Origin of the sequence: Streptomyces sp. NPDC058872 (assembly GCF_042743065.1) — a bacterium.
Taxonomy (GTDB): Bacteria; Actinomycetota; Actinomycetes; order Streptomycetales; family Streptomycetaceae; genus Streptomyces.
Window position 1 is genome coordinate 34,004 of the sequence record NZ_JBHYMK010000015.1, and the last position, 57,671, is coordinate 91,674.

General features: G+C 72.3%; 46 protein-coding genes, 2 pseudogenes and 1 riboswitch (1 of these 49 cut by a window edge). Of the genes and pseudogenes, 21 read left to right on the top strand and 27 right to left on the bottom strand.

Going from position 1 to position 57,671, the window contains the following annotated elements; all coding sequences use genetic code 11:
- Positions 1–143: 143 nt before the first annotated feature.
- From shc to ACFW22_RS12160, 6 genes are all read left to right on the top strand, one after another.
- Entirely contained in the window at positions 144–2,126 is a 1,983-nt protein-coding gene (shc, locus tag ACFW22_RS12135; protein ID WP_386401978.1) for a squalene--hopene cyclase, read from the top strand.
- Entirely contained in the window at positions 2,126–2,797 is a 672-nt protein-coding gene (locus ACFW22_RS12140) for a 1-hydroxy-2-methyl-2-butenyl 4-diphosphate reductase (RefSeq protein WP_386401980.1), read from the top strand. Before shc ends, ACFW22_RS12140 begins: the two co-directional genes overlap by 1 nt.
- A 7-nt stretch (positions 2,798–2,804) precedes the next feature.
- The gene (gene hpnH, locus ACFW22_RS12145; protein WP_384883312.1) at positions 2,805–3,827 is read left to right on the top strand and encodes an adenosyl-hopene transferase HpnH; all 1,023 of its coding nucleotides are present in this window, start codon (positions 2,805–2,807) and stop codon (positions 3,825–3,827) included.
- 10 nt (positions 3,828–3,837) lie between these two features.
- On the top strand, positions 3,838–5,223 hold the full coding sequence (locus ACFW22_RS12150; RefSeq protein ID WP_386401983.1) for an aspartate aminotransferase family protein: 1,386 nt from the start codon (positions 3,838–3,840) through the stop codon (positions 5,221–5,223).
- Between the two features lie 78 nt (positions 5,224–5,301).
- On the top strand, positions 5,302–5,931 hold the full coding sequence (locus ACFW22_RS12155) for a helix-turn-helix domain-containing protein (RefSeq protein WP_386401985.1): 630 nt from the start codon (positions 5,302–5,304) through the stop codon (positions 5,929–5,931).
- 40 nt (positions 5,932–5,971) lie between these two features.
- On the top strand, positions 5,972–6,127 hold the full coding sequence (locus ACFW22_RS12160) for a DUF6126 family protein (protein WP_386401987.1): 156 nt from the start codon (positions 5,972–5,974) through the stop codon (positions 6,125–6,127).
- Positions 6,128–6,142: 15 nt separating this feature from the next.
- Here ACFW22_RS12160 and ACFW22_RS12165 read toward each other — a convergent pair whose 3' ends face one another.
- Complete coding sequence (locus ACFW22_RS12165; RefSeq protein WP_386401989.1) at positions 6,143–6,964, bottom strand: tyrosine-protein phosphatase; 822 nt, start codon at positions 6,962–6,964, stop codon at positions 6,143–6,145.
- A 360-nt stretch (positions 6,965–7,324) separates the two neighbouring features.
- Positions 7,325–7,495: riboswitch (cyclic di-AMP (ydaO/yuaA leader) on the top strand.
- A 4-nt stretch (positions 7,496–7,499) separates the two neighbouring features.
- Here ACFW22_RS12165 and ACFW22_RS12170 point away from each other — a divergent pair.
- Complete coding sequence (locus ACFW22_RS12170) at positions 7,500–8,477, top strand: peptidoglycan DD-metalloendopeptidase family protein (RefSeq protein WP_386401991.1); 978 nt, start codon at positions 7,500–7,502, stop codon at positions 8,475–8,477.
- Between the two features lie 151 nt (positions 8,478–8,628).
- Positions 8,629–9,423 (top strand): SGNH/GDSL hydrolase family protein, encoded by a 795-nt coding sequence (locus tag ACFW22_RS12175; RefSeq protein WP_386401993.1) that lies wholly within the window; start codon positions 8,629–8,631, stop codon positions 9,421–9,423.
- Here ACFW22_RS12175 and ACFW22_RS12180 read toward each other — a convergent pair.
- The 5 genes from ACFW22_RS12180 to ACFW22_RS12200 are packed head-to-tail and all read right to left on the bottom strand — an operon-like array spanning position 9,410 to position 14,687.
- Complete coding sequence (locus ACFW22_RS12180) at positions 9,410–10,348, bottom strand: STM4011 family radical SAM protein (protein WP_386401995.1); 939 nt, start codon at positions 10,346–10,348, stop codon at positions 9,410–9,412. The genes ACFW22_RS12175 and ACFW22_RS12180 overlap by 14 nt on opposite strands.
- 10 nt (positions 10,349–10,358) lie before the next feature.
- Positions 10,359–11,708: an STM4012 family radical SAM protein gene (locus ACFW22_RS12185; RefSeq protein WP_386401997.1), complete on the bottom strand. Its 1,350-nt coding sequence runs from the start codon at positions 11,706–11,708 to the stop codon at positions 10,359–10,361.
- The gene (locus tag ACFW22_RS12190; protein WP_386402203.1) at positions 11,705–12,526 is read right to left on the bottom strand and encodes an STM4013/SEN3800 family hydrolase; all 822 of its coding nucleotides are present in this window, start codon (positions 12,524–12,526) and stop codon (positions 11,705–11,707) included. The genes ACFW22_RS12185 and ACFW22_RS12190 overlap by 4 nt, the downstream gene beginning before the upstream one ends.
- Positions 12,527–12,537: 11 nt before the next feature.
- Positions 12,538–13,731 (bottom strand): STM4014 family protein, encoded by a 1,194-nt coding sequence (locus tag ACFW22_RS12195; RefSeq protein ID WP_386401999.1) that lies wholly within the window; start codon positions 13,729–13,731, stop codon positions 12,538–12,540.
- The gene (locus ACFW22_RS12200) at positions 13,728–14,687 is read right to left on the bottom strand and encodes an STM4015 family protein (RefSeq protein ID WP_386402001.1); all 960 of its coding nucleotides are present in this window, start codon (positions 14,685–14,687) and stop codon (positions 13,728–13,730) included. Before ACFW22_RS12200 ends, ACFW22_RS12195 begins: the two co-directional genes overlap by 4 nt.
- Positions 14,688–15,155: 468 nt before the next feature.
- Between ACFW22_RS12200 and ACFW22_RS12205 the strand changes: the two genes are divergently transcribed.
- A complete protein-coding gene (locus ACFW22_RS12205) occupies positions 15,156–15,926 on the top strand; it encodes an SIMPL domain-containing protein (RefSeq protein WP_386402003.1) in 771 nt (256 codons plus the stop codon).
- A gap of 352 nt (positions 15,927–16,278) precedes the next feature.
- Here the strand turns inward: ACFW22_RS12205 and ACFW22_RS12210 are convergent.
- Both ACFW22_RS12210 and ACFW22_RS12215 read right to left on the bottom strand, forming a co-directional pair.
- Positions 16,279–16,866: pseudogene (locus ACFW22_RS12210) on the bottom strand (TetR/AcrR family transcriptional regulator); the annotation flags it as partial.
- Positions 16,867–16,912: 46 nt separating this feature from the next.
- A complete protein-coding gene (locus ACFW22_RS12215) occupies positions 16,913–18,109 on the bottom strand; it encodes a Glu/Leu/Phe/Val dehydrogenase dimerization domain-containing protein (protein ID WP_386402005.1) in 1,197 nt (398 codons plus the stop codon).
- A gap of 127 nt (positions 18,110–18,236) precedes the next feature.
- Here ACFW22_RS12215 and ACFW22_RS12220 point away from each other — a divergent pair, with 127 nt between their 5' ends.
- The 7 genes and pseudogenes from ACFW22_RS12220 (at position 18,237) to ACFW22_RS12250 (ending at position 25,086) form a co-directional block, all read left to right on the top strand.
- Positions 18,237–19,436, top strand: coding sequence for an MBL fold metallo-hydrolase (locus ACFW22_RS12220; RefSeq protein ID WP_386402007.1), 1,200 nt, complete (start codon positions 18,237–18,239; stop codon positions 19,434–19,436).
- A 602-nt stretch (positions 19,437–20,038) separates the two neighbouring features.
- The gene (locus ACFW22_RS12225) at positions 20,039–20,227 is read left to right on the top strand and encodes a DUF6191 domain-containing protein (protein ID WP_386402009.1); all 189 of its coding nucleotides are present in this window, start codon (positions 20,039–20,041) and stop codon (positions 20,225–20,227) included.
- A complete protein-coding gene (locus tag ACFW22_RS12230) occupies positions 20,224–20,736 on the top strand; it encodes a DUF3995 domain-containing protein (protein WP_386402011.1) in 513 nt (170 codons plus the stop codon). Before ACFW22_RS12225 ends, ACFW22_RS12230 begins: the two co-directional genes overlap by 4 nt.
- A 237-nt stretch (positions 20,737–20,973) precedes the next feature.
- Positions 20,974–22,530 (top strand): alpha/beta hydrolase, encoded by a 1,557-nt coding sequence (locus tag ACFW22_RS12235; protein ID WP_386402013.1) that lies wholly within the window; start codon positions 20,974–20,976, stop codon positions 22,528–22,530.
- Positions 22,531–22,698: 168 nt separating this feature from the next.
- Complete coding sequence (locus ACFW22_RS12240; RefSeq protein ID WP_386402015.1) at positions 22,699–23,271, top strand: SMI1/KNR4 family protein; 573 nt, start codon at positions 22,699–22,701, stop codon at positions 23,269–23,271.
- 153 nt (positions 23,272–23,424) lie between these two features.
- Positions 23,425–24,203: pseudogene (locus tag ACFW22_RS12245) on the top strand (agmatine deiminase family protein).
- Positions 24,204–24,639: 436 nt separating this feature from the next.
- Positions 24,640–25,086 carry a hypothetical protein gene (locus tag ACFW22_RS12250; RefSeq protein WP_386402017.1) on the top strand — a complete coding sequence of 149 codons (447 nt, stop codon included), beginning with the start codon at positions 24,640–24,642 and terminating at the stop codon, positions 25,084–25,086.
- A gap of 54 nt (positions 25,087–25,140) precedes the next feature.
- Here the strand turns inward: ACFW22_RS12250 and ACFW22_RS12255 are convergent, their stop codons facing one another.
- Positions 25,141–25,830, bottom strand: a complete 690-nt coding sequence (locus ACFW22_RS12255; protein ID WP_386402019.1) for a DUF4389 domain-containing protein — start codon at positions 25,828–25,830, stop codon at positions 25,141–25,143.
- Between the two features lie 299 nt (positions 25,831–26,129).
- Here ACFW22_RS12255 and ACFW22_RS12260 point away from each other — a divergent pair, with 299 nt between their 5' ends.
- The 3 genes from ACFW22_RS12260 (at position 26,130) to ACFW22_RS12270 (ending at position 31,899) form a co-directional block, all read left to right on the top strand.
- Positions 26,130–26,633, top strand: coding sequence for a hypothetical protein (locus ACFW22_RS12260; protein WP_386402021.1), 504 nt, complete (start codon positions 26,130–26,132; stop codon positions 26,631–26,633).
- An 886-nt stretch (positions 26,634–27,519) separates the two neighbouring features.
- Positions 27,520–29,568, top strand: a complete 2,049-nt coding sequence (locus ACFW22_RS12265) for a SpoIIE family protein phosphatase (protein WP_386402023.1) — start codon at positions 27,520–27,522, stop codon at positions 29,566–29,568.
- Positions 29,569–29,820: 252 nt separating this feature from the next.
- Positions 29,821–31,899, top strand: a complete 2,079-nt coding sequence (locus ACFW22_RS12270) for a SpoIIE family protein phosphatase (protein WP_386402025.1) — start codon at positions 29,821–29,823, stop codon at positions 31,897–31,899.
- Between the two features lie 170 nt (positions 31,900–32,069).
- Here the strand turns inward: ACFW22_RS12270 and ACFW22_RS12275 are convergent, their stop codons facing one another.
- The 3 genes from ACFW22_RS12275 to ACFW22_RS12285 form a co-directional block, all read right to left on the bottom strand.
- Entirely contained in the window at positions 32,070–35,120 is a 3,051-nt protein-coding gene (locus ACFW22_RS12275; RefSeq protein ID WP_386402027.1) for a hypothetical protein, read from the bottom strand.
- Positions 35,121–36,983: an HSP90 family protein gene (locus ACFW22_RS12280; protein WP_386402029.1), complete on the bottom strand. Its 1,863-nt coding sequence runs from the start codon at positions 36,981–36,983 to the stop codon at positions 35,121–35,123.
- A 77-nt stretch (positions 36,984–37,060) separates the two neighbouring features.
- A complete protein-coding gene (locus ACFW22_RS12285) occupies positions 37,061–38,035 on the bottom strand; it encodes a hypothetical protein (RefSeq protein ID WP_386402031.1) in 975 nt (324 codons plus the stop codon).
- Positions 38,036–38,549: 514 nt separating this feature from the next.
- Between ACFW22_RS12285 and ACFW22_RS12290 the strand changes: the two genes are divergently transcribed.
- Positions 38,550–39,632, top strand: coding sequence for a DUF3103 family protein (locus tag ACFW22_RS12290; protein WP_386402033.1), 1,083 nt, complete (start codon positions 38,550–38,552; stop codon positions 39,630–39,632).
- A gap of 382 nt (positions 39,633–40,014) precedes the next feature.
- Complete coding sequence (locus tag ACFW22_RS12295) at positions 40,015–40,743, top strand: phosphatase PAP2 family protein (protein WP_386402206.1); 729 nt, start codon at positions 40,015–40,017, stop codon at positions 40,741–40,743.
- 14 nt (positions 40,744–40,757) lie between these two features.
- Here ACFW22_RS12295 and ACFW22_RS12300 read toward each other — a convergent pair whose 3' ends face one another.
- The 15 genes in view from ACFW22_RS12300 to ACFW22_RS12370 are tightly spaced (at most 8 nt apart) and all read right to left on the bottom strand, a layout consistent with a single transcriptional unit that may run on beyond the window.
- The gene (locus ACFW22_RS12300; RefSeq protein WP_386402034.1) at positions 40,758–42,092 is read right to left on the bottom strand and encodes a glutamate-1-semialdehyde 2,1-aminomutase; all 1,335 of its coding nucleotides are present in this window, start codon (positions 42,090–42,092) and stop codon (positions 40,758–40,760) included.
- Between the two features lie 7 nt (positions 42,093–42,099).
- Positions 42,100–42,651, bottom strand: a complete 552-nt coding sequence (locus tag ACFW22_RS12305; RefSeq protein ID WP_386402035.1) for a dTDP-4-dehydrorhamnose 3,5-epimerase family protein — start codon at positions 42,649–42,651, stop codon at positions 42,100–42,102.
- A complete protein-coding gene (locus ACFW22_RS12310; RefSeq protein ID WP_386402036.1) occupies positions 42,648–43,886 on the bottom strand; it encodes a polysaccharide pyruvyl transferase family protein in 1,239 nt (412 codons plus the stop codon). The genes ACFW22_RS12305 and ACFW22_RS12310 overlap by 4 nt, the downstream gene beginning before the upstream one ends.
- Positions 43,883–44,830 (bottom strand): glycosyltransferase family 2 protein, encoded by a 948-nt coding sequence (locus ACFW22_RS12315; protein ID WP_386402037.1) that lies wholly within the window; start codon positions 44,828–44,830, stop codon positions 43,883–43,885. The genes ACFW22_RS12310 and ACFW22_RS12315 overlap by 4 nt, the downstream gene beginning before the upstream one ends.
- Complete coding sequence (locus ACFW22_RS12320; protein WP_386402210.1) at positions 44,827–46,137, bottom strand: hypothetical protein; 1,311 nt, start codon at positions 46,135–46,137, stop codon at positions 44,827–44,829. Before ACFW22_RS12320 ends, ACFW22_RS12315 begins: the two co-directional genes overlap by 4 nt.
- Positions 46,138–46,142: 5 nt before the next feature.
- The gene (locus tag ACFW22_RS12325) at positions 46,143–47,501 is read right to left on the bottom strand and encodes a DUF4910 domain-containing protein (RefSeq protein ID WP_386402039.1); all 1,359 of its coding nucleotides are present in this window, start codon (positions 47,499–47,501) and stop codon (positions 46,143–46,145) included.
- Complete coding sequence (locus ACFW22_RS12330; protein ID WP_386402041.1) at positions 47,489–48,553, bottom strand: NAD-dependent epimerase/dehydratase family protein; 1,065 nt, start codon at positions 48,551–48,553, stop codon at positions 47,489–47,491. Before ACFW22_RS12330 ends, ACFW22_RS12325 begins: the two co-directional genes overlap by 13 nt.
- A gap of 3 nt (positions 48,554–48,556) precedes the next feature.
- The gene (locus tag ACFW22_RS12335) at positions 48,557–49,204 is read right to left on the bottom strand and encodes a PIG-L deacetylase family protein (RefSeq protein WP_386402043.1); all 648 of its coding nucleotides are present in this window, start codon (positions 49,202–49,204) and stop codon (positions 48,557–48,559) included.
- Complete coding sequence (locus tag ACFW22_RS12340; RefSeq protein WP_386402045.1) at positions 49,201–50,028, bottom strand: glucose-1-phosphate cytidylyltransferase; 828 nt, start codon at positions 50,026–50,028, stop codon at positions 49,201–49,203. The genes ACFW22_RS12335 and ACFW22_RS12340 overlap by 4 nt, the downstream gene beginning before the upstream one ends.
- Entirely contained in the window at positions 50,025–51,260 is a 1,236-nt protein-coding gene (locus tag ACFW22_RS12345; RefSeq protein ID WP_386402047.1) for a methyltransferase domain-containing protein, read from the bottom strand. The genes ACFW22_RS12340 and ACFW22_RS12345 overlap by 4 nt, the downstream gene beginning before the upstream one ends.
- A complete protein-coding gene (locus ACFW22_RS12350; protein ID WP_386402213.1) occupies positions 51,257–52,531 on the bottom strand; it encodes a glycosyltransferase in 1,275 nt (424 codons plus the stop codon). Before ACFW22_RS12350 ends, ACFW22_RS12345 begins: the two co-directional genes overlap by 4 nt.
- A 2-nt stretch (positions 52,532–52,533) precedes the next feature.
- On the bottom strand, positions 52,534–53,775 hold the full coding sequence (locus ACFW22_RS12355) for an O-antigen ligase domain-containing protein (RefSeq protein WP_386402049.1): 1,242 nt from the start codon (positions 53,773–53,775) through the stop codon (positions 52,534–52,536).
- A complete protein-coding gene (locus ACFW22_RS12360) occupies positions 53,768–55,288 on the bottom strand; it encodes a right-handed parallel beta-helix repeat-containing protein (protein ID WP_386402052.1) in 1,521 nt (506 codons plus the stop codon). The genes ACFW22_RS12355 and ACFW22_RS12360 overlap by 8 nt, the downstream gene beginning before the upstream one ends.
- Before the next feature lie 8 nt (positions 55,289–55,296).
- Positions 55,297–57,240, bottom strand: a complete 1,944-nt coding sequence (locus tag ACFW22_RS12365) for an alginate lyase family protein (RefSeq protein WP_386402055.1) — start codon at positions 57,238–57,240, stop codon at positions 55,297–55,299.
- Positions 57,237–57,671 carry the end of a bi-domain-containing oxidoreductase gene (locus tag ACFW22_RS12370; RefSeq protein ID WP_386402058.1) on the bottom strand. The gene runs 1,752 nt beyond the window's last position, so 435 of the gene's 2,187 nt are visible here — the last part of the coding sequence; the start codon falls outside the window, past its right edge; it ends in the stop codon at positions 57,237–57,239. Before ACFW22_RS12370 ends, ACFW22_RS12365 begins: the two co-directional genes overlap by 4 nt.

Below are 57,671 nucleotides of genomic sequence, written 5' to 3' on the forward strand. Positions count from 1 at the left end.
GCCGCGGCTTTTTCGGGGGGCGGGCTTAATATATCAACACAAACACCCTTTTTTCTTTTGCCCGGCGCGGGCGGGGCCCCCCCGCCCCCGCCCGACGGCAGACCCGCAGGAGCAGAAGGAACCGACTGCACGAAGGGGAAGCCATGACAGCGACGACCGACGGAAGCGCCGGGGCCGTGGGCCCCCGGGCAGCCGCGGCCAGCAAGACGCACGGCACCGCCGCGCCGGACGGACTCGACGAGAGCGCCGTGAAGGCCGCCGAACGCGCCGTCGAGCACCTGCTCGCCCGACAGGACGCGGCGGGCTGGTGGAAGGGCGACCTGGAGACCAACGTCACCATGGACGCCGAGGACCTCCTCCTCCGCCAGTTCCTGGGCATCCTCGACGCCCGCACCACCCGGGCCGCCGCCCTCCACATCCGCCGCGAACAGCGCGAGGACGGCGCATGGGCCACCTTCTACGACGGGCCCGGCGAGCTCTCCGCCACCGTCGAGGCCTACGTGGCCCTGCGACTCGCCGGAGATCCGCCCGAGGCTCCGCACATGGCCCGTGCCTCCGCCTGGGTCCGCGCCCACGGCGGCATCGCCTCCGCCCGGGTCTTCACCCGGATCTGGCTGGCCCTCTTCGGATGGTGGTCCTGGGAAGACCTGCCGGAGCTGCCGCCGGAGCTGCTCTTCCTGCCGAAGTGGTTCCCGCTCAACATCTACGACTTCGGCTGCTGGGCCCGACAGACGATCGTGCCGCTCACCGTGGTCTCCGCGAAGCGCCCGGTGCGCCCGGCACCGTTTCCGCTGGACGAACTGCACACCGACCCGGCCCGGCCCCGTCCGCCCCGACCGCTCGCCCCCGCCACCGGTTGGGACGGCATCTTCCAACGGCTCGACAAGGCGCTGCACGTCTACCACCGCTTCGCCCCGCGCGGAGTGCGCAGCACCGCGATGAACGTCGCCGCCCGGTGGATCGTCGAACGCCAGGAGAACGACGGGTGCTGGGGCGGCATCCAGCCGCCCGCGGTCTACTCGGTCATCGCCCTGCACCTCCTCGGCTATGACCTCCAGCACCCGGTCATGCGGGCCGGGCTCGCCTCGCTCGACCGGTTCGCCGTCTGGCGCGAGGACGGCTCGCGCATGATCGAGGCCTGCCAGTCGCCCGTCTGGGACACCTGCCTCGCCACCATCGCGCTCGCCGACGGAGGGCTCCGCCCGGATCACCCGGCGCTGGTGAAGGCCGTGGACTGGATGCTCGACGAGGAGATCACCCGGACCGGGGACTGGGCGGTGCGTCGCCCCGGACTCCCGCCGGGTGGCTGGGCCTTCGAGTTCCACAACGACAACTACCCCGACATCGACGACACCGCCGAGGTGTTGCTCGCCCTGCGCCGGGTGCGGCACCCCGACCCCGCCCGGGTGGAGGCGGCCATCGCCCGGGGCACCCGCTGGACGCTCGGCATGCAGTCGAAGAACGGGGCCTGGGGCGCCTTCGACGCCGACAACACCAGCGTCTTCCCCAACAAACTGCCCTTCTGCGATTTCGGCGAGGTGATCGACCCGCCCTCCGCCGACGTCACCGCCCACGTGGTGGAGATGCTCGCGTACGAAGGGCTCGCCCAACACCCCCGCACCCGCCGCGGCATCGAGTGGCTGCTCGCCGAACAGGAGCCCAACGGCGCCTGGTTCGGCCGCTGGGGAGTCAACCACGTCTACGGCACGGGCTCGGTGCTGCCGGCGCTCGCCGCAGCCGGACTGCCCGGTTCGCACCCCGCGATCCGCCGGGCCGTCGACTGGCTCGGCTCCGTGCAGAACGACGACGGCGGTTGGGGCGAGGACCTCCGCTCGTACCGCGAGGAGCGGTGCGTCGGACAGGGCACCTCCACCGCCTCGCAGACGGCATGGGCCCTGATCGCCCTGCTCGCCGCCGGTGAACGCGACTCCGAGCCCGTCCGGCGCGGTATCGCCTGGCTGGCGGGGACCCAGCAGGAGGACGGGTCCTGGGACGAGCCCCACTTCACCGGCACCGGCTTCCCCTGGGACTTCTCCATCAACTACCACCTCTACCGGCAGGTGTTCCCGCTCACGGCGCTCGGACGCTATGCGTACGGGGATCCCTCGCCGCACAAGGAGGGCTGATGGGGCACGAGCCCGGCCCGGGCGCCTCCCCACCGCTGCTGATCGCCTGCGCGCTCGGCATCGAGCAGTTCGCCCTGCGCCGCGGGGACCGGGGCGACGCGCCGGGCCCGGTCACCGTGCTGCGCACCGGCATGGGACCGGACCGCGCCCGTCGTGCCGTCTCCCGGGCACTCGGCGAGGAGTCCCGTCGGGACGCCGCAGTGATCGCCTCCGGATTCTGTGCGGGCCTCGCCCCGGGCATGCACCCGGGGGACCTGATCGTCGCCGACGAGACCCGTGGCCCCGAGGGCACCACGCTCTGCACCGGAACCGATGTACTGGTGAAGGCACTGGTCAGGGCAGTGCCCGGGCGGTCCGTGCACACCGGGCCGCTGATCGGCTCCGACCACGTGGTGCGCGGCCCGGAGCGGGCCGCGCTGCGGGCCGACGGGGCGATCGCCGTCGACATGGAGTCCGCCGCCACCCTCCGCACCGCACGAACCGCAGGGGCGTTCGGCGAGGGGCCGGATGCCCGCCCGGTTGCGGCCGTCCGAGTGGTCGTGGACGCTCCGGAACATGAACTGGTCCGGATCGGCACGGTACGCGGGGGAATATCAGCCTTCCGCGTCCTCCGTGCCGTCCTTCCCGCATTCTTCGAATGGCACCGTTCTTTGCTGCTCCCCAGGAGGTGAGCGAGTTATGGCCATGCCGCTCCGTCAGTCCATCCGGGTCGGGACCTACCTCTTCGAACAGAAGCTCCGCAAGCGGGACAAGTTCCCGCTGATCGTCGAGCTGGAGCCGCTCTACGCCTGCAACCTCAAGTGCGAGGGCTGTGGCAAGATCCAACATCCGGCCGGCGTCCTCAAGCAGCGCATGCCGGTCGCCCAGGCGGTCGGCGCGGTCCTGGAGTCCGGCGCCCCCATGGTGTCCATCGCGGGCGGGGAGCCCCTGATGCACCCGCAGATCGACGAGATCGTGCGCCAACTCGTGGCCCGCAGGAAGTACGTCTTCCTCTGCACCAACGCGATGCTGCTGCGCAAGAAGCTGGAGAAGTTCACCCCCTCCCCGTACTTCGCCTTCGCCGTGCACATCGACGGACTGCGCGAGCGGCACGACGAGTCCGTCGCCAAGGAGGGGGTGTTCGACGAGGCGGTGGCCGCCATCAAGGAAGCCAAGCGACGGGGCTTCCGGGTCACCACCAACTCGACCTTCTTCAACACCGACACCCCGCAGACCGTCATCGAGGTGCTCAACTTCCTCAATGACGACCTCCAGGTCGACGAGATGATGATCTCGCCGGCCTACGCCTACGAGAAGGCCCCCGACCAGGAGCACTTCCTCGGCGTCGAGCAGACCCGCGAACTCTTCAAGAAGGCCTTCGCCGGTGGGAACCGGCGGCGCTGGCGGCTGAACCACTCACCGCTCTTCCTGGACTTCCTGGAAGGGAAGGCGGACTTCCCCTGCACGGCCTGGGCCATTCCCAACTACTCCCTCTTCGGTTGGCAGCGCCCCTGCTACCTGATGAGCGACGGATACGTCCCCACGTACCGCGAGCTGGTCGAGGAGACCGACTGGGACAAGTACGGCCGCGGCAGGGACCCGCGCTGCGCCAATTGCATGGCGCACTGCGGCTACGAGCCCACCGCCGTCCTCGCGACCATGGGCTCCCTCAAGGAGTCCCTGCGCGCGGTCCGCGAGACCGTTTCCGGGAACGAGGCGTGAGGCGGCCGGCATGAGCGGTGAGTTCGACCTGCGGGCGCTGCTCGCCGAGCGCGGCGGTGAGCGGTACGAACTGCACGCCAAGCACCTGAACCACCAGCTGCCGCGCATGCTGCACACCATCGGCTTCGACAAGGTCTACGAGCGGGCCGAGGGGGCCCACTTCTGGGACGCCGACGGCGTCGACCACCTCGACATGCTCGCCGGCTTCGGCGTGATGGGCCTGGGGCGACACCACCCCGTCGTCCGCAGGGCCCTGCACGACGTCCTGGACGCCCAGCTGGCCGACCTCACCCGCTTCGACTGCCCACCGCTGCCCGGACTGCTCGCCGAGCGCCTGCTCGCCCACAGCCCGCACCTCGACCGGGTCTTCTTCGGGAACAGCGGCACGGAGGCCGTGGAGACCGCCCTCAAGTTCGCCCGGTGCGCCACCGGGCGTCCCAGGGTCCTCTACTGCTCGCACGCCTTCCACGGACTCACCACCGGCTCCCTCTCCGTCAACGGGGAGCGGAGCTTCCGGGACGGCTTCGGTCCGCTCCTGCCGGACACCCCGATCGCCCTCGGCGACCTCGACGCCCTGGAGCGGGAACTGCGCGCGGGCGACGTGGCCGCCTTCGTCGTCGAACCCATCCAGGGAAAGGGGGTCCACGAGGCGCCGCCCGGCTTCTTGCGGGCGGCCCAGGAGCTGCTCCACCGGCACGGTGCGCTGCTCATCGCGGACGAGGTGCAGACGGGCCTGGGCCGCACCGGCGACTTCTACGCCTACCAGCACGAAGAGGGCGTCGAACCGGATCTGGTCTGCGTGGCCAAGGCGCTCTCCGGCGGCTACGTGCCGGTCGGGGTCACCCTCGGCAAGGACTGGATCTTCAAGAAGGTCTACTCCTCGATGGACCGGGTCCTGGTCCACTCGGCGAGCTTCGGCGCCAATGCCCAGGCCATGGCGGCCGGGCTCGCCGTGCTCTCGGTCATGGAGGACCAGGACGTCGTCGCCCGCGTCCGCCGGACCGGTGGGCTGCTCGCCGGGCGCCTGCAGGAGCTCGTGCCCCGGTACGAGCTCCTGCACGAGGTCCGCGGACGCGGTCTGATGATCGGGATCGAGTTCGGTCGGCCGTCCTCGCTGGGGCTGCGCAGCCGCTGGACGATGCTCCAGGCGGCCCGCAAGGGCCTCTTCGCCCAGATGGTCGTCGTCCCGCTCCTCCAACGGCACCACATCCTCACCCAGGTCTCCGGGGACCATCTGGAGGTGATCAAACTGATTCCGCCGTTGATCATCGACGAGGCGGACGTCGACCGGTTCGTCACCGCCTTCACCGCGGTCATGGATGATGCCCACGGAGGTGGCGGGCTGCTCTGGGACTTCGGGAAGACACTGGTCAAGCAGGCGGTCGCACAGCGCTGAGCCGTGCGTACGACGAGTGTCTTTTGCCTCTGAGGCAAGAAATTTGCCTCAGAGGCACGGTCCTGGCGGAATGGACGCATGGACCACGTCCCCGGGGCGCCGCCCCCGGTCCCCGTCACCCCGGACGCCCTGCCGGACGTCGCTCCGCAGCTGCGGGCCCTGCGCCGTCGTCGGGGGCTCACCCTGGAGGCCGCCGCCCAACGGGCCGGTCTCTCGCCGGCCCACCTCTCACGGTTGGAGACCGGAAACCGGCAGCCCTCGCTCCCGATGCTGCTCGCCCTCGCCCGCATCTACGGTACGACGGTCTCCGAGCTCCTCGGCGAGGCTCCCCCCGAGCGCGATCCGGTGGTCCGGGCGGGCCGTTCCGAGCCGGTCGAGGCCGATGGCTGGGTCTACCGCCAGGCGGGTGGGGCCGGCCGGGCCCTGCAGTGCCTGCGGGTCCACGTGCCGTACGCCACCCGGGCCGACATCGTGCGGGTCCATCCGGGCGAGGAATGGATCCACGTCCTGGAAGGCCGGGTGCGGCTCGCGCTCGGCGAGGTCGTCCACGTCCTCGATCCCGGGGACAGCGCGCACTTCGACTCGCTGACCCCGCACCGGATCGGTGCCGCCACCCCCGGCGGGGCCGAGCTGCTCTTCGTCCACACCCTGATGCAGAGCCCCGCCGCCGAGCTGTGCCTCGGAGGCGGGACCCCGCACCGGAGCTGATCACGGGCGACTCGTTGAGATTCTCGAAGGAAGGGTTGACATGTCCGAGAAATCCGCACCGGTCACCGGTGAAGAGCGTGGTGAGGGCCGGTTCCCCAAGGGGCTCGTGCTCCGCCTCTTCGCCTATCTGATCGCCGGCCACCTCTTCGCCGGCTTCCTCTACCTGCTCTTCCTGATGGGCGGGCAGAACCAGTAGTTCCGCCCGCCGGGCTCAGGCGCCGGTGAGCAGCCGCGCCCGCAGGCGTTCGCGGGTCTCCGGGGCCAGCTTGAGTCCTTCCGCGAGGTAGGCGTCCACCGAGCCCCAGGTCGTCCCGATCGTTTCCAGGGCGGCCCGCAGATACTCCACCCGCGCGTCGAAGAGCGGGCTCAGCAGCTCCATCACCTCGGGGGACATCCCGTCCGGGGCGGTGGAGCTGCGGCGTATCTTGTAGCGGCGGTGCGGGTCGTTCGACTTCACGTAGTCGGCCTCGATCGCGTCCCGCTCCACGCCGACGGCCAGCAGGGTGATCGCCACGGCGAGTCCCGCCCGGTCCTTGCCGGCCGCGCAGTGCATGAGGGCCGGGACGCTCTCCTCCGCCATGGAGTGCAGGATCCGGCTGTGCTCCGCAGTGCGCTCGACCACCATCTTCCGGTAGGAATCGGACATGCGGGCGGCTGCCTTGCCGTCGCCGAGGACCTCTCGCAGCTGGGCGACCTCTCCGTCCCGGACCAGCTTCCAGAACTCCTTGCCGTCGGCCGGGTCATTGAGGGGGATGTTCACGTTCCGCACGCCGGGCAGCTCGACGTCCGCGCCCTCGACCTTCCGGTCGGCCTCGTTGCGGAAGTCGAAGACGGTGTGGAGGCCCAGGGAGGCGAGGAAGGCGGCGTCGCGCTCCGTCGCATGGGCGAGGTGGCCGCTGCGGAAGAGGCGCCCGGGGTGAACGGCGCGCCCGTCCGTCGTCGGCAGGCCGCCCACGTCCCGGAAGTTGCGGACCTCCGTCAGTTCGGGCTCGGTGGCTTCGGCGGGTGGGGTCTGCGGCAGCTGCTGCGTCACGGGCGGGTGCTCCTGTTCTGGAGATCTGTTCTTGGGGCAATCATCTCGGCCGGGTGCCGTGTGCGCACCCCCCTCAGGAGGTAATGGGCGATCTGTCCGTATTTGGGCGATAGGGGTAACACGCCCTAGTTGAGGGGGAGATGGGGTTCGATGCGTGAGCAGCGTCATAACCGTGACGGAACGTGCCTGATCGTCTTCTCCAAATTCCCTGGGGAAAAAGGAGATCGACGGACCGTCATCCACGGAGGGTGACCGGAATTTCGCCCCAAAGGCAAAGGATTGCGGAGTTCCTGAAAAGTGCGGCTTGTTCGCTCCGGCCCCACTCGTCTAGCGTCGCGCTCACTCCGGACGGACCGCCGAATCCTGCCACCGCCCGGAATCCGCACTCACCCGTACGAGGCAGGAGCGGGGGACCCAGGTAGTACGCCGATCCCTCGAAAAGGACGGCTCGGGGTGAAGCCGCGTGAGAACGCGGCCGGACATCTCCAGTCCGAACCCGACAGCTCACCTCGTAGGCGACGGAGAGGAATTCGCCATGCCCGCGAAGGGTAAGCACCGCCGTCCCAAGGTCAACCCGATCACCCGCGGGTTCCTGGCAGCCGGCACCGGAGGCGCCGTCGTCGCCCTCCCGCTCCTCGGAGCCACCAGCGCCCACGCCGCCCCGGTCGCCGCTCCGGCCCTGCCCGTCGCCGCTCCGGCGAAGGCCGCCGTCGTGGAGGCCGCCCCGGTCGCCGCGAAGGCCGCGCCGAAGACCTACTCCGTGGTCCGGGGCGACTACCTGTCGAAGATCGCCGCCGAGCACCACCTGGTGGGCGGCTGGCAGAAGCTCTACGAGGACAACCGCCAGGTCGTCGGCGAGAACCCCTCGCTGATCCTGCCCGGAATGAAGCTGACCCTCGGCGCGAAGAGCACGGCGAAGGCCGCCGCTCCGAAGGCCGCGGCTCCGAAGGCCGCCACCGCGAAGGACTCCGCCAGCAGCAAGCGGAGCTCCGGAAAGAACGGCGACGCCCCCCGGGCTTCCCGCAGCAGCGAGCGGGCCTCGGCTCCGGCCGCCGCGACCTCCTCCTCTTCCGCCGCGTCGTCCTCGTCGGCCGGCACGACCTCCTCCTCCGGCTGGTTCGCCCCCGTCAGCGGCGGCGTCTCCACCCCGTACCGTGCCTCGGGCTCCATGTGGTCCTCCGGCTACCACACCGGTGTCGACTTCATGGCCTCCACCGGAACCACCGTCGTGGCGGTCGGCCCCGGCACCGTCTACTCCGCGGGCAACGGGGGAGCGTACGGCAACCAGGTCGTCATCCAGCACGCCGACGGCACCTTCTCGCAGTACGCCCACCTCTCCTCGATCTCCGTCTCCGCCGGCCAGACCGTCAGCGGCGGCCAGCAGATCGGCCTCTCCGGCGCGACCGGCAACGTCACCGGCCCGCACCTGCACTTCGAAATGCGCACCGGACCGGGGTACGGCTCCGACATCGACCCGCTGGCGACCCTGCGCCAGCACGGCGTGAGCATCTGACGCCCCGTAACTCCCGGAGGCCCGGCACGCACGTGCCGGGCCTCCGGCGTATTCCGGCTTGGTGGAATCTTTATCGGTGGCGTATGTCACCCGCCGTCAAGCCCTCCTTACGGTCGCGTAGGTCACACCCGAAGGGGAAGGATGTGGTCCCGTGGCAGACGATTCGAGATCAAGAGAAAACAGCGCATTCGGGTCGTACGCGGCGATCGGTGACAGCTTCACCGAGGGCGTCGGAGACCCCGGCCCCGACGGGGCCTACGTCGGCTGGGCGGACCGCTTCGCGGTCCTGCTCGCCGACCAGCTGCCGGAGCACGACGCCTTCCGCTACGCCAACCTGGCCGTACGCGGACGCCTCCTCGACCAGATCGTGGCGGAACAGGTCCCCCGGGCGAAGGAACTCGCCCCCGACCTGGTGACCTTCTGCGCCGGCGGCAATGACATCATCCGCCCCGGAACGGACCCGGACGACGTGGCCGAACGCTTCGAACGCGCCGTCGTCGAGCTGACCTCCGCCGTCGGAACCGTCATGGTGACGACCGGCTTCGACACCCGCGAGGTCACGCTCCTCAAGCACCTCCGGGGCAAGATCGCCACCTACAACGGGCACGTCCGGGCCATCGCCGACCGCTACGGCTGCCCGGTCCTCGACCTGTGGTCGCTGAAGTCCGTCCAGGACCGGCGCGCCTGGGACGAGGACCGGCTGCACCTCTCCCCCGAGGGACACACCCGGGTCGCCCTGCGCGCCGCGCAGGTCCTCGGCATGCCGGTGCCCGCGGACCCGGACCAGCCGTGGCCCCCGGTCCCGCCGCGCGGCACCCTCGAAGTCCGACGCGACGACATCCACTGGGCCAAGGAGTACCTCGTGCCCTGGATCGGACGCCGGCTGCGCGGCGAGAGCTCCGGAGACCACGTCGAGGCCAAGCGCCCCGACCTCATGCCGCTGTAGTCGGCGGTGCCGCGGGGATCCGCTCCAGGACCCCGCCGGCGAACACGTCGTACAGCGGCAGCGTCTCCAGGTGGACGTAGCCGATGTGACAGTCGCAGACGGCGAGGGGACAGACCCGGGGACGCAGGGCGGCGCGGTACGAGCCGTCGTACAGGTTCCCCAGCTCGGCCCGGACGAAGTGGCAGCGCCGCACCGTCCCCTCGCCGTCCACCGAGACCACGGACTCCCCGGTCCGGCAGGGCAGCCCCGCCGAGCGGTGCGGATGCCGGCTGTACGGGAACAGGGGGTCGAGCTCCGTCCAGGCATCGGCCTCCGCGTCGGTGTAGGTGCGCCCCTCGGCCGCGTTCACCCAGAGGTACACGTGCGGGGGCAGCGCCGCCCGCAGCCGGACGGCGTCCTCCCGGTGCTCGGGCAGGCCGACCACGCCGACGCTGAACCGGATGCCCCGTTCGGCGAGCTCCCGGCACCGGGTGAGGAAGCGTTCGTACGGTGTCTGCCCCGGGTGGTAGGTGCACCAGAGCGCCACCCCCTCCGGGTCGGCCTCCGCCAGCCACTCCGTCCTGCAGCTGAGATTGGTCTGGATCGCCACCCGCTCCACGTGCGGAAGCCGGGACAGTTCGACCAGTGCCCGCCGGTACCAGGAGCGCACCAGGCCCTCGCCCCACGGGGTGAAGAGGACGCGCAGCCGGTCACCGGTCTGGGCGGCGACCCAGTCGGTGAACCGTTCGAGCGCCGCCCGGTCCGCACGCAGCTGCTCGCGGCTGTCCCGCCGCTTCGCGAAGGGGCAGTACGGGCAGTCGAAGTCGCAGGAGGAGAGCGGTCCCCGGTAGAGCAGCGTCAGGTCCGTGCCCGAGGGCGGGCCCGGGGCCGGAAGCGGGCGGGCGGTCGGCGGGAGGCCCGTGTCCGGGCGTCGGCTCAGGTCCATGTCGGCCCCGCTACTTCGCCTCGTACGCGGCCATCGCGGCGCGCACGGCGGGGGAGAAGAGCCGGGGACCGAGACCGTCGGAGTGGGCGAGCCCCTCCGGCGAAAGCCGCAGCACGCCCCTCGGGGCGTCCGCGTCCAGCCAGCCGTGCTCCTCGAAGGAGGAGAGCTCGGGGCCGAAGTCCGCGAACGGCGAGGATCCGAACCGTTCCTCGTACCCGGCGAGCGGCATGCCCTCGGCCTGGAGCAGCGACTGCAGCAGATGGCGGCGGCGCGCCTCCCGCCCGTCCACCGCCCGGCCCACCTCGGCCCGGGAGAAGTCCTCCGTCTCCGTGTAGGCGTCGATGATCGAGCGGACCTCCCGCAGGTCGACGGCGTAGTCGAAGGAGTAGTGCAGGGCGGAGGTGTACGAGCGGGCCCCACAGCCCAGGCCGATCATGCCGTCCGTCTGACAGGCGTGGTCCTCCGGGCCGGCGGGGGCGGCGTCCGCGCGGCGGAACATCCGCATCGACACCTGCTCGTAGCCCTGCGAGAGGAGGTGGTCCCGGCCGGAGCGGTAGAGGCGCAAGCGCTGCTCGTCCCATTCCCGGTCGGCGGCTTCCGGGTCCTGGAGCCGGCCGAGCCCGGTGAGCGGGCGCACGTACAGCGGATAGAGGTAGAGCTCCTCGGGCCGCCAGGCGAGGGCGGCGTCCAGCGAAACCCGCCAGGACCGCTCCGTCTGTCCGTCGATGCCGTAGATCAGGTCGATGTTCAGGACGGGCACCCCGGTGTCCCGGATCCGACCGAGCGCCGCCTCGACGTCTGCCCGGCGCTGCGGCCGGACGGCCGCCCGGGCCTCCGCCTCGACGAAGCTCTGCACCCCGATGCTGAGCCGGGTCGCACCCCGCTCGGCGAGGACCGCGAGCCGGTCGGCAGTGGCGGTCGCCGGCGAGGTCTCCACCGACAGCGGCACCGCCCGCAGGTCCGCCCCCATGCGCTTCTCGGCGATGTCGCACAGCCGGGTCAGTTCGTCGGCGGTCAGGAAGGTGGGCGTGCCGCCGCCGAACGCAGCCGTGGCGAAGCGCACCGGCGCCGCGTCCCCGAGGGCCTCGCGGACGGCGAGGGCCTGCCGGTCGAGGGCGTCGAGGTAGCGACCGGTCAGCCCCTCCGGGGCGCCGACCCGGGTGAAGAGGTTGCAGAATCCGCAGCGGACCTCGCAGAACGGTACGTGCGCGTACAGCGAGAGGGCCTCCTTCGGCTCGTCGGCCCAGAGCGCGGACAGCTCCGGGCGCTCCGGGAGCATGCGGTACGCCGTCTTGTGCGGATAGGCGTAGACGTAGCTCTGGTAGGGCCGGGGACGGGGGGAAGCGGACGGGACGCTCATGCGGCGACCTCCTCGTCGGGTCCCGGCAGGACGAACTGGGCGTAGGGGACGGTCCACACGCTCTCGTGGCCGAGCCGGTGGCCGGTGAACCCGTCCTCCCCGTACGCGGTCCCGTGGTCGGAACAGACGATGGCGAAGCAGGGGCGGCGGCTGCTCATCGCGGTGAAGAGCCGTCCCATGTGGAGGTCGACGTACTCCAGCGCGGCGGCGTGGCTCGCCCGGGAGTCCCCCGCCCCGGGGCTCGCCCCCGGCAGGTGGAACCAGTTGGGCTGGTGCAGCGCCGACGCGTTCAGGAAGAGGAAGAGCCGTTCCTCGCGGGGGAGTCCGACGACGACCTCTTCGGCGCGTGTGACCTGGGACTCGAAGGACGTCGGGGAGGTGACGCCGAAGGAGGGGTCCCAGTGGCTCTCCTGGAACAGGCCGGGGAGCACCGAGCCCAGGGGAGGCCGTTTGTTGAAGAAGCCGACGCCGCCGATGCAGACCGTGCGGTACCCCTCGGCCGCCAGCGCGGACACGAAGTCGGGGGTGTCGTGCACCCAGGTGCCCTCGGCGGTCGACTCGCTTCCCGCGAAGCGGGCCGCGAACAGCCGGGGATGGGGTCCCTGCGTCGCGGGAGTCGGCAGGAAGCCGGCGAAGATCGCTTGGTGGGAGGCGTAGGTGAAGCTCCCGGGGGCGTGCCTCCGCTCCCAGGCGCCACCGGGCAGGTGGCGTGCCAGGTTCGGTAGGCGGCCCGCCGACGCCAGCTCTGCGGCCACGTCGTAGCGCAGGGTGTCGAGGGTGACCAGGAGCAGGTCGTGGCTGCCGACGATCGCGTTCATGTCGGGCTGGTTCACGTGGTGCTCGTTCCTGTGGTGCGGGGGGCGAGGGGCGCGTCGGTGCAGGACGGGGCGGTGGAGCCGTGGAGGGGGTGGACGCCGTCGCGGGAGCTCGTGAAGACCGCCGCGACCTGCGCCGCATAGGTGTCCATTCCCTCGGCGCCGCTGCCGGGCAGACCCGTGAGACCGGGCAGCAGATCACCGAAGGCGTTCACCTCGCCCACGGAGAAGCGGCGCCAGCCGCGCAGGGGCAGCAGGTCGATGCCCACGCAGCGGGTGCCGGGGAAGACGGCCGCGGCCCGCTCGCACACGCCGAGCGCCTCCGTCCACCGGCCGCCCGCCGCTTCGATCGCCGCCCGGGCGGCACCCAGGTCCCCCCGGGCACCTCCCAGGTGCAGGTTGGTCATCGGGGAACGGCTGGTCCGCACCACGGCATGGGTGGCCCGACCGTCGATCACCACCACCCGGAGATCGGCGGCCCGGCCGCCCTGGGTGGCCTTCGGCAGCCACCGCTCGACGTGCAGCCCGTCCGGTGCGAGGGCGTCCACGATGGCGGCCACCTCCCGCTCGTCGGTGTAGCGCCGCACCCGCAGGGAGTTGAAGAGCCGGCCGTCGGGGGCGCGTTCCACCGACGTGGTGGCCTGGAAGCGCCCCGCACCGTTCGTCTCCACCGCGAGCACGCCCGAGGCCGAGGAACCGTGCGCGAGCTTCACGAACACCCGGCGCAGACCGGGCTCGGCGGTCAGCGCCCTGACGTCCGCCCAGCCCCGTACCTCCGGAGCCCGCGGCCCCGAGGTCGGTGACGGGGGCACGGGCACTCCCGCCGCGCTCAGCAGGCCGTGGCCCAGTCGCTTGTCGAAGAGGGCCGCGAGCTCGGACGGGTCGTCCACGAGGACGGCCCCCGCCGTCTCCGCACCGCGGGCGAGGTCCGCCACGGCGGCGACGAACCGTCCGTACCACGGGCCGGTGCCCTCGACCCGGGCCGGATCGTCGACGTCGCGCAGCAGCCGGTCCGCGGCAGCGTCCCCGCCGGGCGAGTCCAGGCGGACGGTCTCGCCCGTCGTGAACTCCGCCCGGCCCCGCAGCACTTCGGACCAGGACACCACCCGCGCCCCCGGCAGCCCGGCGGCGTGCAGTGCGTCCTGGAAGAGGGCGACGCGGCGGCCGGCCGGATCGCCGACGACCACGGGGCGCGGCCCGGAGGTCATTCGGCGACCGCGACGTAGCGCCAGACGTCCCCGTCGCCGTCGTCCTCCGCTTGCTGGGGGTCGTCGAGGACCAGCGCCACGCCGTGCGGGGCGAGTGCGGCCGTGAGCCGCTCCTGCATCGGTTCCGACAGGTAGTGGTGGGAGAGGTCGAGGCGGGTGAGGTGGGTCAGCGGCTGTCCGTCGAGCAGTGCCGCCGCGCCCTTGTCGGTGAGCACGCCCAGGGAGAGGTCGAGCTCTTCGATCCGGGCCACGACCGGGGCGCCCGCCACCGCGGCGGCGATCGCGTCCTGGACCACGCTGTTGCGCAGACCCAGGCGGCGGAGGGAGGGGAAGGCCGTGCCGGCGAGCAGTGACCCCAGGTCCTCGGGGGTGCTGTCACCGCCGTACTCGTCGGTGCCGAGCCAGAGTTCCAGCCTTTCCAGAGAGGGCAGGTCACTGCCCGCGACGCCCCGCACCACCTCGGCCCCCAGGCCTCCGGTCTCCACGACCAGGGCCTTCAGGGAGGTGTGACGGACCGGCGGGAAGGCCAGTTCGGAGCCGCCGCGCACCCCGAGCTCTTCGAGGTCCGGGTAAGCGGCGAGCAGCGGCGTCACATCGGACTGGATGATCCACGAGATCTCGCAGTCCTCGGAGACCATGTCTCCGACGAAGACCGCCACCAGCCCCGTCAGCCGGGTGTTGGCACCGACCAGGGCGGTGACGATGTCGGCTGACGAGTTCTCGTACGCCTCGTCCCAGCCGCCGATGACGAGGGCCCGCACCCGGTCCGCGTCGACCTCCTTCAGGAACCGCTCGAACTGCGCCCCCCACTGCTCGTCCCCGGGATCGGAGTACGTCGGGGCGGAGATCCGCCAGGCGACCGCCTCCGCATCGGGCAACTCGACCCGGGCCTCCGCACCGGGGAAGTCGAACACCGGCAGTCCGTGGAATTCCTGCAGGTGGTTGACGAGGATCATGACGGTGCTCCAGACGACGGACGACGAGGGGCGGCTGACGGAAAGAGTTCTACCAAGTCCCACCGACAGCCCACCGTGTCGGGGCGCTCCCGACGGATCTTCAGCCCCGGGACCCGTCATCGTTCCCGTGCCCGATCGTCCGTGCCGGGCGGAGGGGGAGAGCCGTGCACCGGCAGGGGGCGTCCTGGTCGCACCCTTCGTGGAAGCGGCCGTTCCGCAGTCGGCGAGTTACCGGCGAGTCACCGGCGAGTCGCCGGCGAATCGTCGGCGGTTTCGGCGGCGGCACAGGAAGCGGCGGGCGGACCGGGGCACGTCCGGGGGCGCCTCGTCCTCGTCCCCGGCGCGGCCATTGGTGCGGAGAGGTGAAGGAAGCCGCTGGTCAGGAGTGGCGTGCCGGGGGCGGCGGCATCGGGTGCTGGGATGTGCCCGCCGGAGGCCCGGCAACCACCCACCTCGAAAGGACCGCCTGTGACGATCTGTCTGCCCAGCGCCGCCCGTACCGTCCGCCTGTGCATCGCCACCGCCCTGCTCGGCGGTCTCCTCGCCGGAACCGCGGCCCCCGCCCTGGCGGTGTCACCGGGGCGCACCGCCCACCGCACCGCCGCGGGGGAAACCGCTCCGGCCACCGTCACCGTAGCCGGTAGCGGACGGGCTTCCGCCGCGCCCGACCTGGCGATCCTGTCGGCCGGGGTCGAGGCCGCCCGTCCCACGGCGAAGGAAGCGATGGCGGCGCAGAGCACCGCGGCCGAGGTCCTCCTCGCCGTCCTGCGCAAGCAGGGGATCGGAGACCGGGACATCCGCACCGACAGCCTCTTGCTGGTTCCGGTCTACACCCAGACCAAGGACGGGGAGAGCAAGGTGACCGGTTATCAGGCGGTGCAGTCCTTCTCCGTGAAGGTCAGGGATCTCGACAGGACCGGTCAGGTCATCGGCGCCGCCAACGAGGCGATGGGGGACGAGGGGCGCATCAACGGCGTCGTCTTCGACGTCGCCGACCCGTCGGCGTTGCGGGCGAAGGCCCGTGAGGCCGCCTACCGGGACGCGTACGAGAAGGCCTCGCAGCACGCCCGGCTGAGCGGTCACCGGCTCGGCCGGCTCGTCTCGCTGAGCGAAGGGGAGTCCGTGCGCCCCGGACCCGGCCCCGCGACCGGAGTCTCCACGGACGAGCCGGGCGTTCCCACGGCGCCCGGCGAGATCGAGGAGCAGGTCACCGTCTCCGCGGTCTTCGAACTGGTCTGACCCGATGTGGTGCGGTCGTCCGTCCCCGGACGTGCGGCGGGGTCCCGGCGGGGCGCGCCCGGGGACGGACGACGCCGTCCGCAACGTCACGCGCGCCGCTCCGGGAGCGCACCCGCCGGGGGCGGGATCGCGAGGTCCGCAACGGCGCTCACGCCCGGGCGTGCGGCGGTGCCCCCGTCGATGTCGTCCCCGCCCGGTCGAGGGGACCTGCGGAGGCCGAGGCACCGGCCGGACCTCCGGCCGTACGCGTCTGCACGGGGTTGACCGGCTCCCCGCCGGCGCCCGACCCCGGAGGAGCGGGAACTCCACCACGGTCACCTCCGTCCGACGGTCCTTCGCGGGACTCGTCCGGCAGCTCCAGCTCCCTGACGAGCGCCTCGTCGGCCCAGCGCAGCATCGCGGCGCGGGAGAGGGACCCCGGATAGACCGTCGTCTGGACGGCGAGGCCGTCGAGGAAGGCGGTCAGCCGCCAGGCGGCTGCGGCCGGGTCCGCACAGCGGAACTCCCCGGCGGCAGTTCCCTCCGCGATCACCCGCGTCAGCGCCGCCTTCCACTCCCGGTCGAGGGAGGCGGCGACCCGGCGCAGCTCCGGGTCGCGCAGCGAGGCGGCCCACCCCTCGATCCACAGCCGCCATCCCTTGGCCTGACCGGTCGGGGCGTACCAGCGGACGGCGGACCGCAGCCGCCGCAGCGCTGTCGAGCGCCGTCCCAGCAGCCGCCGAAGGCGGGCGAGATCGGCCTCGGCCGCGTGCCGGAAGGCCGCGGCGACCAGCTGTTCCTTCGACGAGAAGTGGTAGAGGACGAGCGCATTGCTCACCCCGAGCGCGGTGGCGACGTCGGAGATCCGGACGGCCGCCACACCGCGCGCTTCGATCTGCTCGACGGCCGCCCGGACCAGCTCCTCACGCCGTTCGGCCACGTTCAACCGCACTCTTGCCACGTCGTGCAGCCTACACAGCACGTGACACGGGTGCGTTTCTCGCCCGTCACCCGGTGCGCTCGCCTTCGTACCAGCCGTAGCGCGCGGCGATCGTCGGCAGCCGTTCCTCCACCAGCGCGTGCGCCGCGGAGCGCGGGCTGATGCCGTCCGCATCCGCCCGGTCGAGGATCCCGCCGACGAGCGTCCGCATGGACCGTCGCACCCGCGCGAAGGCCTGGTCGGCATCGGCCTCGACGTCGCCGAAGAGCGTCCACCACCACCAGGCGTTGGTGCACGAGTTCACCACCACGTCCGGGAGCACGGTCACTCCCCGCGCGGCCAGTGCTTCCTCGGCCTCCGGGAGGACCGGCATGTTGGCCGCCTCCGCGATCCAGCGGGCGGTGATCCGGTGCTGGTTCGCCACGTCGATCGCGTACGAGACGGCTGCGGGCACCAGGACGTCGGCGTCCACCGCGAGCCAGGCGCTGCCCGGCTCCTCGCGGTCGCCGCCCCGGAGCACGGAGCGGTCCACGGTCCCGTGGTGGTCCCGGGCCGCGAGCAGGGCCTCGACGTCCAGGCCGTCGGGGTTCACGATCGTGCCGCGGACGTCGGCGACGGCCACCACCCGGAACCCGGCCCGCGCCAGGAACCGGGCGGTCGCCCCGCCCATCGTCCCGAACCCCTGTACGGACACGCGCGTTCCCGCGTGCTGCTGCCCGACCCGGTCGAGTGCGACCCGTACGGACTCGGCGACCCCGTGGCCGCCGACCAACGCGTCGAGCCCGATGCCGTCCACTTCGATCGCGAAGGCGTCGGCGAGCCGCTTCCGGGCTTCCGCCTCGTCCTCCAGCAGCGGGAACACGGCCTGCACCGAGGAGGCGAGCCCCACCTCGGCCGCGGCGCGGTCCACCAGGTCCTGGGTGAGCCCGAGGTCCTCTCCGGTGGTCCAGAACCGCTCGACGTAGGGCCGCATCGCGCGCAGATAGCGGACGAGGACGCCGTACGCCTGCGGCGAACGGGGATCGCAATCGATGCCGCCCTTGGCGCCGCCCAGCGGGACGTACCGCGCGGTGGGGTCGTAGTGCAGCGCCTCCTTCATGGTCATTCCGCGGGCGAGCCCCGCGACCTCCTCCGCCGTGCACCCCGCCCGCATCCGCAGGCCTCCGCTGGCCACCCCGCGCACCAGCCGGTCGATCACCAGATGGCCCCGGTGTCCGGTCACGTGGTCGGTCCAGTCGACGGACAGGAGGGGGGTGGGGTGCATCGTGGACCTCCTCGGCAGGGGCGGGCCGCTCGGCCCTACTGAATGGCGGTTCAGTATGACCGACCGCCCGGCCACTCGCGGCCGCGGCCGCCCATAATGGAACGACCCCCAGAGATCAGGAGGTCCTGTGACCGGTACCGGCTCCGACCGTTCCCCGCGGGCCCGGCTGCGCGCACTGCGCCCCGAGTCCTTCGGCGCGGAACCCACGGGCGAGCGCCTCGCCCGCATCCGCCGCTCGCCGAACTTCGCGAACGGGATCTTCCAGAACCCCGAACCGGCGCGGCGCAGCCCCTCCGGTTCCACCTTCGACATCGCCAAGACCTATGTCGAGAAGGAAGGGCGCGCCCGCCGTGCCCCCACCGGCGCGATCCCCGTTCATCCGACCACCCTGGCCGACATCGCCAAACCGCCCGTCACCGGCCTCCGCCTCACCTGGATGGGGCATTCCGGGGTCCTCGCGGAGATCGACGGCCACCGGGTCCTCTTCGACCCGGTCTGGGGCGACCGCTGCTCGCCCTTCCCCTTCGCCGGCCCCAAGCGGCTCCACCCGGTGCCGGTGCCACTCGCCGCCCTCGGCCCGGTCGACGTCGTGGTCATCTCGCACGACCACTACGACCACCTCGACCTGCCGACGATCAAGGCGCTCGCCACCACCGACACGGTCTTCGCGGTGCCCCTCGGCGTCGGTGCACACCTGGAGCACTGGGGAGTGTCCGCCTCCCGGCTACGAGAACTGGACTGGAACGAATCGACCGGGATCGGCGAGCTGCGGCTGACCGCCACCCCGGCCCGGCACTTCTGCGGCAGGGGACTGCGCAACACACAGCACACCCTGTGGGCCTCCTGGGTGGTGCAGGGGCCCGCCCACCGCATCTTCCACAGCGGGGACACCGGCTACTTCTCCGGTTTCCGCGACATCGGCGCCGCCCACGGCCCCTTCGACGCCACCATGATCCAGATCGGCGCGTACTCGGAGTTCTGGACGGACATCCACATGACTCCGGCCGAGGGGATCCGCTCCCATCTGGACCTCCAGGGCGGTGGTCCGGGCGGGGTGCTGCTCCCGATCCACTGGGGGACCTTCAACCTGGCCCCGCACGCGTGGGCGGAGCCGGGGGAGTGGACGGGGGACGCGGCCGAGGAGGTCGGTCAGGCGGTGGCGTTCCCGCGGCCCGGTGAGCCTTTCGAGCCCGCGGGGAAGCTGCCGTCCGATGCCTGGTGGCGCGGGGTGTCCCATCCGATCGCCCGCCCGTGGCGTCGGCCCCGGTCGGTCGAGGCTCCTGCCGGGGCACCCAGGCACGATCTCGACCTTGCGGGTGAGCGGTGACGGTGGCCGAGGGCGAGCTCGGCCGGGTGGTGCACCTGCCGACTCGCCTTCGAAGGAAGAGCGCGGTCGTGTGGTGAGCGCGTCGGACCGCTCGCCCCGGCAGGAGGGTTGGCCGAGTGCCCTACGGTTCGTGCCCTTGCCGACCGGAGCGGGACCGTCCTCGGCCGTTGTCCGCGTGCACATCGTGGGGCGCTGAGCACGGAGGCTGACGGACGGGCTCAGACGGGCGGAGCAGCCACGGCCGACAGCGCAGCCCTGCGGGCGTACGGCGGCCCGCCGCCGAGTCGGGTGCCGGCGTGCCTGAGCGCACGGTCCGCGCACGTGCCGCCGGCGGGTTTCACGGGTTTCCCGCTGCGTACCTCCGAGAGGAACGACGTTGCCCGCTGGGTCGTTTCCCGACTGTCGGCTGTGTTGAGGACGAGGGGGGGCCGGCTGTGGCGATGTGGGCTGCGTCGTTTCCGGCGTTCGTGTGTCTCCTGGTGCTGTTCGCGCTCGTGGAGGGTGCATGGCGTTCCCTCACAGGGCTCGGCTTGCTGCCGTGGGTCCGCAGACGCACGGGCCGGTCGTTGTCGAGCGTGGCCTTCGACGAGTTCACAGCGAGCGTGAACGGGAACAAGACGGCAGAGCTGGAGCAGCGGCGGGTGGAACTGCTGCGGCGGGACGACGAGAGCGCTGGGGCGCCGCCCCGCTCCAGCGTCGACCTGGTCAGAGGCACGGCGTTCATCGTGCTGCCGCAGGACCCGGACGGCCCGCCCGCCGCCAGGCGCGAGGACCGGGAGGTGCAGCGGTGAACCGCGAGCAGGAGGGAACGGGCGGTTCCACACGGTCCGCGCGGTGGGGGCGCATCGCATGCGGGTGGGCGGTCGCCTTCGCGGGGGTGCACTTCTACTGGGGTCTCGGCGGTGATGTGGGGCTGAGCGTCGCTGCCGGTCCGCTGGCCACCGAGCGTCCGCTGTGGTTCGTCGTCGCCGGCCTGTGGGGCGTGGGCGGGCTCTGCCTGCTCGGCGCCGCGCTCGCACGGCTGCTCACCCGGCCTGATCTCCGGGGGACGCCCGCTGCATGGGTGAGGTGGCTGGGGTGGGGCGTCAGCGCGGTCCTGCTGACGCGTGGCATCGGCGTCGAAGTGATGCTGCTGACCGGGACCGTGCACGGGGACGCCTCCGTGAGCGAACAACAGCGGGTTTGGACACTGTTCCTGTGGAACCCCTGGTTCGTCGCCGGAGGACTGTCCTTCGGCCTCGCCACCCTTCGCGCCAGCAGGCGTACCGGCGCAGAACCGCCACGTGCCTCCAGCCGCTGATCGCTCCGCGCCCCACCCCACTCCCGCGATCCGACTTCGGTGGCGACCAGTCCCATTCCAGCGTCCGCTGGGACGCCGATGCCGTCCACGACGGCCCAACACCGCCAGCCATCCGGCAGGTCATCCGACGACGACCGCGTCAGGGGCAACTCCCCAGCCTTTCTCGGGGGACGACCCCGACCGTTTTCGGGGCTGTCCCCGAGGCTTCCGACACCCCCACCGCCATATCGTTCGATCATGTCAACCTTCCGACGCAGCAAGGCATTAACGGCTCTGGCCGTAGTCCTGGCCGCCACCGCGACGACGACTACCGCCACCGCGTCAACAAACGACTCCACCACGCCCACCACCACCCTCCGCCCCCTGGCCCGCTTCCACGCCCAGCCCATCGACTGGCATGCCTGCACCCTTGGCGCGAACGACGGAGTCGGTCAGGCGCTGGACGCTGCCGGTGCCCAGTGCGCCGGCATCACCGTGCCGCTCGACTACGCCGAACCTGGTGGCCGTACCCTCACGGTCGCCATCTCCCGCATCGAGGCCACCGACACCGCCCACCGCGTGGGCCCGCTCCTGCTCAACGACGGGGGACCGGCAGGCCCCGGCCTCCAGATGCCCCTGACCAAGTCGGGGGTGATGGGAGAGGTCGCCGACCGCTTCGATCTGATCGGCATGGACCCGCGCTTCGTCGGCCGGAGCACCCCGCTGGACTGCGGCTGGGACCTCGGATCCGCTTTCTTCCGCTCCGCCGGAGCCGACCGGGCGGCGTATCGCGAGGAGGTTGCCCTCGCACGCGACCTCGCCGAGCGCTGCAAGCGCACGAACGGCGACGTGTTGCCCTACGTCACCACCCGCAACACCGCCCGCGACATGGACGTCATCCGCGCCGCCCTTCGCGAGGACTCCCTCTCCTACCTCGGCTACTCCTACGGCAGTTACCTCGGCGAGGTCTACACACAGCTCTTCCCCGGCCGCACCGACCGCATGGTGCTCGACGGAGTCAACAGCCCGGAGCGATACACCCAGAACCCCCTGCGCGGAACCGAGGCAGCCAACCGGGCGGCCCTGCACGCCTGGGCGTCGTGGGCTGCCCAGCGACACGACACCTACGGCCTGGGCCGGACACGCTCCGAGGTCCTGGGGACGGTGGAGCACGTTCTCGATGCCGCTGCGCAGAAGCCGCTGCGGATCGGCACGACGCACGTGCTGGACGAGCACGTCCTCCCCGCCCTCCTCGTCGGCGGCCTCGGCAGCGATCTCGACGAGCGGCGCGCCGACCTGGCCGCCACCGTCCGCCTCCTGGCGCGCGCGGCGGACCGGGAGCCGGTAGAGCCGTCCGAAGTGCTCTCCGGGCAGCTGGAGTTCCTGCTGACGGGTACGGGCTCCGCCCCCTCCAGCCAGATGACCGGCATCATCTGCGGCGACGTGGCCGAGCGGCGCGGAGTGGGCGGCTACTGGCGCGCGGTGGAGAAGTCCCGCGAGCGCTACCCCCTCACCGGGCCGCTGGCGAACAACATCTCCCCCTGCGAGTTCTGGGACCGCCCCACCGAGGCCCCGACCGTGCTCAACAACGACGTCCCGGCCCTGCTCGTCAACGCCACGGGCGACCCCCGCACCCTCTACGCCGGAGCCGGGGCCATGCGCGATCGGTGGCCGAGCTCCCGGCTGCTCACCGTGGAGGGCGCCCGTCAGCACGGCCTCTACGGCGAGTACGGCAACGCCTGTGTCGACCGGCAGGTCAACACCTACCTGCGTACGGGACGCCTCCCCGCCGACGATCCGACCTGCGAGGCGTGATCCGACCGGCAGCGTCACCCTGCGGCGCCGTCACACCGGCGTCGCAGGGGCCCCAGGCATCCCGTCTTCCTCGCGGGGAGGGCGAGCAGGCCAACCGCTTCTGACCGGAGGTGGGACCCCGGCGGTCCGACCGGTAACCTCCTCGGAGACGAGAGAAGAGATCCTTCCGTGGATTCCCGGATTCCCCGCGTGCGTTCCGCCCTGGCGAAGATGCCCCACCAGCCGCAACGGAGCCGCTCCGTGTGCGGAGAGCGTCACCGCTTCCGCCTCGGTCCGCGCGTCAGCCCGGCAGAAGTCGACGCCTTCGAGGCGGAGCACCGGATCGTCCTGCCCGCGGCCTACAGGTCCTTCCTCGTGCACCTCGGGGGCAGCGGCGCCGGTCCCTTCCACGGCCTTCTTCCGCTGCAGGACTGCAGGTTGTTCACGATGGACCGGAAGCCGTCGGACGGCAGTCCGCGGGGATTCACCCATGTCGGCCATCCGGATGCGCTGCGGGGCGACCTCTTCCTCCACGTCATCGAGATGGGCTGCAGCGACCTGTGCCTCATCGGGGTGACCGGCCCCCTCGCCGGACGTGTGGTCACCGGAAACGCCGATGGCTTCTGGCCCCCCAACGTCTCCTCTGCGCGGGACTTCCTCAGCTGGTACGAGCGTTGGCTCAACCACATGCGGGACGGCAGGGACAACGCGGCCCTGGGTCTCGTCTCGCCGGCGCTGTGGGCCCGGCCGCCCCTCCCGTGACGGGTCGTCCCGTGATGTCCCGCCCTGGTTGGGATGGGGACAAGGGGAGCCCTGCCGGTGACCGTGTCAGGGGCCGAGTTCTGCGGTGATGGCACCGCGCAGGAGGTGGCGGGCGCGGTCGAGGTGATCACGGTGCCCACCGACGACCTGTGGATGCGTGACAGCGGCCCGATCTTCGTCCAGGGCCCGAAGGGCATCGAAGGCATCGACCTGCACTTCAACGGTTGGGGCGGCATGCAGGAGCACGAGCGTGACGCGGAGATCGCCCGTGCCGTCCTGGAGTACGCCGGAGTCCCCGCGTCGACGCGCCCCTGGTGGGAGAGGGGGGCTCGCTGGAGGTGGACGGACACGGCACCCTCCTGGTCACCGAGAGCTCCCTGGTCAACTCCAACCGCAACCCCGGCCTGGGCCGCGACGAGATCGAGAGCTCCCTCAAGGACCTGGTCGGCGCCGACCGGGTGATCTGGTTCGAGGGCGTCAAGGGTCAGGACATCACCGATTACCACGTCGACTCGTTGGCCCGCTTCGCGGACGACGGCGTCGTCCTGCTGAGCCGTGCCTGGGCCGGCGACGGACCCGATGTGTGGACCCGCGCCCACGACCAGGCCCGCGGTGTCCTGGAGGATGCGACCGACGCCCGTGGGAGAAGCTTCGAGATCGTCGACCTCCCCGAACCCGACCCCGCCGGGCTCGGCCGCCGCGGCGAGGACTTCCTCGGCTCCTACGCCAACTACTACATCGCCAACGACGCCGTCCTCGTCCCCCGCTTCGGCGACCGCAAGGCCGACCGGCGGGCCGCCGCCGTCATCGGCGACCTCCACCCCGACCGCAAGGTCGTCCAACTGGAGATCCACGCCGTCGCCGAAGGAGGCGGTGGCATCCACTGCGCCACCCAACAACAGCCCAAGGCCGTAGAGGGCGGCAGCTCGTGAGGCGATGTGCGATTCCCGGTGGGGGTGGGACGAGGCGGCCCCGGGGTGCTCGGTCGACCACCAGAACCGTTCGCGCCGCACCGGGCTTCAGCACGGTGACGAAGCGAATCCGCACGCGCGGCCCGCGTGATCTCCTCGCAGCGCGTGCGCGCCCTGGTGCCGCCCGCTGAGCGGTGCCGGTCCTCCCCTGCCGTGGTCACCCGCTCGATCGCAGCCCACTGCCCGCCCGATGAGTCGCTCGGGTGCGGCCTGCGTTCGCCCTCCCCGCCACATCGGCGGGTCGCCGACTGCGGACGGGGGGAGCGGGACTGGGGGAGGGCATCAGGGGCGTCAGACCTGGGGCGTACGCGAGGTCCGTACCCAGGGCGTACGTATGCGGACAAACGGCGGCAATCATTGAATCGTCCCCGCAATCACCAGGAAGCGAGTCGGAGCAGTGAGCCGAAAGACCCCCCTCGTCCTTGCCGCAGTGGGCATCGTCGCCCTCGGCGTCGGTGCGGCCGTCGCCGTCCCCGCCGCCGATCGCTGGTGGGACGGGAGGCGCCAGCAGTCCTCCGCGTACGCGACCGGCGCCAAGGCCAAGCAGGACCGGCGCTCCGTGCCGCGTTGGCTGCCCGACGAAGCGACCTCGGTCCAGTACGCCATGAAGACGACGGGAGGCGAACGTCTGCTCGTCGCGACGACGGTGGGGGCCCGCCCGCCGGCCGAGTGCAAGCCGATCGAAGGGACCGCTCCCGAGGCCGAGATGGGGGCTCCGTGGTTCCCCGACGCCGTCGCGGGCAAGGCCACCCTCAAGTGCGGCTCGTACTTCGCGTACCAGGACGGCACCACCTTGACCGCCTGGTCCACTGACCGGGAGTGGCGCGATGCGGGTTCGCCCTGAGCCGCCGCGCCGCCCTCGGGAGTGCGGACCGCGTCGAGGGCGCCGGACCCGGGCTCAGGCGCCCGGCGCGGGAGCGGCCGGCTCCTCGCCCCCCTGGTCCAGTGCGAAGGGAGGGTAGCGGTCCGTCATCAAGGACGCGTAGACCGCGACGCGGAGGATCCAGCGGACCAGTCCCATCAGGAAGTCGTAGAGACGGCGGGGGTAGACGGCGGTGAAGAGCAGGGCGACGACGGCGATCAACGTCAGGGCGCCCACCAGGCTGAAGCCGTAGTGGACCTCACCCCATTCGTCTCCGCTCTCGTACCAGCCGCTTCCCACGAACACGTCGACCAGCACGTAGTGCGGAATTGCCAGGAGCCACCACTTCACCAGCACCAGCCCCCGGGAAAGGCGAGCGGGGTGGGGGAGGTCCAGGTGGAAGGGGTAGTCCGGAACGTCTTCCAGGGTGAACGGCGGATAGCGATCGGTGCCCGCGACGGTGAGTGCGTAGTAGTGAACGCGTGCGCTCCACCGCAGGACCCCGAGGTTGAAATCGAAGAGAGGGCGTGGGTACCGGCCCGTGAAGAGGATGGCGAAGAAGGCAATGACCGTCACCACGAAGAACCCGACCCACAGAAAAGCCAGTACGACGTAGTGCGGGATGGCCAGTAGCCACTTGACCAGCCACATCCAGCGTGTCAATTGTGGATCGAGCGAGGCTTCCACAGTGAGCGGATAGGGAGTCCCCTGCGAATCCTTGAGCATGTGTGAAAGCCTTTCCGGAAAGGCGAGACTTCTGTCGCCAGAATCGCATCGGACCCGGGGCGTCGCCACCCAAGGGCCGTCCCGTAACCCCGTGCCGTCCCGGTGTGCCACTTCTCCCGGAGGGAGGCGGGGCTGCTGGTCCCGACGCTTGCGCTCGGTGCTGCCCTCGGAAAGGATTGCGTCCCGGGGGCGCCGTTCGGGGCGGCGTCAGGGGCAGGGGCGGAGACAGGGACATGTGCGTGGTGGACGTGAAGGCCAAAGAGGCTGCCGTGGCTCGGTTCCTCCGCGAACATCCGCACATGGGGCAAGCCGGCTGCGACCATCCCACGCTGCTGGGCTGCACCGATGTCGATTGGTCGCAGATCCCCGGGTGTCCCGCCGGGACCCCGATCCTGCTGCGTGCCCTTCTCGACGGTGAGGCCGGCCCCGAGGCCCTGACCGTGCTGGACAACGTCCTGATGAGCAGCCCCCTCCGCATGAGCGCCGTGATGCCCGCTGCCCTGCCCTTCCTGATGCGCCTGGCAGCCCTCCCCGACCTGGTGGTGCGGCCCGGTCTGGTTGATCTCCTGGTCGTCGCTGCGGAACTGTCCTCGCCGGTCGACGTCGACGAGGAGCGCCAGGTGCTGCTCTTCGGGAAAGACTGCGATCACCCGGAGCGCGAGGAATGCAGGGCCGTCTTCGCCGCACATGCGGCTGTCCTGGGTGCTCTCTTGGAGGACGAGACCCTTTCGGACGGACTGATCAGCACGGACGACCGCGCGTGCCTGCTTCGGGCCGCGGGACTGGAGCGGTACCCCTCCTGACCGCCCTCGGCGGAGTCTCCGTCGGCGCCCCTCGGACCCGGTGGCAGCACCCCCGGGTCATCCGATCGACGGCGAACGACAGTGATCTTCCATCGTCTCGAAATCGCAGCTCACGGACGTGCTCGGTGTTCGGGCTGCTCGCTTCGGTCGTGGGCGGCGGCCTGCGGAGTCGGTCGTCCCTCAGTACCGTGGCTCGCGGAGCGGCGCAGTGGTTTCGCCGGCCCGGGCCGGCCGGGTCGGGCAGCGGTCGTGAGGAGAGGCCCGTGTGAGGTCGCCTTCGGACGCGCCGCCTCGTTGCCCGTACCGCGGGCCCTGGACGGTGCCGAGGCAGCGGCGGAAGGTCGCTCCTGCCGGGGTGCACACCGGATGCACGAGGGCCATCAGCAGCACCTAAGGAATATTGTCGACTTATGGGTGATTTCGCGCACTCCCTGCATGCGCAGTCGCCGGCACGCCGTTGCGAGTGCCGTCCGAGCGCGTACGGGGAGGCGGCACGGCATGCCCACCGCTGCCGGGAAGTGCCTGCGGCCCGGCAGCGCCCGGCTGAGGACGACAGGACGGTGACCACCGGGGCACGGGTCGTCACGCCACCGGGGCTGCTGCTGCCGGGGCGGGCACCGCTCGGGCCACGGGCGAACGCCGGAGCGGCGTGCGTGCGCAAACCGGCGGAGCGGCACGCCCGGCCGGCGGAGCCGACGGGGCGGCCGACGGGCACCGGCCGGGCGCCGCGCTGGGCGGGTCCGCGCGTCGGCGCGAGGGCGGCGGACGGTCGCCCCGGTCTGGCCCACCCGCTCGCTGCGGTCGTACCGAGGGCAGGGTAGCGGCCGTGCGACCGTCCCCTTCAGGCCCGGGAACCGGCCCCGGTGCGGAACGGCTGGAAGCCCTCATGGCCGACGTGATGCACGAGACCGGAGCTCCGGTCGGCCTGCTCTACCTGCTGCAGCCCGAGGACCGGCGGCTGTGGCTGGCGCTGCTCTCCGGAGTGTCCCGGCAGATCGCCGCGCCGTGGTACCGCGCTTCGTTGGATGCGGCGACGCCGGTCACGGACGCCATGCGCCAACGGCGTCCGATCTGGCTGGACAGCCGAGAGGAGGTGGCCCGTCGCTACCCGCAGCTGGGCCTCGTCCTGCCGTACGACTTCGCGCTCGCCGCGTGCCCCTTCGTCAGCGGTACCCCGGTGCGGGGAGGCATCGCCCTGCTGTGGCCGGTCGGATCCACTCCGCATCCGACCCCGTACCGGCGTGCGGCCGTCAGCGCGTACTGCCGGCGAACGGCACTCGTCCTGGCGCAGGCCGCCGACCGGGGCGATCCACTGCTGCCCCCCGAGGAGCCCCGTTACCTTCCGGCACCGTTCGAGGATGCCGACCCCGCCCGGGCCGTGGCCGCGCTCGGCTTCGCCGAACGCCTGCCCACGGGCTGCTGTGCGCTGGACCTGGAAGGCCGGCTCACCTTCATCAACTCCGCGGGTGCCGATCTGCTGGGCAGCGATGTCGCCTCGCTCACGGGCCGTCTGCTGTGGGAAGCACTGCCGTGGCTGCACGTGCCAGCCGTCGAAGAAGGCTATCGAGCCGCAGTGATCACCCGTCGACCGACCTCCTTCACCGCAACGCGCCCTCCGGACGGACCCCTGCTCTTCCGGCTCCATCCCGATGGCAGCGGCGTCAGCATCCAGATCACGTCCGCATCACAGCAGACGGACACCGTGGAGGATCCGCCGGCCGAGGAAGCAGTCGGTGTTCTGGGGCTGTACCACCTCACGCACCTGGCGGCTGCCCTCGCCGAAGCCGCCACCGTCCACGACGTGGCCGAGGTCGTCGCCGACCACATCGTGCCCGCCTTCGGCCCCCAGGGCCTGGCCCTCGTGGTCGCCGAGGAGGGCCGTCTGCACGTCATCGGCCACCGCGGCCACAGTGCCGAGCTCATCAACCGTTTCGACGGCACGCCCTTGGCCGCCCGCACCCCGACGGCGCAAGCACGGGAGATCGGCGCCCCCGTCTTCTTCTCCGACTCCGCCGACTTCCAGCGCGCCTACCCCGGCGCACCCCGCTACGACGACAGGAGTTCCTGGGCCTTCCTCCCCCTGACCGCCTCCGGCCGCCGCATCGGATCCCTCTCCCTCTCCTACGACCGGCCCCACTCCTTCCCCCCGGCCGAACGCGCCCTCCTCACCTCCCTCGCCGGACTGATCGCCCAAGCCCTGGACCGCGCCCGCCTCTACGACGCCCAGCACACCGTCGCCCGCACCCTCCAGACCAGCTTGCTTCCCCCGGCACTGCCCCGCATCGCAGGCCTGGACGCCGCCGCCTGCTACCGGTCCGCCGGCCACGGCATGGACATCGGCGGTGACTTCTACGACCTCATCCACATCCCCACCGCCACCACGGCGGCGATCGGAGACGTCCAAGGCCACAACACCGCCGCCGCAGCCCTGATGGGACAGGTCCGCACCGTCGTCCACGCCCACGCCACCGCCGGCACCTCCCCCGGAAACCTCCTCGCCCGCACCAATCGCCTCCTCACCGACCTCGACACCGGGCTCTTCACCAGCTGCCTGATCGTCCAACTCGACCTCGCCCGTCACCGCGCCCGCCTCGCCACCGCCGGACACCCCCCGCCCCTGCTCCGCCACCCCGACGGACGCACCGAAGTCCTGAGCCCGCCCCCCGGACTTCTGCTGGGCATCGATCCCGACGCCGACTACCAGACCGTCGAAATCCCCCTTCCGCCCGGCGCCGTACTCGTCCTGTACACCGACGGGCTCGTGGAAGTGCCCGGCAAGGACATCGACGACACCACCCGTTCCTTCGTCCGCCACCTCGCACGAACCCGGGTCCACGACCTCGACCGCCTCGCCCAGAGCCTCCTCCGCCACGCCGAACACCCCGCCCGGAACCACGACGACATCGCCCTGCTGCTGCTCCGGCCCCTCCGGTGACCGCGGCAGCCGCCACCGCCCGACAATGCGGCGAGCGGGTCCGACGAGCCCTCGGAAGACGCCCCCGGAAGACGCCCCGGGAAGCAGCCCGGGCGACCACCACACGGCGTTCCCGGCGGCGGCCCTCCACGATCCGGCACGTGCGGGACCCCGAACGACCGGAACGGATCACTGCGCGGCGCCCGGAACCGGCGGAGTGCGCAGGCGTCGCCGGGCGGGTGTGCCGATACTGGAAGCAGAACCGGTGCGACGGTGAGCGTGGTGATGGACGAGACGGCGGCCGAAGTGACCAGCGGCGCCGCACGGGATGCGGGCGGCTGGCTCGGTGCGCTGTCCGTGGCCGCCGTGGCCACCGACAGCGCCGGAATGATCGTTCGCTGGGACCGCACCGCGGAGGAACTGCTCGGCTACGCCTCCCGCGACGTGGTCGGGCGGCACATCGCGGAGCTGCTGCACCCCGGGGCGGACCGCAGCCTGGGCCGCTCGCTGTGGGAGCGCGCGGTCACCGGCCGTGGCGTCATGGGCACCGTGACCGCCTGGCACCACGACGGGCGGCCCCTCGAACTGGAGATCTGGGCGACACCGGTCCCCGCACGGACCCGTGGCGGCACCACGGTGCTGGTCTTCGCCGCCGACGCCCACGAGGCCCGGGCGATCCGCGGTTCCTCCGCCGTGTGGGACGGACTGTTCGCCCGATCACCCGTCGGCATCGGAGTCCTGGACACCCAGCTGCGGTTCCTGCGCGTCAACCCGGCGCTGGAGGCCATGAACGGCCTGTCCGAGGCCGCGCACATCGGCCGCCGCCTGGTCGAGGTCCTGCCCGGTGTGAACGCCGCGGACATGGAGGCCGCGATGCGGCGGGTGCTGGAACACGGCGAACCGGTCCTGGACTTCCGCCGCATCGGCCGCACCCCCGCCGACCCCGACCACGACCACGTCTGGTCGTGCTCGTACGTGCGCCTGGAGGACCCGGACGACCGGCCGATCGGCCTGACCGCCACCCTGATCGACATCACCGCGCAGCAACAGGCCGAACTCGAGGCCGAAACCGGCCGGCGTCGTCTCGCCCTGATCAACGAGGCCACGTTCAAGATCGGTACGAGCCTGGACCTGGAGCGCACCGCCCAGGAACTCGCCGATGCGGCCGTGCCCGATCTGGCCGACGCCGTCACCGTCGACGTCCTGGACAGCCTCGCCGCCAGCGGCGAGCCCGGCCCGGGGCTGATCGGCGGCAACGCCCTGCGCCGCCTGGGCAAGGCGCCGCTGACCGGCTCCGCCGTCACCGAGGTCCTGGCCCCCCTCGGCCGTACGCTCGCCTTCCCCGCCGCCGCCCCCTACTCCCAGGCCCTGGCCGATCGGCGGCCCTTCCTCGTCGCCCGCCTCGACGCGCAAGCCATCGCGCCCGCCGCCCGCCACTCCACGGCCCCCGCCACGCTCCTGGGCCTGGGGGTGCACTCCTTCATGATGGTGCCGTTGCTGGCCCGCGGCGTCGTTCTGGGCCTGGCCAGCTTCTACCGCAGCCGGCCGCTCGGCCCGTTCACCGAGGACGACCTCGCGCTGGCCGGCGAACTCGCCGCGCGCGCCGCGATCTGCGTGGACAACGCGCGCCTGTACCACCGCGAACACGACACCGCCCTGATCCTGCAGCGCAGCATGCTGCCCCAACACATCACCCCGCCGCCCGGCTTGGAGGTCGTGCACCGCTACCTGCCCGCCAGCGACGTCAACGAAGTCGGCGGCGACTGGTACGACGTCATCCGCCTCGCCGACGGCAAGGCCGGCCTCGCCATCGGCGACGTCATGGGACACGGCACCGCTGCCGCGGCCGTCATGGGACGCCTGTCCGCGAGCGTGCGAGCCCTGGCCCGCCTGGACCTCGAACCCGAGGCCCTCCTCCACCAGTTGGAGTCCGCGCTGGACGACTTGGCCGAGCCCATGCTCGCCACCTTCTGCTATGCCGTCCTCGATCCCGCGAGCGGCCACTGCCGCATCACCCGGGCCGGCCACCCGCCCCCGGCGCTGGTGGAACCCGACGGCACCGCCCGCCTCCTCGACCTACCCGCCGGTCTGCCGCTCGGCGTCGGCGGCGCGCCCTTCACCACGACCGAGTCCACCTTCGAACCGGGCAGCACCCTGCTGCTGTACACCGACGGGCTCGTCGAAGCCCGGGGCAGCGACATCGACGACCGGCTCACCGAGCTCGTCGATCTCCTCGGGCAGCCCAGTTCCTCCCTGGACCGGCTGTGCGACGCCCTCCTCACCCACCTGGTGCCGACCTCCGCCGACGACGACATCGCGGTGCTCGCCGCCCGCCTCCCGCCCACCCGGTGACACCGCGCGACCGCGGCGCACCACCGGCCGCCCGTCCGTGCGTCCGCTCCGGCCGTCCCGTCCCGCCGCCGTCGGTGCACGGCTCCCGAAGCGGAGGGCGGGTGGCCGGGAGGAAGCGGAGGGGACGGCGTGCCGGACGGCCCGTCTCGGGACGTCGTCCCCTCCGGGCGTCAGCGCGAGAGGAACTCCTGCCGCAGCGCGTCGAGGATGCGGGCCGCCTCCTCGAGACCCGCCGTGCGGCAACGGGCCGCTGCCCCGTTCAGCCGGACGACGGCCTCCTGCCGTCGCTCCAGGCCGTTGCACTCGATCAGCGCTGCGATGCGGACGGCCTCGGCACGCGGAACCTCGCCGTGCTCGCCGCCCTCTTCGTGCGCGGAGATCGCCGCCTCCGCCTGGACCATGGCCTCGTCGAAACGACCGGCTTCCGCCAGGACGAGGGCGCGCCGGTAGTGGATCTCGCCGCGCTCGTACCAGGCCGTGAAGTCGTCCCCGTCCTCCGGCGGGGCGGCCAGGGCCGCCTCGGCGCGGGCCAGGTGGTCCAGGGCCGCGTCGACCCCGTCGGCCCCCCGCGTGGCGAGGGTGAGCCGTGCGAACTCGCGCATCATCAGGGCGATGATCCCCGTGTTCGGCGACTGGGCGTGGGAGGCGACGGCCCGCTCGTACGCGGTCTCCGCCGCGTCCCAGCGGTCGGCCATGGCCAGGGTGGTCGCCGCCTCCGCCGCCACCAGGGTGAGGACCGCGCGGTCCTCCTCCGGCCAGCTCGCCACGGTGTCCGCGAGGCGCAGCAACTGCTCCGCGGCCGGAAGATACTCCTCCAGTTCGCGCAGGCCGCGTCCGAGGGTCAGACGGGCCTGGGCCAGCATCCGCTGGTCCACGTCCGGCAGGGCCCCATCGGCGAGGACGGACTCCAGGACGGCGACGGCATCGGCCTGTTGCCCGGAGCGGGCGAGCACGTCGGCCAACTGGAGCCGCGCGTCCGTCGCCTCGGCGGCTTCCCCGTCCTGGTCGAACCGCGCCGCCGCCTCGGAGAGGTGGCGGACCGCGCCGCCCGGGTCCCCGAGGTGCACGGAGGCATGGCCGAGGAGGAGGTACGTCGGGGCGAGCGCGAAGGAGGCGTCGTCGTGCGCGACGGCATCGGCGATGGCGCCGTGGAGCAGTTCCGCGGCCTCCTCGGTTTCCCCCTTGGACAGCAGGATCTGTGCGAGGAACGCGCTCGGACGCGGCCGGCGCCAGGGCCGTTCGGCAGCCTCGACGTCCCGGAGGGCCGCACGGAGCTCCCGCTCGGCGCCGGCCACGTCGCCGAGACGACCCGCCAGGTCCGCGCGGAACTGCCGGGCGTTGGCGATGTGGTGCGGGAACCCGAGGCGCTCCGCCTCGGTGTGCAGCCGTCCGGCACTCGCCTCGAACCGCTCCGTGAGCCGCTCGACGTCCGCCGCTCCGGAGCCCTGGTCGGTCGCCGACGGCGCGCCCGCCTCCTCGGTCCCCTGCCCGTCCGTGCTCAGCGCGCCGATCACGTCCCGGTAGGTCGCGAAGGCGTCGGAGTAGAGGACGGAGAGGTACGCCAGGGTGCGCTCGGCGTGCAGGTCGTCCCCGAGGGCCGCTTCCCCGTCCCCGAGGGCAGCGCCCTCGAAGGGGACCTCGGCCTGCAGCTTCTCCGCTGCCAGCAGGGCCTCGTCCAGCCCTGCCCGGACCGCGGCCCGGTCCGGCCGCTCGCTCTCCGCGCCGCGCGGGAGCAAGGTCCAGGCGAGGGTGCGGGCCCTGCCCGAGAGCGCGTGCCAGGGCATCTGGAGCCGCTCGTAGAGTTCGACGGCCGCAGTGGCCTCGGCGGTGCTCTCCGCATGGCGGTCGTCCAAGGAGAACTGTTGTGCGCGGTGCTCGGCGAGCTCGGCCCGGAGGAGGTCCTCGGGGCCGGAGGCCCCGTCGTGCGGAGCGGTGCCGTCGGCGAGGCGCTCGGCGATCCGGGTCCAGAGCCGGGCGTCGCCGGGGTGGCCGCTCAGCGCCATCCGGCGGGCTTCCCGCACGAGTGCGGCGAAGTCCTCGGGCACTTCGATCCGGGCGGCAGTCGTCGAGGACGAGGACGTGAACGCCGATGCCGATGCGACGGTGCGCGTCGCGGTGGAGGCGCGCAGACCGAGGGGCAACGGCTCGTCGAGCAGGGGGCGCCGCGCGAGCCGTGCCCTGCGGTCCCCGCCGACGGCGTCCGTGCCGTTGCGCGCGTCGAAGGCGGCGGCGAGCGGGTCGGCCTCGGAGCGGACGTGGGCGAGGAGCGCGTCGGCCGTCCACGGGCGACCGGCCGGTCCTGCCACCGGGGTCTCCCCGTGGCCGTTCTCGACGAGGTGGGCGAGGAGCACTTCGACGCCGACGAGGAAGCCGAGGTGGGAGAGCGGAGCGCCGGTCGCCTCGAAGAGGGAACGGTTCTCTGCGAGGATTTCCAGGCCCCGGCCCTCGTTGCGGGAGAGCGCGCAGAACTCCAGGTGCAGGCCCACCTCGTCCTGCATGCCCGGGTTCCCCCGCACCTTGCGGTAGCCGGCGAGGTGGTGGGAACGGGCCTCGTCCGTGCGGCCGGAGCGCAGCAGCGGGAGCAGGGCGAAGGCCTGGCTCATCTGGGGTTCCTCGCTGCAGTGCTGGTTCCCTTCGAGGACCGGCCGCCACGCGTCCAGGGCCGCCGCGTCATGGCCGCCGTTCACCTGGTGCCGGGCGTGGTGCCGGGTCTCGCAGGCCTCGCAGTCGCTGAGCTCCGTGCGGGGCCGGGTCGCCCAGAGGTCGTAGGCGTCGGCGACGCCCGCTCCGGTGTGGTGCGCGAGGTGGTAGGACATGGCGGCGACGGGCTGCGGACCGTGGCCCGCCTCCTCGTAGCGGGACCGCATCCGGTCGATCCAGCCCCGCACGGTCGCCAACGGAATGTCCGGCACCTGCAGCAGGGAGGTCGTCACCCACTTGAAGCGCCAGAAGACCTGGTGGGCCTCCCACGGGCTGAAGGAGTCGGGGGAGTCGTCCCACAGCTTCAGCAGACGGGCGAAGACCACCGGCGACTTGCGGTGCTCGCCGGTGAACTCGTACGAGGTCATCAGTTCGAGCAGGGCCGTGACGAGCACGTCGGACTTCTCGAAGGCCTCCGCGGCCTCGACGAGTTCCTCGGCGGTGACGGTGCGTGCCAGACCGTGGGGGCGCTCGTGGTTCTCGCGGAGCGCCTCGACCACGGCCTCGGGGGTGTCCAGCATCTACAGTTCCTTCTGGGGCTCGGATCCGGGGGCCGCCGTGCCGGGGTGGTGCATGGCGTGGGTCAGCAGGCCGATGAAGGCCCGGTTGAGCAGGGCGCTCTCACTCGCGCGCAGCGGTCGCCTGCTGAGCAACAGCGCCTGGCCGTAGAGCGCCTCGGCGGTGGTGACGGCGAGGCCGCGTTCACCGATGGTGAGGGCCTGCCGGACCAAGGGGTTGAGGTGGTTGAGGACGAGCTGGGCGCGCGGGGTCTCGTCGCGCAGGGAGCCGAGGATGTCGGCCCACAGCCCGTCGCTCTCCGCCGCGAGGTTCGACCGGGTGCGCTCGTGACGCGCCTCGCGGTTGTCGAGCAGCAGCGCGGGGGCGGTGACCGGCTGGAAGTCCCGGAGCACGACGTCACAGTCGTGGGCCCCGATCGTCTCGCGGGCGACGGCCAGGAACGCGGCAGCACGCAGCTCGGCGCCCGGATCGACGGCGTCGAGGTGGGCGGTCACGGTGCTCGGATCGAGATCGGTGACGGAGGTGCCCGGGCGGATTTCGGGCAGCCGGTGAACGAGGTCGCGGTCGTAGGTGTAGCCGCCGTTGACGACGCCCAGCCCGGCGGCCGAGGCGATCGGCGCGACCTGGCGGAACTCCTCGACGCTGCGCGTCACGAGGAGCGCGGGGTGGTTCCGTGTGAACTCCTCCAGGGTGACGTTGCCGTCGGTCGTCTCGAACGGCAGCCAGGGCAGCACGATGCGCAGCAGTTCGTCGTCGTAGCGGGCGAGCGCCTTGACCGCGAGGTGGTGGGTGTCGATGAAGCGGTGCAGCAGGGCCGGATCGCTGGCGGCGAGGCCGGTCAGCCAGTCCCGGATCCGGTCGCCCAGGGCGTCCCGTACGGCGGACAGGGTGCCGTCCTCGTACAGCGACTCCCGGGAGGCGGTCGGTCGCAGGCTCGTGGTGTCGACGACGCAGCGCACGAAGAACGCCCACTCGGGGAGCAGTTCGGGGGCCTGATCGGTGAGCAGCATGCCCTTGAGGTGGACGCGGTGTCCGGCGCGCTGGGCCGGGCTCACCGCGGTCGGCAGGACGTAGGCGACCCCTCGGAGGCCCGCCGCCGGCAGGTCCAGCTCGATGGCGTCGAGCGGGGTGAAGTCGAAGACCTCGCGGCAGTGCGCGGTGAGCGCCTCGCGCCGGGCCAGGGGGGAGCGGTGGGTCCGTTCCCACGGCGGCGCCTCGTTGACCCGGTGGTCCTCGCCGCGCGGGTCGACGACGGTGACCTCGTGCCGCAGGAGGCTGCCGTAGTGCCGGGCGAGGGCGATGACCCGATCCGGTTCGGTCCACTCGGCGTTGTCGACGCGTGGCACGAGCCGCACGGTGGTGCCCGGCTCGGGCAGCGTGGCGGAGGGCAGGGTACGGATGGTGTAGCGGCCGTCGGAGTGACCCCGCCACTCGACGGTGGGCGCGGCGGGGTCGGCTGCGGATCGGCTCAGCACGGTGATCTCGTCGGCGACGACGAAACAGGCGAGCAGGCCGATGCCGAACTGGCCGATGAACTCCCCGCGTGCGGCGTCGAGTCCCGCACCGTCGAGGGTGCCCCCGGCGGTCCGCTTGGAGCTCCGCCCGATGGTGGCGAGGAACCGGTGGACGTCGGCTTCGGTCAACCCGATGCCGGTGTCCGTGACGGTGAGGGTCTCCCCGGTGCGCACGGTGATCGTCCCGGCCGCGCCCGGCTCCAGTGCCTGTCGGGCGGTGATGGCGTCGACGGCGTTCTGCAGCAGTTCGCGCAGGTACACGCGGGGGCTGGAGTAGAGGTGGTGGGAGAGCAGGTCGACCAGGCCGCGCAGGTCGACCTGGAAGGTGTGTGAGGTCTCGGAAGGGGACACCGGGCGCAGTCCTTCGGGGCGCGCCCGCGCCGGAGGGCGCGGGCGGGGTGTGAACGGGGGTGGGCGCGATCGGCCGATCAGGCCGAGGAGGAGCGGAGCTGTCGGAAGGCCTTTGCCGGATCGGCACCGTTGAGGTAGTACCAGGGGAACTCGGTGACCCGCCCCCCGAGCGCCCGGAAGCACTCCTGTGCGGAGCGGTCCTCGTCGGCCAGTGAGAAGGCCATGGCGAAGGTGTTGTAGACCTGGATCCAGCCGGGGCCCCGGACGAAGTCCGGATGGCGAAGGGAGTGGTCGGCCGCCTCGCGCAGGGAGGCGCGCACCGCCGGGCTCCGCATGTAGCCGAAGTCCTCTTCGGGGTTGAGGGCGAGCCAGTGCTCCAGATGCGCCGTGGCGACGAGTTGGCCGAGCAGCGTACCGGCGGGCGCGCCGAAGGCGGACTCGCGGGCGAAGGCGTGCATCTGCTCGTGCGAGCCGCTCCACTTCGCGCACAGGTGCTGCAGCCGTTGCTGGTGCGCTCCCAGGTGGTGCGGGGCGCGGCGCACGGTCGCCTCGAAGCGGCGGCGTGCGACGTCCGGTTCGACCTGGAGGCCCCGGCCGGTGACCTGCAGGGCGTACCAGGGCGAGATCCAGCCGGGCTCGCGCTCGGCCACCTCGTACAGCCACTTCTCCGCGGAGGCGAGCCGGGAGTGGAACAGCTCGAACTGTTCGCGGGAGACGTCCTTGGCGAAGGCGCTGGTGCGCGCTTCCCAGCCCCAGCTGAGGTAGCGGATCCCGGCGACCAGGCGGGGGAGCGGAGATTCCGGCTCCGCCTCCAGGACCTCGACGATCCACCGCTCCACCCCGGCGACATCGCCCACGGCCCACAGCAGTCCCGTGCGGTCCTCGCTCTCGGGCCTCGCTTCGAGCTCGGCCCGCACGGTGGCCCAGTCCGCGGCCTTCGCGGCTGCGCGGACGCGCCTCGCCGCGGGATCCCCCTGGTCCTTGTCGACGCGCGGGACCACCTTCGTCGTCCACTTCTCCAGCGCAGGCCCCCAGTCACGGAGCAACGCCATGTCCCCACCCCTTGCAGCGTTTCGGACGGGATGACCGATGATCACTGCATTCCGTGGGTGTAGTGACTATCACGCGTGACCGACAATCGCACATCTGTTTATGTCGCCCGGTCATGCGGCGCCGTGGTCCCGGGCGGACCTCGCCCTCCGGTTCCCCGTCGCGGCCTCCCGGGCGCCCCCGTGTCCGGGCCGGCCGGGTCGCCACCCGCGCCCCTTCCGCCCGTCGAGGGCGGCGGCGGGGTGCGGGTGGCGAGGAGTGGGAGGCGGTGTCGAACTTCAAGGATTTGTCATGTACTCGTCTTGTGTGGGGTCCCCTGCGGGGCGATGCTTGCCACGGACACCCATGCGCCCCGGTGTCCACGGGGTGCGGGCGCACCGCCCGATCCCACCCCGTCGAAGTCCCGTGTCCAACATCCCAGAAGGGCCGAGTCGCGTGAGACACCACCCCCCAGGACGCCGCGGCGTCGTCGTCTCCCTCCTCGCGTTAGTCCTGACCCTGTCGGGCGGTCAGGTCGTGAACAGCGCCCCGGCAGTCGCCGCCCCGACCCCGACCCACGCCTCCGAAGTGGCCGCGGCGGAAGACCTGGCGGCACGCGACCTCGCCGGTTCGCTCGCCGACGCCACCTGGCGGGCGCACGTGCGCCGCGCGGTCCTCGCCTCGGGAGAGGTCCCGGTGACCGAGCTCGCCGGCACGGCCAACCGGCGACTGCAGCCCCGACTGGCCGAAGCCGATCGCCGCATCGTCGAGGCCAAGGGCCTCGACGCGCAGGTGGGCCCGCTGCTGACGCTCCGGCTCGGCACGGACGCCATGCGCACGGCACTGACCGAGGACGTCGTTCCGTGGGTCGCCGTGGTCGCCTCCGACGACGAGGCCCGCACCGTCAGGGCCTACGACAGCCGTGGCGCCGTCCACCTGCTCGACGCCCGCACGCCGCCCCGCCGACCCGTCTACGTCATCGACATCGACGGTGCGAAGGCCCTGTCCGCCGGGATCGACGTGCTCAAGGAACAACTCGGCCGCTACGGACTGACCTCCGCGACGGAAACCGGATCGGCACCGACCACCGTGTCTCCGCTCACGTCCGCGCCGTCGGCCGCGGCTGCTTCGGGCTTCTGGACCACCCGCATCACTTCGGTCCGCCTCTCGGACGACGAGGAGCCCTGGACCAAGGGCGACGCCGAGATCTACACCCTCGTCACCGGCTTCGGCCAGGACGGGAAGGTGCGGGTCGATCCGGTCGACATGCCCTACCTCGACGACGACGGCGTCACGTACCACCCCAACCAGGTGCTGGTGAACTGGTCGCTGTACAAGTACAACCTGGCCGACGCCGTGATGATGGAGGACGACGACGGCACCAACTACCGCGATCTGGCGAAGGCGATCGCGGCGGTCCTCCTGACGGTGACCGACCAGGGCGCCTACATCCCGTTGGTGAGCGCCGTCCTGGACGCCATGCCCGACAGTTGGTGGACGGACGACGACGACTACGTCGACTCCTGGTACACGCTGGCCCGTGCCGACAACGGGGTCCGTCGGGGAGCCCGGGGGAACGGTTCGATGACCGTGGAGCCCTACTTCGTCGAGCAGTTCTGAGCGGAAGCACCGGGTGACCCCGGGCCGAAGCCCCCGGGAAGGGCCGTCGCGGCACCCCGCCGCGACGGTGCCGTCGCCCTGCCGCTCCGCCCCGGAGCGCCGGTCCGGCCCCAGGAGGTGCGGAGCGCGGACGCACCGGCCTTCCGGGATCCTCGGCGGCGCGCCGGACCCGTTGGCTAGGCTCGTCGAAGGGCAGGGGCATCCGGTGCCCCGGCCCGTACGGACGGGCAGCAGGCGGCTTCGGGACCACGGGTGCTGGCGGTCCCGGAGGGCCGTGCCGGACACGACGGGGGAATCGGTGGCGGCGAGCGGGCAACAGCAGGACGCGAAGGGCACGTCGCCCACCGTCGCCGACCCACCCCACACCGAACGGGGCGGGGGCGTGCCCGACCGACGGGCGCGCGCGGTGCTCCCCCCGTCGCTCCGCGCGGCGCTCGGGGGGACCGCCGTGCTCGCCGCGCTGGTGGTCCTCGCCCTCGGGATCCTGTACGCCGGGGACAGCGGGCCCACCACGGTCGACGCACGGATCTGGGCGGCGGTCGAAGACGCCGGGCCCCGTTGGCGCTACGCCGCCCGGGCCATGGACTTCTCGGGGGAGCCCCTGGGGGCGGCGGTGCTGGTCGCGGTCGTGGTGGCGGGCTGCCTCTCGTTACGGCGTCCCCGGGCAGCAGCGCTCGTCGTGGCCGGACCCGCCGCGGCCGTGGCGACCACGACGCTGCTGAAACCCCTGGTGGGACGCACCATCCACGGCGAGCACCTGTCCTACCCCAGTGGCCACACCGCCTTCCTCACCGCGCTCGCCCTGGTGACCGCCCTCCTCGTGACCGGCCGGCTCGGCCCCGGGAGGCCGGCCGGCACGGCACTCGTGCTCGCCCCGGCGCTGCTCGCCGGCGCCGCCATGGGCTGGGCACAGGTCCTCCTCGGCGCGCACTACCCGACCGACGTGCTCGGCGGCGGGTGCACCGCCCTGGCGGTGGTGCCGGTGATCGCGTGGCTGGTCGACCGCACGGCCGACCGCACGGCCGACCGCACGGCCGACCGCACGGCCGACCGCACGGCCGACCGTGCGGCAGCCCGCGCGTCCACCTCCGTTCGACAGGAGCGCGGTTGACGCCGTCCCCCCCGTCACGCCAAGCGGCGGAACACGGGCTTCACGGGTCGCCCGCCCATCCAGGGCGTCGGGTCGGAGGCGTCGAGTGCCTTCCGGTACACCGCACAGGCCTGGGCCACCACGTCGACGGTGTGGTCCACGTCGGCCTCGCTGAGAGCGCTGCTCACCACGAACGAAGGGGCCAGCACCCCGCCCGCGAGCAGGCGGCGCAGGAACAGCGTGCGGTACTGCTGGGACGGCTGCCGGTTCTCGTCGAGGGTGGCGAAGACCAGATTGCTGGCCCGTCCCCGCAGGACCAGGTGGTCGCCGACGCCCATGCCGGCCGCCGCCTCGCGGACGCCGGCGGCCAACCGCTCGCCGAGGGCGTGCAGCCGCGCGGTGACGCCCTCTTCGACGTAGGTGGTGAGCACGGCCATCGCCGCTGCCAGCGAGTGGGTCTCCGCACCGTGCGTGGTCGACAGCAGGAACACCCGCTCGTCGGAGTGGCGCAGCCCGCCCCGCTCCATCAGCTCCCGGCGCCCGGCCAGCGCGGAGACGGCGAACCCGTTGCCCAGCGCCTTGCCGAACGTGGAGAGGTCGGGGACGACGCCGTACAAGCCCTGGGCGCCCGCCTCGGACCAACGGAAGCCCGTGATCATCTCGTCGAAGACCAGGACGCAGCCGTGCCGGTCGGCCAGTTCGCGCAGGCCGGCCAGGTAACCGGCCGGTGGGTCGGTGTGGGTGGCGGGTTCCAGGATCAGGCAGGCGATCTCGTCCCGGTGGCGGCAGAGCAACTCCTCCGTGGCGGCCAGGTCCCCGTAGGGGAACGTCACGGTGAGCTCGTCGGTCGCCGCCGGAACGCCGGCGGACATCGGCGTGGTGCCGATGAACCAGTCGTCGACGGAGAAGAACGGGTGGTCGGCGCAGAGGGCGACCCGTGGACGCCCGGTGGCGGCGCGGGCGAGTCGCACCGCTGCGGTGGTGGCGTCCGAGCCGTTCTTCGCGAACTTCACCATCTCCGCGGTCGGCACCGTGGCCAGGAAGCGTTCCGCCGCCTCGACCTCCACGATGGACGGCCGGACGAAGTTGCTGCCCCGGTCGAGTTCGCGTCGCACCGCCTCGGTCACGCGCGGGTGGGCGTGGCCGAGGCTGACCGACCGCAGACCGGAGCCGTACTCGACGTACCGGTTGCCGTCGACGTCCCACACGTGGGCGCCGCGGCCGTGGCTGATGACCGGTGCCAGGGCCTCGGGGTACTGGTCGTCGCCCTTGGCATAGGTGTGCGCGCCCCCCGGGACCAGGGCGTGCAGCCGCTCGTTCGCCGCCCGCGACCGGGGCAGCAGGAACTCCGTGGTGTCTTCGGCGTCCATGGTGACCTCAGCCCTTCCTCTGCCGCAGGACCTCGGCGAGGCCGGGAGCCTCCCGGTCCCGCCGGGACGTCGCCGTGACCGGCAGCGGCCACGGGACGGCGAGCTCCGGGTCGTCGAAGGCGATCGTCACGTCCTCGGTCGGATCGTGCGGGCGGTCGATCCGGTACGAGACGTCGGCGGTTTCGGTCAGGGCCTGGAAGCCGTGCGCGCACCCGGCCGGGACGTACAGGGTCACCTGCGTCTCGCCGGACAGCTCGAAGGAGGCCAGGTTGCGGTAGGTCGGCGAGTCCGGGCGCAGGTCCACGACGACGTCGAAGACCTTTCCGTACGAGCACCGCACCAGCTTGGCCTCGCCGGCGCCGGAACGGAGGTGGAGGCCGCGCAGCACGCCCCGGACCGAACGGGACAGGCTGTCCTGGACGAAGGCGTTCGGGTCGAGGCCCACCGAGCGGACCACATCGGCGTCGAAGGTGCGGCAGAAGGAGCCGCGTTCGTCGGTGTGCGGCGTCGGTTCGAACAGGTACGCGCCGGCGATCGCCGGGACGTCGATGGCTTTCACGGAGTCTCCCGCAGGGCGTGGGCAGGGGTGTGGTCGGTCGTCGGGAACAGGGACGAGGTCAAGGCGGTGAACTGCTGCTCCAGTTGCCGGGTGGCGATCAGGTTCCGCTCGGCGAGGGTCCGTCGTAGTTCCGCCGACCGCTGCTCCAGCTCCCGGAACCGTTCGAGCAGCCGGTCGGCGTCGACCTCGCGGGCCGGGTGGCAGTACGCCTCCAGTCCCATCCGGGCCATGAGCGCGTCGCTCTTCGCCGCGTAACTGAGCGCGAGCGTCGGCGTGCCGACCTTCAGCGCGCAGACCAGGTTGTGGTACCGGGTCGCCACCACGGTCTCGGCCGCCGCGGCCTCCTTCATCAGCTCGGCCAGCGAGGTCGCCCCCGCAGCGGTGACCAGCGGTGAGTCCACCGCGTCGAGGATCGCGGAGACCACCTGCTCGTCGACCCGGTCGCCGATGAGCAGCCGGACCGACCTGCCGTCCTCGACCAGGGCGCGCACGAAACGGGTCGTCCCGTCCAGGTAGCGCCGGTTGATCTCCTCGGACCGGGCGCGGTCGTCGTTGCCGCCGTGGAAGTCCATCACGCCGACGCAGACCGGGCCCGGTGGGTCCGAGGGGGCCCCCGCCGGCGGCGCCGGCAGGCCGAAGGCGAGGTCCGGGTAGACCCCGTCGCGTCCGGTGTCCACGCCCATCGCCCGCATCGCGTCCCGGGACAGGGCGTCCCGGTAGGACCGGTAGGCGGCCAGCCGCGCCGACCAGCGCACCAGGGCCCGGGTGGGCCGGTTGCCGATCGGGGCGGCGCCGACGCCGACCAGCGCCACCCTGGTGCCGACCAACCGGCCGCTCGCGCAGAGCAGGAACAGCGCGTACGGGAAGCCCCACGGCCGCAGCGGCAGGGTGGCCTCCAGGACTCCCATGCCCGGCACGATCACCACGTCGTGCCGGCGCACCCAGGCGGCGGTGCGGACGGCGTCCACGAGTTTGCCCAGGCCCTTCGACACGACCGCGCCCGCACGCGACGCGGTCCGGTACTCCCCGCGGTACCAGTGCAGCCGCGTCGCGGGGATCCCGTACCGGGCCCCGACGACCTCCGGCCCCCCGCAGAAGGCGTCCACGACCGCTCCCGGGTGCTCCCGCCGGAGGTACCCGAGCACCGCTTCGAGGGAACCGTCGTTGCCGAGGTTGCCGGAGCCGAGCAGGCCGAACACCCCGACCCGCACCGGTGACCCGCCCGAGGGCTTCACGCCTGCCTCCCCTCGCGGCCGGCGACGAGGGCGTCGACGGAGACGGCGAGCCGGTCCGGGACGACCGGCGCGCGGTCCTCGACCCGCTCGCCGGCACCCGGCCGGACCCGACTGGTCATCCAGGCGGACAGGTGGCGGAAGCACGCGCGCCGGTCGGCCGCGGACAGCGGCGCCCGCCGGACCGCCGCGACGAAGCCCCAGACGTACTCGGCGAGCAGCCGGGGCGTCGGGTGCAGCGGCCCGGCCCGGCGCGGGTCCAGGTTGACGCACCGGGCGCGCTTGCTCGGGTTCGCCCGCTCGGCACGGGTGGGGTGGTCGCGCCGGAAGTACAACAGCTCCGGCACCTGGTGGAAGGGACCGTGCAGGGTGATCTCGGCGACGAAGGTGCGGTCCGCGTGGTGGTAGCTGTCGTGGGGCTTCACCCGGCGCAGCACGTCGGCCCGCATCACCCCGTAGAAGTCGTCCCCACCGGGCTCGAACAGCAGGCTGCGGAAGCGCTCCGGGGCGTACGGGGAGTCGGTGGCGAGCCCGTACTCGTAGGGGACCTTCACCCGGCCGTCGCCGTCGATGACCGCCTGGCCGCTGTGCGCGAGGATCACGTCCGGCCGTTCGTCCAGCGCCTGCACGCAGCGCTCCAGCAGGTTCCTGGCGTACAGATCGTCGTGCGAGGCCCACTTGAACAGCTCACCGCGGCACTCGGCGAACACGTGGTTGTGGTTCGGCGCGGCACCGATGTTCCGGGGCAGTCGGAGGTAGCGGATGCGCCGGTCCCGTGCGGCGTACCGGCGACAGATGTCCTGGGTCCCGTCGGTCGAGGCGTTGTCGGAGATGACCAGCTCGAAGTCCTCGTAGGTCTGGCCGAGCAGGGCGTCCAACGACTCGGCGAGGTACTCCTCGCCGTTGTACACGGGCAGGCCGATGCTCAGCCGGGGCAGGGCGGTCATGACGTCCTCACTTCACTGATGGGATTGCGGTGGTTCTCGCGCAGGGCGGACCGCAGTTGCAGCCACCACACGGCCGAGCCGCTGACGGTCGCGGCGGCGACGCCCCAGGCCGAGCCGACCGTGCCGGCCACGGCCGCCCCGCCGAGCCCACCGATGACGTAACAGGCGGAGGCGAACAGCTGGCTGCGCAGACTGCGCCGGGCCGCGGCGAGCGCGCGCAACCCGGCCGCCGCGCCGGTTCCGAGGCCGGCGCCCGCGACGCCGAGCGTGGCCGGCACGATGAGCTCGGAGGCGGACTGCCAGACATCGCCGAGCACCAACTCGCCGGCGCGGTCCGGCACCAGGAGCAGCGCCGCCCCCCAGAGCAGCGCGGCGACGGCCTGCCCGCCGCCCAACAACAGGCAGAACGGGCCCAGTCGGTGCGGGGCCTGCCGCAGCACCCGTGCGGCCTCCGCGACGGTGACCAGCGACAGCCCCATCAGCACGGCGAGGAACGGGCCGAGCAGGAGCTCGGCGCCCCGGACCGCGCCCACCGCGCCGACCCCGACGATCGCGCCGAGTCCGTACGCCCGCAACTGGCCCGCACCGCTGGTGCTGACGTTCTCCACCAGGTACCGGTAACCGAGGTCGCGGTGCGTGCGCAGCCATGCGCGTGCACCGCCCAGACGGGGCCGGATCCCGGACTGCAAGCAGCCGTACGCCGCGGCCACCGCTGCCGACGCACCCCAGGCGAGGACGAAGGCGGGCACGCTGCCCACGCGGGCCGCCACCACCATCGCCGGGACCAGCGCGGCGCCCCACACGAGGTCGTTGACGAACGCTTTCCGTCCCGTACCGGCCGCGAAGAACGAGTAGCGCCAGGCGTCCTGCAACAACAGTCCCGGCAGCACGACGCCGAGGCAGGCGAACGCGGACCCCACCGGGCCACCGAGAACCAGTCCGGCCAACAGGCTCACCGCGCCGATGGCGGTGCCCGCCCCGAGGGCGGTGCCCGACGAACGGGCCACCGCCCCGCGCCAGGAGGCGTCCGGCACGCCGCTGAAGCGCACCACCAGCGGGTCGGTGGCCACCCCGCGGGAGACGCTGAGCACCACGCCGTAGGTGACCCACGCCAGGCTGAACACCCCGAAGGCGGCCAGCCCGAGCGAGCGTGCGACGTAGATCCCCACGGCGAAGTTGGTCATGCTGGAGGCCGCCTGGTCGGCCAGCCCCCAGGACAACCGGCCGACGACGGCCCGTTTGGCGCTCCGGCGGGCGCGGCCGTCCGGGGGCGCCGGTGCCGTCGTCTCCTCCCCTCCGGTGGTCATCGGCGTCATGCCTTGATCAATCCGGCGCCCCGCAGGGCATCGGCCGCCGCGGCGACGGCGTCGAACGGCAGCCCGGACCGCTCGGCCACGTCCAGCAGGTCGTGTTCGCCGTCGGAGAGGTTGAGCACCCAGAGCATGGCCATCTGGGCCTGCTTCGCATCGCTCCGACCGCCGAGCGACTCGTACAGGCCGCGTCGCCCCAGCTGAGGCTCGCCGTAAGGGCTGAGGTTGACGTACCGCCGGTTCCGGTCCAGTACGGCGAACGCCTCGCGGCAGAGGGCCAGCGTGTCGGCCATCGCCTCCGGAGAGACGAAGTCCGGGTTGTCGGCCGACGTGTGGTACTCGGGGTAGCCGGCGTACGGCGTCCTGCTGAGCGAGCCCACGCCGAGGTCGAACCCCGGCGAGCAGAACTGCCGCTCGTCATAGCCGTACGGGGTGAACCCGGTGATGTGGTGCGGGCGTTCCGAGGCGCTCAGCACATGGCTCATCACCCGGTCGATCTCCGCGTCACCGCGCCTGCTCCGCTTGTACGTCAGCCGGCCCCGGTCGCCGGCACAGGCCAGCACCAGACCGTGCCGGACCCTTCCTCCCGTGCTCGGCCCCTCCCCGGCGCCCGGCTCCGCCGGCCCGGGGGAACCCCCGTGACCGGGGGACGCCTTCTCCACCCGGTCCGCGTTGCGGGCCAGCCAGGTGATCGCCCCGATGGTCCCGGGGGCGAACAGGAACCGGTAGGTGTACCAGGGCGTCTGCTCCGCCAGTGCCCGGGCCAGGAACGTCGCCACCGCGATGCCGGCCAGGTTGTCGTTGGCCAGGGACGGGTGACAGACGTGACAGGAGACGATCACCTCGTCGGCGACCTGACCGGGCACCACGTGCTCGGCGTAGGTGAGGTGGCCGTCGGCGAGGGTGGAGTCGATCCGCACCTCGTAGTCGCCGTCCGGAAGGGAGTCCAGGGTCTCCTGGGACAGGCAGAACCCCCAGTCGGGCTTGTAGTAGCTGGTGCGGTACGGCACCCAGCTCGGACGGTCCGGCAGGGTGTGCAGGTGTGCGCGCAGCTCGGTCAGCGGCACGGTCGCCGCCACCGGCACGCTGTAGCCGAGCACGTGCAGGTTGGACGCGGCGAAGTCGACGACCCGCCGGCCGGTGGCATCGGCGACGTAGGCGTCCCGGATGTTCCACTCCTGCGGCACCGTCCAGTCGAGCACCTGGGTGCCGGTCGGCACCTCGTGCACCTGCAGCGGCACGTACTCGCCGATGATCTCCAGGGTGGCGCGCACTCCGTCGCCGGTGATGCTCCGGCACAGCGGGTACAAGCGCTCCACCAGAGCGTGCATCTCCTCGCCCGCCACGGTCATCGGCGCCACCGCAGGGTGTCGTCGACGGCACCGGCCTCGGACGCGGCGCGCAGCACGGCGAGCCGGGTGAAGCGCTGCTCGAAGGACTCCCGGGTCAGCCCGTGCTTGCGGTAGGCGTCGGCGAGTTCGAGGGCGCCCCGCTTCACCGTCCACTCGCAGTCGAAGCCCGGTACCGCGGCCCGGAAGCGGGAGAAGTCCACCCGGTACGACCGTGGATCGGCACCGGTCTCCCCGGTGATCACGACCCGCGAACCGGGCACCGCCTCGGCGACCTGCTCGGCGATCTCGGCGACCGTGACGTTGTTGGCCTCGCTGCCGATGTTGAACGCCCGGTCGTGCACCGACTCCCGCGGTGCGACCAGTGCGGCCGTGAAGGCCCGTGCGATGTCGGCGGCGTGCACCAGCGGACGCCAGGGGGTGCCGTCGGAGAGCACCAGCACCTCGCCGGACAGGAGCGCGTGGCCCACCAGGTTGTTCAGCACGATGTCCGCCCGCAGCCGGGGCGAGTAGCCGAAGGCGGTGGCATTGCGCATGTACACGGGGCTGAAGTCGTCGTCGGCGAGCGCGTGGAGGTCGTCCTCCACCCGGACCTTGGACTCCGCGTACGGCGTCACCGGGCGCAGGGGGGCGTCCTCGGCCACCAGTGCGTCGCCGCCGGCGGCACCGTAGACCGAGCAGGTCGACGCGTACAGGAAGCGCCGCACCCCGGCGTCCCGGGCCAGCCGCGCCAAGCGGACGGACGCGTGGTGGTTGATGTCGTAGGTGAGGTCCGGGGCCAGTGCTCCCAGCGGGTCGTTGGAGAGGGCGGCCAGGTGGATCACGGCGTCCACCCCGGCCACCTGCTCGGCCGTGACGTCGCGCAGGTCCACCCCGCCCCGCGTCCCCGGCTCCGTTCCGCCGGGGGGCGCCACGACCCCCGGCGGGTCCCCGGGCAGCGGGCCCAGCACGCAGTCGGCGAACAGGCCGGAGTCCAGCCCGACGACCTCGTGCCCGGCGGCCGTCAACACGGGCGCCATCACGGTGCCCAAGTAGCCCTGGTGTCCGGTCAGCAGTACGCGCAAGGTTCATTCCCCCAGGTCGAGAGTGAGTTTGGTGACGGCGAACGCCTCGGCGTAGCGCGTCTGGCTTTCGATGCCGCGGATCCGGGCCAACCCGAGGAAGGCTTCCCGGTCGTACCAAGGACGGTGCCGTTGCGAGGGGTAGTGCTCCTGCAACAGGTGCACCTTGCGTTCGGCGATCTCCGGTGACAGCGGCTGGTACGCCGTCGGACGGCCGAGGTCCCCGTCCCACTTGACGATCTCGTAGCCGAGCACCAGGTGGTCGCGGAACGCCGTGGGCACCAACTGCGCCAGGCCGCGGTGGTCCTGGTGCGCGTCGTCGGTGCGCGGGGCCAGCACGAGGTCCGGATCGGTCCGCCCGCGCAGCTCCTCGACCGCCGCCTTGGCCTCCTCCCAGTGCGCCGGGAGCCGGCCGTCCGGCAACTTCAGTACGGTCAGGTGTAGTTCGGCTCCCGGACAGAAGGCGGCGAGCGCGGCCCGCTCCTCCTCCTCCCGCTCGCTGCCGCCACCGGAGAGGACCAGCGCGTCCACCCGGAGGCCGGGACGGGCGAGGCACAGCGTCAGCAGCGTGCCACCGGCGCCGATCGCGAGGTCGTCGCAGTGCGCGCCCACCGCGGCGATCCGGTTCAGGGACCCGGCCCCCAGCCGGATCACGCCCTCGCTCCGGCAGCGTCCCTGCGGCCGGTCGCACCCGTCCCCGCGCCGTCCCGCTCCCACACGGCCCACGGCCGGTCGCCCCGGGCGTAGGCCTCGTCGAGCGCGGCCCGCTCCTTGACGGTGTCGGTGGGCTTCCAGAAGCCGCGGTGCTGGTACGCCATCAACCGCCCGCGCTTGGCCAGTTCGGCGCACCCGTCGGCGACCAGGTCCCCGTTCTCCGGTATGTGGTCGAAGACCTCCTGGCGGAGCACGAAGTAGCCGCCGTTCTCCCACAGCGGCAGTTCGCTCACCGGAGTGATGCCTCCCACCAGGCCGTCCTCGCCCAGGTCCACGCAGTGGAAGGAGGACTGCGGCGGCACCACCATCATCGACGCACCGACGTCGCTCCGGGCGAACCGGTCGATCATCTCCGGCAGCGGGGCGTCGGTGAGCACGTCGGCGTAGTTGGCGAGGAACATCTCGTCGCCGTCCAGGTGGTGGCGCACCCGACGCAGGCGCTCGCCGATCGGGGACTCGATGCCGGTCTGCACGAAGGTGATCGTCCAGGAGGCGATGTCGGTGGACAGCAGCTCGGTCCGCCCGCCCCGCAGCACGAAGTCGTTGGACGTGGTCTCCTCGTAGTTGAGGAAGAAGTTCTTGATGTGGTCGGCCCCGTACCCGAGGCAGAGGATGAACTCCGTGTGCCCGAAGGAGGCGTAGTAGCGCATGACGTGCCAGATCAGGGGCCTCGGGCCGACCATCGCCATCGGCTTCGGCACGTCGTCGGAGGTTCCGTTGCGCATGCGCAGTCCGTAGCCGCCGCAGAACAGTACGACCTTCATGACTTGACCTCGACAATGCTCAGTTCCGGGATGGGGAAGACCAGTCGGCCGCCCCAGGAGTGCACGAAGGAGAGCTGCTCGACCAGCTCGTCCCGCAGGTTCCAGGGGAGGACGAGGACGTAGTCCGGCCGGTCGGCGGCTATCTGCTCGGGAGGCAGGATCGGGATGCGGGTTCCCGGGGTGAACCTGCCGTGCTTGTAGGGGTTCCGGTCGACCGTGTACGGAAGCAGGTCGGGGCGGATGCCGCAGTGGTTGAGCAGGGTGTTGCCCTTGCCCGGGGCGCCGTAGCCGACCACGGTCTCGCCGCGTTCGGCCGCCTCGACGAGGAACTTCAGCAGGTCACGGCGGACCGTGGCCACCCGGGTGGAGAACTCCGTGTACCCGGACAGTTCCTGCAGGCCGGCGGCCTTCTCCCGGTCCAGCACTTCGGACACCGTGCCGGACGGCTTGCCCGCCACCTCGACCGGCCGGGCCCACAAACGGATGGATCCGCCGTGCGTGGGAAGCAACTCGACGCCCACCAGGGCGAGTCCACCACTGGCCAGGGCCCGGATCGCGGACGCGACCGTGTAGTACTGGAAGTGCTCGTGGTAGATCGTGTCGTACTGGTTCTCCTCGATCAGGGTCAGCAGGTGCTGCACCTCGATCGAGACCCAACCGTCGTCGGCCACCAGGGCGCGCAGCCCCCGGGTGAACCCGACCACGTCGGGGATGTGCGCGTACACGTTGTTGGCCACGACCAGGTCCGCCGGACCGTGCTCGGCGCGGACGGCGGCGCCGGTGTCCGGGTCCAGGAAGGCCGTCAGGGTGGACACGCCCGCCTCCCGCGCCGCCGCCCCGACGTTCACCGAGGGCTCGATGCCCAGGCAGCGGATCCCGCGGTCCACGACGTGCTTCAGCAGGTACCCGTCGTTGCTGGCGACCTCGACCACGAAGGAGTCGCCGTCGAGGCCCAGCCGCTGCGCGGCACCGGTGACGAAGGTGCGCGCGTGCTCCACCCAGGAGGTCGAATAGGAGGAGAAGTACGCGTACTGCGTGAACGTCTCCTCCGGCGTGATCAACGGAGGGATCTGCGCGAGCCAGCAGTCGGTGCAGACCCGCAGGTGCAGCGGGTAGGTCGCTTCCGGCTGGTCCAGTTGCTCCGCGGCGAGAAAGCTCTCGCACGGCGGCGTCGCTCCCAGGTCGACGACGCTCGCCAGCGCCGCCGAGCCGCAGAGTCGGCATCGTGTCATCTACTGCCCCCATCCCGCTCGCGCGGGTGTCCCCGCCGCGAGCCAGTGCGTTCCTCCCCTAGCGACGACGGGTCGTCCCCGTCGCCGGACCGCCCCGCGATCGCGGTGCGGTAGCCATTCACCAGGCGCTCCAACCCGACGGTCGGGCTGAAGCCCTGCTCGTAGCGGAGCCGGGCCGCTCGCCCCATCTCCTGGTTGCGGACCGGCTCGGTGGCGATCCGACGCAGGCAGGACACGAGCGAGGCGGTCTCGCCCGGTCGGTGCAGCAGTCCGGTCACCCCGTCCTCTACCAGCTCGACGAAGGCACCGTGACCGGCAGCGACGGCAGGCACGCCCGCCGCCATCGCCTCCACGATCACCAGGCCGAACGGCTCCAGCCACGTGGAGGGAGCCACCACCGCGACCGACCGCGCGAGGGCCTGCCGGCACTCCGCGGGGTCGTACAGGCCCACGAAGCGCACGTCGCTCCGGTCCGCCGCCCAGGCGGCGACCTCTCGCTCCAGCGGCCCCGCGCCGGCGATCACGAGCGGTACGCCCACACCGCCGTCGGCGGCGATCTCGTCCCACGCGGCCATGAGCAGCCGCACGCCCTTGGCCTCCGCGAGCCGACCGAGGTAGAGCAGGTGCTCGCCGGCGCCCGCCCGGGAAGCACCCGGGTCGGGAACGAAGTTGTGCTTCACCGTCAGCCGCGCGGCCGGCATGCCCGCCCGCACCAGGACGTCGCGCTGCGCCGCCGAGATGCAGAAGAACCGCTCCACCCCGGACCACCAGCGCCGCCGGTTGACCGACAGGCTGACCGCGAGCGGTACGGTCGCCAACCGGGAGTTCCGGTAGCAGCCGTGCCGGACCGCGGGCAGCGGCGTGGAGCCGACGCACGCGGTGCACGGCCGGCCGTCCCGCTGCAGGGTGCCGGGCGGACAGACCTGGGTGTAGTTGTGCAGCGTGGCGACGGCCGGGACACCGGCGTCGGCGCAGGCGGCCAGTACCGCCGGCGACAGCAGCGGGAAGACGTTGTGCACGTGCACCACGTCCGGTCGCTCGGCCCGGAGCCGGGCGGAGAGCTCCGCGCGGACCGCCGGGTTCCACGGCACCAGCAGCGGAAGCGCGGCCTTGCCCCGCAGGGACAGGCCGGCGATGTCGTCGCTGCGCCGTTCGAACACCCCGACCCGGTGGCCGGCTCCGCGCAGCAGCGCCACCTCCTGGTCGACGACGTTGTTCTCCCCGCTCGGCTGCGCCGAGGCGTAGCGGTTGTGCACCACGAGGACGTGCATGGTCAGGTCACCTCCGATCTCCGGGCCCATCGCGGAACGCTCGGCCGCGGGGCTTCGGGCGTTGCGGGGACCGTGGCCGTGGCGGGTACCGCCAGCAGTGAGGCGGCCACGGCCAGGTGCAGCAGGTACGGCGAGGCGTCGCCCAGCCCGGCCTCGGTGTACGACGCGATCGCGCAGTAGCTGATCAGGAAGATCGCGCAGGCCCTCGACAGCGACGGTGGCCGCAGCAGTGCGACGCCGCCCAGCACGATGATCACCGTTGCCACCAGGACGATGCCCAGCACGCCCTGTTCGTGGTAGACGGCCAGCCAACTGTTGTCGATCGGCAGCCCGCCGAACGACTTGTCGCCCAGCCCCATGCCGAAGAGCTCCTCCGAGGTGGTCCGGGGAGCCGACAACAGGGCGTCCCAGACCTTGGCCCGACCGGTCAGGCTGGCGAAGTTCTCCCGGCTCTGCCCGCGCAGGAACCACGCCTGCAGCGCAGAGCCGAACCCGACCGCGGCCACGGCGGCGCACAGGACCGCCCAGGCGAAGATCCGGCGGGCGGCGGCGCTGGTGAGGATCAGCGAACTGATCGCCAGGGCGAGCCCGATGAGCAGACCGAGCGTGGCGGTGCGGGTGTGGGTCAGCGCGAGCAGGACGAGGGCCGGCACGATCACCACGGCCGCGCTGCCCTTGTTGGTCCGGTGGCCCAGCACCAACAGCACCGAGAGTCCGATGATCACCGCGGCGTACTGGCCGATCTGCGGCGGGGTGAGCGGCCACAGCGCGCCGACCAGCCGGCCCCCGTAGAGCTCGGGCATGGCGGCACCCGGCGAGAGGACCGCACCGACGGCGACCGAGCCGAGGACCGCGAAGTACGTCCGGATGTGGTGCCGGACGAACGTGGGGCCGCCGTCCCACCAGCGGGTGAGCAGCCACAGGGTGGCGACGAAGAGGGCCAGCCGGGCACAGCGGAACAGCGCGCCGAACCCCGATCCCAGGCTGGCGCTGGAGACCACGCTCAGCACCAGCAGCAGGGTGAGCAGGAAGACGTAGGAGCTGGGACGGAAGTGCAACCGGGGGTTGACCACGAGCGCCAGCGCGAACGCGGCGACCAGCGAGCCCATGGTGACCATCTGGATGAGGGAGCGGGGCAGCGGGAGGATGGTCTCCGCGCCGGCGGAGCCGAGGGTGTTGAGGATCAACAGCCCCCACACGACGCCGACGACCTTCGGCGTGCGGTCCACGGACACCTCAACCACCGTCCCGCGTCGGGAAGGTGCTGCCCGCGTCCTGCCGGTACGGAGCACCCCGCCACTCTTCGGCGTCGAGCACCCGACTGGGGTCGTGGACGACGAACTTCCAGGTCCCGCGGTAGACGTTGTTCCGCCAGCGGTTCCCCTGGGCCCCGGTGATGGCCTCGGCCACCCGATGGCCCTGGTAGGGAGACCAGTCCGGATAGGTGCCGTAGTTGGCCAGCACCCCCATCCGGTCGCACTTCTCCGTGCAGCCGACGGCGGACTTGTCCAGCACGAAGCGGTTGTCGTGGATGTCCACCCGCTGGGTCTTCCAACGGCAGTCCGCATAGAGCGGTGCACGGGCGATCGCCGGCTGGACGCAGCGGTCGACGTCCTTCACCAGCAGGGTGCACTCGCCGGACGAGGTGTTGGCCGGGCTGTTGCAGAACCGGTCGGCGTTCTCCCACAGGGTGATCCCGGACCAGTTGTCCTCCAGCACGTTGCGATAGATCTCGATCCTGTCCGTACGGGCCGGGATCCGCGGCTCGCCACCGGACTCGGACACGTAGACGGTCGCGAACGGGAAGTCATCGCCCGCTTCGGCGTAACGGCGGCCTTCGACGAGGTTGTTGCGGCGGATCGTGTTCCGTCGGACGACCGCGTTGTAGCTGGTCTCGTAGATCAGCGCGGCACCGTCGTTGTCCTCCAGCAGGTTGTCCTCGATGCGGAAGTCGTTGTTGTTGGTGTCCGCCCACAAGCCGGCTCCGCGGTTGTCGTGCACCCAGTTGCCGCGGACGTCGGCCCCGTTGACGGCCCAGAACTTGACGCCTCCGCTGCAGCCGCACTCCGGTTGCCGTCGCTCCCAGTCGTCCGTGTTGTTGCCCACGATCTCGTTTCCCTCGACCACCAGACCGCCGATGCCACCGGCGGCCTGGTACGCGTTCATGCCGTACTGGCCGTTGTTCCGGAGGCAGTTGGCGCGGACCACCTGGCGGGCACCGGCCATCAGCCCGGCGCCGGAGTTGTTCTGGACCGTCGTGTGCTCGATCACCCACCCGTCGGCCGAGTCGTGGTTGACCACGCCCTCGTTGTGCGGGGCGGCGAACCCCTGCACGGTCAGGTGGCGGACGGTGACGTCGCGGGCGGTGCCACCGAACGCGTACTGGCTGGCCCTCCCGCCGTCGAGCACCGCACCCGGCGCGCCGAGGTAGTCGTTCCCCTCCTTGGGGATCACCTGGGCGTAACGGTCCGGTTCGAGCCGGTGCGTGCCCGGCCCGAGCCAGAAGGTCGTGTGCGGAGGACTGCTCATGGTCTTCGCGGCCAGGTCGCCGGGCACCGCGGGATCGATCCTCACCGCGCCCGCCGGCGGTTCGGCGGGCCCCGCCACGGGCTCGGCGCACACCCGGGCCACGGACGCGGACGGCGCGGCGGTCGGCCCGGGCCGGGCGTCCGGCGCGCCCACGCAGCCGGTCGCCACCAGCACGGTCAGCGCCAGCGGAGCCGCCGACCGTGCCCGGTACCGCCACTCGATCCCCACGTGCCCCCCTAGCCGTTGAACCCGAGCACGGTGGTGAACTCCTGCTCGTCGTCGACGAAGCCGGTGCCGACCAGCGTCGTGGCCGGCTCCTTGCGCCCGAAACCGGGGGAGTACCACCCCAGCGGCGGACGGCTCTCGCCGCGGTGCGCCCGCCACTCCAGCTGCCCGGGCAGGTCGAGCACCGCGGAGCGGTCCTCGCCGTCCCGGACCCAGCTGAGCACCGCACGGTGCCCCGACAGCTCCGCGGTGACGGTCGGGCCGAGGTGGAACGCCAGGCGCACGGGTCGACGCGGGCCGCGCACCTCGTCGACCACCCGGAGCTCACGGTCCGCGGCCGCCAGCTCCACCCGGCGGAGGTGGACGGAGCGCTGGTAGCCGTCGTGCTCGGCCCACCAGCGGCCCCCCTTCTCCTCGGACGCGTCCGCGAGCAGGACCCGGCTGCGGGCCTGCCGGAGCCACAGGAACGGACCGCCGGAGACGGACTGGTCCGCGCCGTCCAGTTGCAGGGTGTTGTGTCCGAGGGTCGACCGGAAGTACTGCCGCCACTCGGGCTGTCCGTGGTAGCAGTACGTCCCCGGGTCGGCGAGCACGTCGACCCCGTCGTGCCGGACCTCCAGGGACAGTGCGTCCGCGTGGGCGTGGGCGGCGATGGACAGGAACCCGTGCGGACCGCCGTCACAGCGGCACCAGATCTCGCCCGGACCGCGCAGGATGGTCAGGCCCGCGTCGGGGAAGTGCGCCGGTCGGCTCGCCGGACGGGCCCGGCCCGTCGTGACGGGCCGGACGAGCGAGGCCAGCAGCGGCGTCCGCACATCGGTGCCGGTCACCTCCGGCCACCAGGCCAGCCGCCCGAACACGGCCTCCCCGGTGGCCAGCAGGGAACCCCAGCGGTCGGTGCCCGTGCCGTCCAGGACCAGACCGTGCCCGTCGTCCGAGTCCCCCTGGCGCGGCGGCCGGAGCCTGCCGTCCACGACGGCGGCGAGCGCATCGGTCATCCGCAGCAGCACCAGCCGGACCGTGGCGGGGACCGGTACGCCGGCGGCGTCCGCCTCCGCCACCGCGGCCAGCCCGAGCTCCAGCACCAGTCCGTGGTACTCGGTGGCCAACTCGCGGTTGAGACCGGAGCCGAAGGTGTTGCTCCGCAGGTGCCGGTCCAACAGCCGCAGGGCATCCGCGCGCCAGCGCGCCGAATCGGGAAACCAGCCGAACGCACAGGCCGCCGCGAACTGCCCGGCCGCCTCGGCGATCACGTGGTTGTTCGCCGAGGACCCACGACTGGGAAAGGCGGCCAGCCAACGCTGGTGGTGCCAGATCTGCTCCAGCGCCACCGGGTTGTCCTCGAACAGCCCGGCAGCCCCCGACCAGCCGTCGAGCAGCCGACGGACCCACACCCAGGACAGCAGCCGGATCCCCAACTCGATGCCACTGGTCCAGTGCACCCCGCGCATCGGCGCGTTCGCCGCCCACCACGACCGCAGGTGCTCGGCCACCCGCTCGGCGTACCGCTCGTTCCCGGTGACCGCATAGGCGCCGGCGAGCACGGTCAGGTACTGGTGCCGGGACAGCTCCCAGATCTGCTTGACGTCCCCGATCGCCTCCTCGTCCCGGTACGGCACGTCGAAGGCGTAGCCCCACGGCGCCCGACGCCCGGTCTTCGGGTCGTGGCACCAGTCCGGATCGACCAGGTCCTCGCGCTCCACCCCGAAGTACTCGACGCGCCCCGCCATCAACCGGTCCGCCTCGGCGACGAGGCGCTTCGCGGCGTCCGACGGCACCCCGTCGACCGCCCCCGCGGGCAGCACCGCGGTGAACGCCGCACCGGTCACGCGCGGACAGACCGGTTGCGCCGACCGCCACCGCCGCCTGCGCACCGCGTCGCCCACCCTGCCGGCCACCTCCTGCGGCCCCATCCGGGAGAGCCGCCGCAGGTACCAGCCCGCGCCCATGGTCATCGGCCCCTCGCCAGGGTCACCGGCGCGCCGCCCACCAGGCTGGTCCGTACGGCGAGGGTGGCCGCCGTGGTGGCGACCAGCGACTCCAGCGGCACCGGCATCGGCCCGCCGGTCCGCACGGCCTTGACGAACGCGGCCAGCTCGGCGGACTGGCCCTTGTCCCGGGCCTTGGGCAGCCGTGAGCTGACCCACCGCTTGCGTCCGTACACCGAGGCGCGGACGAAGTCGTCGAGCCGCAGCGCGCGGCCGTCGGCGACCAGGTCGAGCGTCTCCTTGGGGAACCCCGACGGGCCGGAGGTGACGTAGCTGAGGGTGGCGGTGGACCCGTCCGGGTAGTCCAGCACGACCTGGAGGTCCTCGTTGCCGGGCGTCGCGACCGCGTACACCGATGCCGGGTCGGCACCGAGCAGCCAACTCGCCGTGTCGATGAA

What these genes read in the sequence shown, in the direction of transcription:
- shc (WP_386401978.1), top strand. Translation starts at nt 144, where the DNA reads ATGACAGCGACGACCGACGGAAGCGCCGGGGCCGTGGGCCCCCGGGCA.
- ACFW22_RS12140 (WP_386401980.1), top strand. Translation starts at nt 2,126, where the DNA reads ATGGGGCACGAGCCCGGCCCGGGCGCCTCCCCACCGCTGCTGATCGCC.
- hpnH (WP_384883312.1), top strand. Translation starts at nt 2,805, where the DNA reads ATGGCCATGCCGCTCCGTCAGTCCATCCGGGTCGGGACCTACCTCTTC.
- ACFW22_RS12150 (WP_386401983.1), top strand. Translation starts at nt 3,838, where the DNA reads ATGAGCGGTGAGTTCGACCTGCGGGCGCTGCTCGCCGAGCGCGGCGGT.
- ACFW22_RS12155 (WP_386401985.1), top strand. Translation starts at nt 5,302, where the DNA reads ATGGACCACGTCCCCGGGGCGCCGCCCCCGGTCCCCGTCACCCCGGAC.
- ACFW22_RS12160 (WP_386401987.1), top strand. Translation starts at nt 5,972, where the DNA reads ATGTCCGAGAAATCCGCACCGGTCACCGGTGAAGAGCGTGGTGAGGGC.
- ACFW22_RS12170 (WP_386401991.1), top strand. Translation starts at nt 7,500, where the DNA reads ATGCCCGCGAAGGGTAAGCACCGCCGTCCCAAGGTCAACCCGATCACC.
- ACFW22_RS12180 (WP_386401995.1), bottom strand. Translation starts at nt 10,348, where the DNA reads ATGGACCTGAGCCGACGCCCGGACACGGGCCTCCCGCCGACCGCCCGC.
- ACFW22_RS12185 (WP_386401997.1), bottom strand. Translation starts at nt 11,708, where the DNA reads ATGAGCGTCCCGTCCGCTTCCCCCCGTCCCCGGCCCTACCAGAGCTAC.
- ACFW22_RS12190 (WP_386402203.1), bottom strand. Translation starts at nt 12,526, where the DNA reads ATGAACGCGATCGTCGGCAGCCACGACCTGCTCCTGGTCACCCTCGAC.
- ACFW22_RS12195 (WP_386401999.1), bottom strand. Translation starts at nt 13,731, where the DNA reads ATGACCTCCGGGCCGCGCCCCGTGGTCGTCGGCGATCCGGCCGGCCGC.
- ACFW22_RS12200 (WP_386402001.1), bottom strand. Translation starts at nt 14,687, where the DNA reads ATGATCCTCGTCAACCACCTGCAGGAATTCCACGGACTGCCGGTGTTC.
- ACFW22_RS12215 (WP_386402005.1), bottom strand. Translation starts at nt 18,109, where the DNA reads ATGCACCCCACCCCCCTCCTGTCCGTCGACTGGACCGACCACGTGACC.
- ACFW22_RS12235 (WP_386402013.1), top strand. Translation starts at nt 20,974, where the DNA reads ATGTCAACCTTCCGACGCAGCAAGGCATTAACGGCTCTGGCCGTAGTC.
- ACFW22_RS12255 (WP_386402019.1), bottom strand. Translation starts at nt 25,830, where the DNA reads ATGCTCAAGGATTCGCAGGGGACTCCCTATCCGCTCACTGTGGAAGCC.
- ACFW22_RS12260 (WP_386402021.1), top strand. Translation starts at nt 26,130, where the DNA reads ATGGGGCAAGCCGGCTGCGACCATCCCACGCTGCTGGGCTGCACCGAT.
- ACFW22_RS12265 (WP_386402023.1), top strand. Translation starts at nt 27,520, where the DNA reads ATGGCCGACGTGATGCACGAGACCGGAGCTCCGGTCGGCCTGCTCTAC.
- ACFW22_RS12275 (WP_386402027.1), bottom strand. Translation starts at nt 35,120, where the DNA reads ATGCTGGACACCCCCGAGGCCGTGGTCGAGGCGCTCCGCGAGAACCAC.
- ACFW22_RS12285 (WP_386402031.1), bottom strand. Translation starts at nt 38,035, where the DNA reads ATGGCGTTGCTCCGTGACTGGGGGCCTGCGCTGGAGAAGTGGACGACG.
- ACFW22_RS12300 (WP_386402034.1), bottom strand. Translation starts at nt 42,092, where the DNA reads ATGGACGCCGAAGACACCACGGAGTTCCTGCTGCCCCGGTCGCGGGCG.
- ACFW22_RS12315 (WP_386402037.1), bottom strand. Translation starts at nt 44,830, where the DNA reads ATGACCGCCCTGCCCCGGCTGAGCATCGGCCTGCCCGTGTACAACGGC.
- ACFW22_RS12320 (WP_386402210.1), bottom strand. Translation starts at nt 46,137, where the DNA reads ATGACCACCGGAGGGGAGGAGACGACGGCACCGGCGCCCCCGGACGGC.
- ACFW22_RS12340 (WP_386402045.1), bottom strand. Translation starts at nt 50,028, where the DNA reads ATGAAGGTCGTACTGTTCTGCGGCGGCTACGGACTGCGCATGCGCAAC.
- ACFW22_RS12345 (WP_386402047.1), bottom strand. Translation starts at nt 51,260, where the DNA reads ATGACACGATGCCGACTCTGCGGCTCGGCGGCGCTGGCGAGCGTCGTC.
- ACFW22_RS12350 (WP_386402213.1), bottom strand. Translation starts at nt 52,531, where the DNA reads ATGCACGTCCTCGTGGTGCACAACCGCTACGCCTCGGCGCAGCCGAGC.
- ACFW22_RS12365 (WP_386402055.1), bottom strand. Translation starts at nt 57,240, where the DNA reads ATGACCATGGGCGCGGGCTGGTACCTGCGGCGGCTCTCCCGGATGGGG.